53 protein-coding genes and 2 pseudogenes (2 of these 55 only partly in view) are annotated in these 56,407 nt (G+C 67.0%); 30 read left to right on the top strand and 25 right to left on the bottom strand.

Translation table 11 applies throughout. The annotated features are described in order from the left end of the window. From KPB06_RS10835 to KPB06_RS10825, 3 genes are all read right to left on the bottom strand, one after another. Positions 1-90, bottom strand: the beginning of a protein-coding gene (locus KPB06_RS10835; protein WP_006497839.1) for a ParA family protein. It extends 606 nt beyond the left edge of the window; 90 of the gene's 696 nt are visible here — the first part of the coding sequence; the start codon lies at positions 88-90; its stop codon lies off the left edge, out of view. A gap of 1,624 nt (positions 91-1,714) precedes the next feature. Beyond that, the gene (locus KPB06_RS10830; RefSeq protein ID WP_059579541.1) at positions 1,715-2,731 is read right to left on the bottom strand and encodes an AraC family transcriptional regulator; all 1,017 of its coding nucleotides are present in this window, start codon (positions 2,729-2,731) and stop codon (positions 1,715-1,717) included. 133 nt (positions 2,732-2,864) lie between these two features. Further along, a complete protein-coding gene (locus tag KPB06_RS10825; protein ID WP_059579538.1) occupies positions 2,865-3,989 on the bottom strand; it encodes an MBL fold metallo-hydrolase in 1,125 nt (374 codons plus the stop codon). 83 nt (positions 3,990-4,072) lie between these two features. On the opposite strand from KPB06_RS10825, the gene KPB06_RS10820 reads away from it, so the two are divergent. Both KPB06_RS10820 and KPB06_RS10815 read left to right on the top strand, forming a co-directional pair. Next, positions 4,073-4,726, top strand: coding sequence for a TetR/AcrR family transcriptional regulator (locus tag KPB06_RS10820; RefSeq protein ID WP_059579536.1), 654 nt, complete (start codon positions 4,073-4,075; stop codon positions 4,724-4,726). 189 nt (positions 4,727-4,915) lie between these two features. Next, positions 4,916-5,407, top strand: a complete 492-nt coding sequence (locus KPB06_RS10815) for a flavodoxin family protein (protein ID WP_059579532.1) — start codon at positions 4,916-4,918, stop codon at positions 5,405-5,407. A 107-nt stretch (positions 5,408-5,514) separates the two neighbouring features. Here KPB06_RS10815 and KPB06_RS10810 read toward each other — a convergent pair whose 3' ends face one another. Next, positions 5,515-6,099, bottom strand: coding sequence for a DUF2889 domain-containing protein (locus KPB06_RS10810; RefSeq protein WP_059898153.1), 585 nt, complete (start codon positions 6,097-6,099; stop codon positions 5,515-5,517). A 621-nt stretch (positions 6,100-6,720) separates the two neighbouring features. Here KPB06_RS10810 and KPB06_RS10805 point away from each other — a divergent pair. Together KPB06_RS10805 and KPB06_RS10800 are read left to right on the top strand one after the other, a co-directional pair. Continuing rightward, positions 6,721-7,398: a ProQ/FinO family protein gene (locus tag KPB06_RS10805; protein ID WP_059579526.1), complete on the top strand. Its 678-nt coding sequence runs from the start codon at positions 6,721-6,723 to the stop codon at positions 7,396-7,398. A gap of 480 nt (positions 7,399-7,878) precedes the next feature. Continuing rightward, positions 7,879-8,940 carry a DMT family transporter gene (locus KPB06_RS10800; protein ID WP_059579523.1) on the top strand — a complete coding sequence of 354 codons (1,062 nt, stop codon included), beginning with the start codon at positions 7,879-7,881 and terminating at the stop codon, positions 8,938-8,940. Between the two features lie 243 nt (positions 8,941-9,183). Here KPB06_RS10800 and KPB06_RS10795 read toward each other — a convergent pair whose 3' ends face one another. From KPB06_RS10795 to KPB06_RS10770, 6 genes are all read right to left on the bottom strand, one after another. Further along, positions 9,184-9,609, bottom strand: coding sequence for a TOBE domain-containing protein (locus KPB06_RS10795; protein WP_059579522.1), 426 nt, complete (start codon positions 9,607-9,609; stop codon positions 9,184-9,186). Positions 9,610-9,793: 184 nt separating this feature from the next. Then, positions 9,794-11,281, bottom strand: coding sequence for an efflux transporter outer membrane subunit (locus KPB06_RS10790; protein ID WP_059579520.1), 1,488 nt, complete (start codon positions 11,279-11,281; stop codon positions 9,794-9,796). Further along, positions 11,278-12,228, bottom strand: coding sequence for an efflux RND transporter periplasmic adaptor subunit (locus tag KPB06_RS10785; RefSeq protein WP_059579517.1), 951 nt, complete (start codon positions 12,226-12,228; stop codon positions 11,278-11,280). Before KPB06_RS10785 ends, KPB06_RS10790 begins: the two co-directional genes overlap by 4 nt. Position 12,229: 1 nt before the next feature. Next, entirely contained in the window at positions 12,230-12,442 is a 213-nt protein-coding gene (locus KPB06_RS10780) for a DUF1656 domain-containing protein (protein ID WP_006481008.1), read from the bottom strand. A gap of 34 nt (positions 12,443-12,476) precedes the next feature. After that, complete coding sequence (locus KPB06_RS10775; protein WP_275920440.1) at positions 12,477-14,582, bottom strand: FUSC family protein; 2,106 nt, start codon at positions 14,580-14,582, stop codon at positions 12,477-12,479. Beyond that, complete coding sequence (locus KPB06_RS10770; protein ID WP_059579512.1) at positions 14,579-15,058, bottom strand: MarR family winged helix-turn-helix transcriptional regulator; 480 nt, start codon at positions 15,056-15,058, stop codon at positions 14,579-14,581. The genes KPB06_RS10775 and KPB06_RS10770 overlap by 4 nt, the downstream gene beginning before the upstream one ends. A 415-nt stretch (positions 15,059-15,473) precedes the next feature. On the opposite strand from KPB06_RS10770, the gene ehuR reads away from it, so the two are divergent. The 8 genes from ehuR to KPB06_RS10730 all read left to right on the top strand — a co-directional run bounded on the left by ehuR (position 15,474) and on the right by KPB06_RS10730 (position 24,719). After that, positions 15,474-16,886, top strand: coding sequence for a MocR-like ectoine utilization transcription factor EhuR (ehuR, locus tag KPB06_RS10765; RefSeq protein ID WP_059579509.1), 1,413 nt, complete (start codon positions 15,474-15,476; stop codon positions 16,884-16,886). Between the two features lie 107 nt (positions 16,887-16,993). After that, positions 16,994-17,965: a hydroxyectoine utilization dehydratase EutB gene (eutB, locus tag KPB06_RS10760; protein ID WP_059579506.1), complete on the top strand. Its 972-nt coding sequence runs from the start codon at positions 16,994-16,996 to the stop codon at positions 17,963-17,965. 1 nt (position 17,966) lies between these two features. Continuing rightward, a complete protein-coding gene (locus tag KPB06_RS10755) occupies positions 17,967-18,971 on the top strand; it encodes a cyclodeaminase (protein ID WP_059579503.1) in 1,005 nt (334 codons plus the stop codon). A 10-nt stretch (positions 18,972-18,981) separates the two neighbouring features. Then, positions 18,982-20,190 carry an ectoine hydrolase DoeA gene (doeA, locus tag KPB06_RS10750; protein WP_059579502.1) on the top strand — a complete coding sequence of 403 codons (1,209 nt, stop codon included), beginning with the start codon at positions 18,982-18,984 and terminating at the stop codon, positions 20,188-20,190. A 4-nt stretch (positions 20,191-20,194) separates the two neighbouring features. After that, on the top strand, positions 20,195-21,220 hold the full coding sequence (gene doeB / locus KPB06_RS10745; protein WP_059579499.1) for a N(2)-acetyl-L-2,4-diaminobutanoate deacetylase DoeB: 1,026 nt from the start codon (positions 20,195-20,197) through the stop codon (positions 21,218-21,220). A 13-nt stretch (positions 21,221-21,233) separates the two neighbouring features. After that, positions 21,234-21,704 carry an Lrp/AsnC family transcriptional regulator gene (locus tag KPB06_RS10740; RefSeq protein ID WP_059579495.1) on the top strand — a complete coding sequence of 157 codons (471 nt, stop codon included), beginning with the start codon at positions 21,234-21,236 and terminating at the stop codon, positions 21,702-21,704. A 121-nt stretch (positions 21,705-21,825) separates the two neighbouring features. After that, positions 21,826-23,304 (top strand): NAD-dependent succinate-semialdehyde dehydrogenase, encoded by a 1,479-nt coding sequence (locus KPB06_RS10735; protein ID WP_059579492.1) that lies wholly within the window; start codon positions 21,826-21,828, stop codon positions 23,302-23,304. 20 nt (positions 23,305-23,324) lie between these two features. Then, the gene (locus tag KPB06_RS10730) at positions 23,325-24,719 is read left to right on the top strand and encodes an aspartate aminotransferase family protein (protein ID WP_059579489.1); all 1,395 of its coding nucleotides are present in this window, start codon (positions 23,325-23,327) and stop codon (positions 24,717-24,719) included. A 245-nt stretch (positions 24,720-24,964) separates the two neighbouring features. Here KPB06_RS10730 and KPB06_RS10725 read toward each other — a convergent pair whose 3' ends face one another. Beyond that, positions 24,965-25,726, bottom strand: coding sequence for a hypothetical protein (locus tag KPB06_RS10725; protein WP_059579487.1), 762 nt, complete (start codon positions 25,724-25,726; stop codon positions 24,965-24,967). Positions 25,727-25,828: 102 nt separating this feature from the next. Here KPB06_RS10725 and KPB06_RS10720 point away from each other — a divergent pair. Further along, a pseudogene (locus KPB06_RS10720) lies at positions 25,829-26,099 on the top strand (hypothetical protein); the annotation flags it as partial. Between the two features lie 153 nt (positions 26,100-26,252). On the opposite strand, the gene KPB06_RS10715 reads toward KPB06_RS10720, so the two are convergent. Further along, complete coding sequence (locus tag KPB06_RS10715) at positions 26,253-27,185, bottom strand: MBL fold metallo-hydrolase (protein ID WP_059579484.1); 933 nt, start codon at positions 27,183-27,185, stop codon at positions 26,253-26,255. A 296-nt stretch (positions 27,186-27,481) separates the two neighbouring features. Continuing rightward, positions 27,482-28,867 carry an MFS transporter gene (locus KPB06_RS10710; protein ID WP_059579482.1) on the bottom strand — a complete coding sequence of 462 codons (1,386 nt, stop codon included), beginning with the start codon at positions 28,865-28,867 and terminating at the stop codon, positions 27,482-27,484. 262 nt (positions 28,868-29,129) lie between these two features. Between KPB06_RS10710 and KPB06_RS10705 the strand changes: the two genes are divergently transcribed. After that, positions 29,130-29,417 carry a DUF1330 domain-containing protein gene (locus KPB06_RS10705; protein ID WP_059579480.1) on the top strand — a complete coding sequence of 96 codons (288 nt, stop codon included), beginning with the start codon at positions 29,130-29,132 and terminating at the stop codon, positions 29,415-29,417. A gap of 19 nt (positions 29,418-29,436) precedes the next feature. On the opposite strand, the gene dhaL is transcribed toward KPB06_RS10705, so the two are convergent. The 3 genes from dhaL to KPB06_RS10690 form a co-directional block, all read right to left on the bottom strand. Further along, positions 29,437-31,137 carry a dihydroxyacetone kinase subunit DhaL gene (gene dhaL / locus KPB06_RS10700; RefSeq protein ID WP_059579476.1) on the bottom strand — a complete coding sequence of 567 codons (1,701 nt, stop codon included), beginning with the start codon at positions 31,135-31,137 and terminating at the stop codon, positions 29,437-29,439. A 244-nt stretch (positions 31,138-31,381) separates the two neighbouring features. Continuing rightward, positions 31,382-32,509: a sigma-54 interaction domain-containing protein gene (locus KPB06_RS10695; protein ID WP_275905452.1), complete on the bottom strand. Its 1,128-nt coding sequence runs from the start codon at positions 32,507-32,509 to the stop codon at positions 31,382-31,384. A gap of 219 nt (positions 32,510-32,728) precedes the next feature. Beyond that, positions 32,729-32,959, bottom strand: coding sequence for a hypothetical protein (locus KPB06_RS10690; protein WP_275905453.1), 231 nt, complete (start codon positions 32,957-32,959; stop codon positions 32,729-32,731). Between the two features lie 3 nt (positions 32,960-32,962). Between KPB06_RS10690 and msuE the strand changes: the two genes are divergently transcribed. Continuing rightward, complete coding sequence (gene msuE, locus KPB06_RS10685; RefSeq protein ID WP_124658537.1) at positions 32,963-33,523, top strand: FMN reductase; 561 nt, start codon at positions 32,963-32,965, stop codon at positions 33,521-33,523. A gap of 37 nt (positions 33,524-33,560) precedes the next feature. Beyond that, positions 33,561-34,664 carry a dimethylsulfone monooxygenase SfnG gene (gene sfnG / locus KPB06_RS10680; protein ID WP_059579471.1) on the top strand — a complete coding sequence of 368 codons (1,104 nt, stop codon included), beginning with the start codon at positions 33,561-33,563 and terminating at the stop codon, positions 34,662-34,664. A gap of 60 nt (positions 34,665-34,724) precedes the next feature. On the opposite strand, the gene KPB06_RS10675 is transcribed toward sfnG, so the two are convergent. Then, positions 34,725-35,372, bottom strand: a complete 648-nt coding sequence (locus KPB06_RS10675; protein ID WP_089466027.1) for a LysE family translocator — start codon at positions 35,370-35,372, stop codon at positions 34,725-34,727. 111 nt (positions 35,373-35,483) lie between these two features. On the opposite strand from KPB06_RS10675, the gene KPB06_RS10670 reads away from it, so the two are divergent. Beyond that, positions 35,484-36,335 carry a LysR substrate-binding domain-containing protein gene (locus KPB06_RS10670; RefSeq protein WP_059579469.1) on the top strand — a complete coding sequence of 284 codons (852 nt, stop codon included), beginning with the start codon at positions 35,484-35,486 and terminating at the stop codon, positions 36,333-36,335. Positions 36,336-36,355: 20 nt separating this feature from the next. On the opposite strand, the gene KPB06_RS10665 is transcribed toward KPB06_RS10670, so the two are convergent. Further along, on the bottom strand, positions 36,356-37,246 hold the full coding sequence (locus tag KPB06_RS10665; RefSeq protein ID WP_275905454.1) for a LysR substrate-binding domain-containing protein: 891 nt from the start codon (positions 37,244-37,246) through the stop codon (positions 36,356-36,358). A 152-nt stretch (positions 37,247-37,398) separates the two neighbouring features. Between KPB06_RS10665 and ydiJ the strand changes: the two genes are divergently transcribed. Further along, positions 37,399-40,446, top strand: a complete 3,048-nt coding sequence (gene ydiJ / locus KPB06_RS10660) for a D-2-hydroxyglutarate dehydrogenase YdiJ (RefSeq protein WP_275905455.1) — start codon at positions 37,399-37,401, stop codon at positions 40,444-40,446. Between the two features lie 93 nt (positions 40,447-40,539). Here the strand turns inward: ydiJ and KPB06_RS10655 are convergent, their stop codons facing one another. From KPB06_RS10655 to KPB06_RS10645, 3 genes are all read right to left on the bottom strand, one after another. Then, a complete protein-coding gene (locus KPB06_RS10655) occupies positions 40,540-40,842 on the bottom strand; it encodes a hypothetical protein (protein ID WP_059579460.1) in 303 nt (100 codons plus the stop codon). An 87-nt stretch (positions 40,843-40,929) separates the two neighbouring features. Further along, positions 40,930-42,084, bottom strand: a complete 1,155-nt coding sequence (locus KPB06_RS10650; RefSeq protein ID WP_124658540.1) for a branched-chain amino acid ABC transporter substrate-binding protein — start codon at positions 42,082-42,084, stop codon at positions 40,930-40,932. Positions 42,085-42,725: 641 nt separating this feature from the next. Continuing rightward, positions 42,726-43,625 carry a DMT family transporter gene (locus KPB06_RS10645; RefSeq protein WP_089466026.1) on the bottom strand — a complete coding sequence of 300 codons (900 nt, stop codon included), beginning with the start codon at positions 43,623-43,625 and terminating at the stop codon, positions 42,726-42,728. A 57-nt stretch (positions 43,626-43,682) separates the two neighbouring features. Between KPB06_RS10645 and KPB06_RS10640 the strand changes: the two genes are divergently transcribed. After that, a complete protein-coding gene (locus KPB06_RS10640) occupies positions 43,683-44,645 on the top strand; it encodes a LysR substrate-binding domain-containing protein (protein ID WP_124658541.1) in 963 nt (320 codons plus the stop codon). Positions 44,646-44,688: 43 nt separating this feature from the next. Here KPB06_RS10640 and KPB06_RS10635 read toward each other — a convergent pair whose 3' ends face one another. After that, a complete protein-coding gene (locus tag KPB06_RS10635) occupies positions 44,689-45,291 on the bottom strand; it encodes a DUF6630 family protein (RefSeq protein ID WP_124658542.1) in 603 nt (200 codons plus the stop codon). Between the two features lie 397 nt (positions 45,292-45,688). Here KPB06_RS10635 and KPB06_RS10630 point away from each other — a divergent pair, with 397 nt between their 5' ends. From KPB06_RS10630 to KPB06_RS10620, 3 genes are all read left to right on the top strand, one after another. Next, entirely contained in the window at positions 45,689-46,351 is a 663-nt protein-coding gene (locus tag KPB06_RS10630; RefSeq protein WP_059579449.1) for a hypothetical protein, read from the top strand. Positions 46,352-46,412: 61 nt separating this feature from the next. Then, complete coding sequence (locus KPB06_RS10625; RefSeq protein ID WP_124658543.1) at positions 46,413-46,880, top strand: sodium:proline symporter; 468 nt, start codon at positions 46,413-46,415, stop codon at positions 46,878-46,880. Between the two features lie 226 nt (positions 46,881-47,106). After that, complete coding sequence (locus KPB06_RS10620; RefSeq protein ID WP_059579635.1) at positions 47,107-47,571, top strand: hypothetical protein; 465 nt, start codon at positions 47,107-47,109, stop codon at positions 47,569-47,571. Between the two features lie 290 nt (positions 47,572-47,861). Here KPB06_RS10620 and KPB06_RS10615 read toward each other — a convergent pair whose 3' ends face one another. After that, on the bottom strand, positions 47,862-49,034 hold the full coding sequence (locus tag KPB06_RS10615) for a porin (RefSeq protein ID WP_275905456.1): 1,173 nt from the start codon (positions 49,032-49,034) through the stop codon (positions 47,862-47,864). Between the two features lie 147 nt (positions 49,035-49,181). After that, a complete protein-coding gene (locus KPB06_RS10610; protein WP_185723038.1) occupies positions 49,182-49,358 on the bottom strand; it encodes a LuxR C-terminal-related transcriptional regulator in 177 nt (58 codons plus the stop codon). A 14-nt stretch (positions 49,359-49,372) separates the two neighbouring features. Here KPB06_RS10610 and KPB06_RS10605 point away from each other — a divergent pair. From KPB06_RS10605 to KPB06_RS10595, 3 genes and pseudogenes are all read left to right on the top strand, one after another. Then, a pseudogene (locus KPB06_RS10605) lies at positions 49,373-49,763 on the top strand (aldehyde dehydrogenase family protein); the annotation flags it as partial. A gap of 172 nt (positions 49,764-49,935) precedes the next feature. Continuing rightward, a complete protein-coding gene (locus KPB06_RS10600; protein WP_059579434.1) occupies positions 49,936-50,889 on the top strand; it encodes a GlxA family transcriptional regulator in 954 nt (317 codons plus the stop codon). Positions 50,890-51,370: 481 nt separating this feature from the next. Next, the gene (locus KPB06_RS10595; RefSeq protein ID WP_059579432.1) at positions 51,371-52,006 is read left to right on the top strand and encodes a response regulator transcription factor; all 636 of its coding nucleotides are present in this window, start codon (positions 51,371-51,373) and stop codon (positions 52,004-52,006) included. Between the two features lie 18 nt (positions 52,007-52,024). Here the strand turns inward: KPB06_RS10595 and KPB06_RS10590 are convergent, their stop codons facing one another. Continuing rightward, positions 52,025-53,374 carry a PAS domain-containing sensor histidine kinase gene (locus KPB06_RS10590; protein WP_185723039.1) on the bottom strand — a complete coding sequence of 450 codons (1,350 nt, stop codon included), beginning with the start codon at positions 53,372-53,374 and terminating at the stop codon, positions 52,025-52,027. Positions 53,375-53,630: 256 nt separating this feature from the next. On the opposite strand from KPB06_RS10590, the gene KPB06_RS10585 reads away from it, so the two are divergent. The 5 genes from KPB06_RS10585 to KPB06_RS10565 all read left to right on the top strand — a co-directional run. Beyond that, positions 53,631-54,056: a DUF3331 domain-containing protein gene (locus KPB06_RS10585; RefSeq protein ID WP_059579427.1), complete on the top strand. Its 426-nt coding sequence runs from the start codon at positions 53,631-53,633 to the stop codon at positions 54,054-54,056. A gap of 180 nt (positions 54,057-54,236) precedes the next feature. Next, positions 54,237-54,563, top strand: coding sequence for a response regulator transcription factor (locus KPB06_RS10580; protein WP_230951164.1), 327 nt, complete (start codon positions 54,237-54,239; stop codon positions 54,561-54,563). A 104-nt stretch (positions 54,564-54,667) separates the two neighbouring features. Then, positions 54,668-55,522 carry an alpha/beta fold hydrolase gene (locus KPB06_RS10575; RefSeq protein WP_059579421.1) on the top strand — a complete coding sequence of 285 codons (855 nt, stop codon included), beginning with the start codon at positions 54,668-54,670 and terminating at the stop codon, positions 55,520-55,522. 54 nt (positions 55,523-55,576) lie between these two features. Beyond that, entirely contained in the window at positions 55,577-56,296 is a 720-nt protein-coding gene (locus KPB06_RS10570) for a hypothetical protein (RefSeq protein WP_059579419.1), read from the top strand. 10 nt (positions 56,297-56,306) lie between these two features. Continuing rightward, positions 56,307-56,407, top strand: the 5' portion of a protein-coding gene (locus KPB06_RS10565) for an alcohol dehydrogenase catalytic domain-containing protein (RefSeq protein ID WP_059579417.1). It continues 946 nt past the right edge of the window; only the first 101 of its 1,047 coding nucleotides appear in the window; the start codon lies at positions 56,307-56,309; its stop codon lies off the right edge, out of view.

Genomic DNA, 56,407 nt, shown 5'->3' with positions numbered 1-56,407 from the left:
ACCGGCTTCGAACGCAGCCGCGATGTTGACGGAGATGGTCGTCTTTCCCGTCCCACCTTTTTGATTACTGACGGCGATCTTGAAAGCCATTAAATTCCTCCAAGGAGTTTTGCGTAATATATGCAGTTATTTGCAGAATGTCCAGAAATGCGTTCAATATCACGAACGTTTTATTGATCGCTGTGGTTGTTACGTGACAAATAGGCCGAACGGCCAGGCGTTGCTAAACCATCGATTCGTAAAAAACACGCCATCACGGTTGCAAAAAAGAACGCCGAAGTGAAAAACTGGATTTTTCTTTGGCGCCATAACGAACCCGGTTGGGCGAAGGCCGGGTGCCTCATCGTGCTTTGGTTTCACTCGAAACTTGATACGACTTCGTGCCGTTGATAGACGCTGATCGGCGCGGTCGCGCGGGCATCGTCGTTGGCATCGCGAAAACAGCCGGTTGTCACGTGACAAGTCTCCGGATATCGACGCTTCCCGGAATGTACGGCGCGCGGAAGCCTTCGATGCGATTGCGACGTTGGCTGCGAAGAAATCACTTCAATAAATTTACAGAGGCGCCAGCCTGTGAGTACGTATGCTTATGTGGCAGAGGGACGAGTTGTCACGTGACAAACAGCGCCAAGCGGGCCCGCGGATACCTTGGCATCGTCAAGACCGTTGAAATGGGTCGATGCTACACGGCCTAAGAGACATATTGCTCGGGAAGACAGGCGTGGACGATAGCTTTCGGTTCGTCAACAGATCCGTGAATCGAAGGTGAGTTGTCACGTGACAACCGGAAGCAGAGCCCCGAAGTTTGAGCGACAGGAAACGGTGGGAAGTAAAGAGTCCCGTTGGCATTTCAACGGGACAGTTGGAGATGGCGAGTCCCGGATTTGATCCGCTGGCCGCCCGCTTCCATACGTCGCCCGTGTGCGCACGTACTGACGCAATACCGGCGAGCGACTGCTGAGGCGTACCCAGATATCGTAGCGAGGTTGATGTGTCCCCATTTATCAAGAGACATACAGCTTTGCATGGCCTCTCGTAGTCGCCGATAGGGCAGGGCGGGCTCCGAGGCATGCGTCCCACTGAAGGGCTCAACCCATCTGCAATTACCGGACGTATGCACCGCAATTGATGCCGAATCCATGCGTCGAATGCCTGTGCCGAATCCAAACGGGTCGGGTCGTGAAACATTCCCAGAAAATCGACGTCGGCTGGAAACCCTTATGTAGCAACGACTTGCGCTGCCTTCTTCACGTTGTTTCACGAAAAATGACCGCGTTGATCCCAGGAAATGGGGGCGCATACCTTTTTCGAGCGCCGATATCGAAAGTCGGGAGGATCGCTGTCCAATTTGTCATATATAACACGTAATTTGTAGTGTTTTATACGAATAAGGGCGAGCTATGCACCGTAGGTCCTCGCTATGCGGGCGAGTCCGCGCCTGCTGAGTCACGTGCCGCCCATTCGGCGCAAGGTACACCGACATTTTGCGTCAGTTGTCACGTGACAACGCATGTGTGGGGCGCCTATTTACGGAGTCACGGAGCATTACGAGAGGAAGCCGGCGTCGGAAATGTGCGGGAGGAGTCCCGAGCATGGTCGGTGCAACGTAGTCTTCGGAACAGCGTGAGCCCAATCGACGTCGTATGCGAGAACCTAATCCCGCACGTTATGAATGCCGTCAAAGTTGGCACATATCGACCACCACCCCTCGCGCTCAATAACTCGCGACGATAGACAAAGCGACATCCGCTCTACCTCGCAGGCTGTCGATATCCCTTCGTGGAGAATTACCGAACAGCCGACTGTATTCGCGGTTGAATTGAGTCGGGCTCGCATACCCGACCCTGAATGCTGCCGACGCAGCATCGAGCCGCTCCGCCAGCATTAGCCGGCGAGCCTCGTTCAGCCGTATCCATTTCTGATACTGCAGCGGACTCATGCCGGTGAGTTGACGGAAGTGGTGGTGGAAGGTCGAACTGCTCATCTGAACCTGTGCCGCGAGATCATCGACGCGCAACGACTCGTCATAGTGAGCACGCAACCACCGGATCGCGCGTGACACGCGGTTGCACTGGCTGCCGGTGGAGGCGATCTGGCGCAGGCGGGCGCCTTGGTCACTCGTCAGCAGCCGATAGTAGATTTCCCGCTCGATGTACGGTGCGAGGACGGCAATGGCGTTCGGGTCGTCCAGCAGCGCGACTAACCGGTTGAGCGCGTCGTACAGCGGTTCAGTCATGTCGCCGACGACGAGTCCGCGGCCTGCTGGTACATCGTCGTGAACCGGCGCGACTTGCATCATCAGTTCGGCCATCACGCGGAAATCCAGCTTCAGGCCGAGCCCGAGAAACGGTTTGCCGGGGCTGGCCTCGATGATTTGCGTCGAACCGGGCAGATCGAGAGATGTAATCAGAAAGCGATCGGCGTCGTAGAGGTACGCATCCCCGCACTGCATGACCCGCTTCGCGCCCTGAACGACGAGGCCGAAGCTCGGCTCGACCATGCACTCCATCGGCTGCGTCGGCGCTTCCCGTCGATGAAAGCTCAGATTGGGAATGGCCGTTTTGAGATGATCGACACCATCGGTCCATCTCGCGACGCGCTCCGCGAGCATCTGTCGCAGTTCGTTCTCGCGGCTGCGGCCGGTCGAACGGTGGCTTGCCTGGTCGAGCGCCGCGATGGTGGCGGCGTCGTCTCGTTGGGCGGGCAGGTATCGGAGGGGTACCGGATGCATCTTCTCTATTGAGGTAATCGGGTCGACGGGCTGGCAGTCGACGTGCAGGGGCGGCTGGCAACGAGTGCACCGCCCGGAATCGCGGATAGGTCCGACGGCCCGCTTCCGGAAGGCACGTGCCGGGACTGGCAAACTACTTCGTCGCCTCTGATGCGCAAAGCTGCCAGCGTCGCGATTTCGCCGCCGGCGCTGCCGCGCGCTCGTCGACCGTGCGCCACCAGCGTTCGCCACGATGCGGGGCATCGAGATCGACGCGTTCGCCCATCCTCGGTGTCGACAGCTCGATGCCGCGCACGAGCGCCAGCGCCGTGACGCGCTCGAACGGTTCCTGCCAGCGATGCATCGCGAGGTCGAACGTGCCGTTGTGGATCGGGATCAGCCAGCGTCCGCGCAAATCGATGTGCGCCTGCACGGTTTCTTCCGGTTGCATGTGCACGTACGGCCATTGCGCATCATAGGCGCCCGTTTCGATCAGCGTGACGTCGAACGGCCCCAGGCGCTCGCCGATCTCGTGGAAGCCGTCGAAATAGCCGGTATCGCCGCTGAAGAACAGGCGCAGATCGTCGTCGACGATCACCCACGACGCCCACAGCGTACTGTTGCCGTCGAACAGGCTGCGCCCGGAGAAGTGCTGGGCGGGGGCCGCCGTCAGCGTCAGGCCCGCTACGTCGATGCTTTGCCACCAGTCGAGCTGGCGGACCTTGGTCGCGTCGATACCCCATTCGATCAGCCGATCGCCGACACCGAGCGTCGTCACGAACACGCCGGTGGTTGCGGCCAGCGCGAGCACCGTGTCGCGGTCGAGGTGATCGTAGTGATCGTGCGACAGGATCACGCCGCGCAGCGGCGGAAGATCTTCCAGCGCGATCGGCGGTGCATGAAAGCGCTTCGGACCGATGCGCCGGAACGGCGATGCGCGCTCCGCAAACACCGGATCGGTCAACCAGAATTCGCCGCGCAGCTTCAGCAGCAGCGTCGAATGGCCGAGGCGGTACAGGCTGCGATCGGGCGCCGCGTCGAGTTCGGCGCGGGTCAGCGAATCGACGGGCAGCACGCCGGCGGGCACGGTGTGGCGCGGCTTGTTGACCAGCATGTTCCACGCGATCCCCAGCGTCTTGCCCAATCCTTCGGCAGGGCGCGGCGCGACGTTGGCAAAGCGCTCGCCATTGTGCTGCGGCGAACCGCCGGACAGCGTCCGGCCACGCCGGGCGGCCGCGAAACCCAGCACGCGGTGAATCAAAACGAGAGGCGATGCCATGTCGGTTCATCCGGAGAATAAAGTACACCGAGCAGTGTAGTTTATTTTCGAGATAAGTAAACTGCCCGGTGTAAAATTTCCGTATGGATACCAGTACTCCCCCCCAGCGTCTGACCGACCGCAAGCGCGCGGCGATCGTCGATGCGGCAATCGAGGAATTTCTTGCGGCGGGCTACGATGCGACGAGCATGGATCGCATCGCTGCACGCGCGGGCGTGTCGAAACGCACCGTCTACAACCACTTTCCGGGCAAGGAGACGCTGTTCGCTGCAATCCTGAACAAGCTGTGGGATGCGACCCGGACCGGCAATTCGCCGACCTATCGCGCCGACGTGCCGTTGCGCGCGCAACTGCTTGCGCTGCTCGACCGCAAATTGCGATTGATGAACGACGAGGCCTTTCTCGCGCTCGCGCGCGTCGCGATCGGCGCGGCCATCCATTCGCCGGAACGGGCCCGCGACATGGTCGAACGCCTCGGCGAGCGTGAGGAAGACGTCACGGTGTGGGTGCGGGCGGCGGCTGCGGCCGGCCGTCTGGCGGTGACCGATCCGGTGTTCGCCGCGCATCAGTTGCATGGCGCCGTGAAGGCGTTCGCGTTCTGGCCGCAGATCACGATGGGGCAGCCGCCGCTGACGGCGCAGGAGCAACAGAAAGTCGCGGAGTCGGCTGCCGACATGTTCCTCGCGTACTACGCGCGCCCGGACGACGGCGCCGTGTCGCGTCGCACGCAAGACTGAACGCGCATCCGAAAGCATCCGCAGGCGCGGTCAAATCGACGTCGTGGCCGATGCACGCGCCGACGGGGCGTCGGCCGAACCGCCGATCCGGGCAACCGACGCAACATGGCGCCCGCATGTGACGGCCGCGCGGCCGGCCGAAACAGCGATATCGTCGACGCATCCGAAGCCGAACGTGAGCATCTATCCATGAAGACGCTGTTGATCGTCTATCACACGATGACCGGGGGCACGCAGCAGATGGCCGAAGCGGCTGCCGATGCGGCTCGCGCGCAGCCTGGCGTCGACGTCAGGTTGCAGCGCGCGGACGCGACGAACGCAGACGACGTGCTGGCCGCCGACGCGTACCTGTTCGCGACGCCCGAGAATCTTGCGGCGATGTCCGGGCTGATGAAGGACTTTTTCGATCGCTGCTATTACGCGGCGCTCGATCGCGTGAATGGCCGTCCGTATGCGGCGATGATCTGCGCCGGAAGCGATGGGCAGAACGCATTGCGCCAGATCGACCGGATCGCGACCGGGTGGCGGCTGAAGAGCGTCGCGCCCGGCCTGATCGTCTGCACGCATGCGCAGACGCCGGAGCGTATTCTCGCGACGAAGACGATCGGCAGCGACGAGCTTGCGCGCTGCGCCGAACTGGGTGCGGGGCTTGCCGCGGGGCTCGTGCTGGGGGTTTTCTGACGACGGATGCGGCGGTGCAGATCTGCCGTATCGGCACAGGTCGGATCGGCTCCATTCGCGCAATACCGATTCCGCAAACAACGCCGAATCGGCCGAATGCCAAGGCTTCAACTGTCCTTTGTGGTTGCCGCGGATCGATGGTATTCGGGCCAAAGACGTTTCACGAGATCGCGCGACGCGCCGTATGCGTAGCAACTGTCGATCTTGAGCGGCTTTCCTTCACTGTCACGGTAATCGAGCGACGAGCGCCGCATGCCGACCATCGTCTGATAGGCCGTCGTGGCGATCGGCCCGAGCAATTCCTTCAGGTGCGTGCACGTGTCGCAGGACGGCAGGCGCTTGCGCACCTCGCTGTTCCAGCCGGCGCCGATGTTCAACCCGATGAGCGCCTGCAGCGAGTCGCCGCCGCCCGGACACTGCGCATACGGATGCGAACGGATGAACGTCGATACGGCGCGCACGACCATGTCGATGTCGAAGACCAGTGTCACGCCCAGATCATGGAGCGGCGTCAGCGCCGCGACCGTCCGTGTGCCGCCAGGCGGCGTGAAATCGCTGGTCTTGCGGTCCGCGAGGCACGCCGTCACTTCGAACAGGCCATCGCTGCGCCGATATCCGCGCATGTCGATCTGCCGATGGTGAATCTCCTCGCGCGTGATGCCGTCGTGCGGCGTGTCGTCTTGGGAAACCATGCATTCGCTCCATCTCGTGTCGCCGGGCCTTTTCGCAGGCGACGGGATCGCGCCCGGCCGATCGGGCGCGCGGTGAAAAGCACGCGCGCCCTGCCGCCAACGAAGTTGCCTTGGCCATACTACGCACTTTCCGATATCTTCGTCCGCGCCACGATCGATGCGGACGCAACGAGTCGTACAGCGATGCCGGCGCAAACGAGGCGCGGCGTGCGGCGCGATGTCCGAAGGCGACGCAACGCGCCGCGGTTCGACATCCGTCACGCGGAACACCGTTCATCGCATGTCGCCCCGGCCCCGATTTCCGGTAGTGGCCTCTAATGGCGTGACATCCGGAAACGTATCCATATAATGCGCAACACGACCGCGCGGACGCATTTCCGGCACCCTGGATCGGGCAAATGCGGACCGGCGAGTCAGCCGGCTGTCCCGCGTACCGGTATACTTCCACTCCTGCCTTGTCCGGCATCGAGGCCGGGTGCCTGAAAACAGAGTGACGTGCGCGATGCGGCCCCGTAGTGTTCCGCACCGGCGGCAGACCGGCCGCACGCATGGCGGCGAAGCTTGCAAGCCGCGCGGCAGGGCCGCACGAACCACACCTTATATTCCTGGTGGATTGAATTTATGGGTTTTGAACAACTTGCCGAATTGCGGGCGCAGCTCGCAGCGAAGGCCAAGCAGGAGCGCAACGCGAAGCGGCCGACAGCGCCGACGGACGCCGGCGCGAAGCCGAAGTCCGGCGACCGGCCGTCTCGCGGCGCCAAGCCGGGCGCCGCCGCCCAGGCGCAGCATCGGGCGAAGCCTGCTTCGGCGAAGCCGTCGGCCCCGGTCGATCCGGTCATCGTCGCAATCGGCAAACTGCAGCGGAAGTTTCCGCGCGCATTCCCGAAGAATCCGGCCCCCAAAGTACCGCTCAAGGTCGGCATCTGGGACGATCTCGCACGCGAGGCGCAGGCCATCGGTCTCAACGAAGCCGAACTGCGCGAAGCGATGTCGACGTGGTGCCGCGGCAACCGCTACTGGTCGTGCCTTGTCGAGGACGCGGTGCGCGTCGACCTGCAGGGCAACGAAGCCGGGCGCGTGACGCACGACGACGCGGCGCGGGCGCGCCGGCTGAAGGCTCGCCGTCCGGGCAAGGGCGCGGCACAATCGGCCAAGGGTGCGCCGCAGCAGCCGAAGGCCGAGCAGCAGGCCGAGGGCGCTGCCGCGCCGCAGCCGGCGCAAGCCGAAGTGGAAGCGGAAGCGAAGGTGCAGAACGACGCCGCGCCGCAGGTCGAACAGCAAACGGCCAGCAACGACTAATCGGCATCGCGCCGCGGCTCGTTGCACCGCACATGCCAACATGCCCGTCGCATGCGGCGCATGACACGACAGACCGGCCTGCCTGGACCGAGGCAGGCCGGGACTCCCTCCACCGGCGTCCGATCTGCCGGTACGCAACTCTCTCACGTTGAACGAGCCACACGACCGGACAACGAACGTCCGTCGAACGTCGCCGCATGCGCGATGCACCGCCTTTTTCATATCCCCGCGTAGACGGTTTGCACAGCCGAGCAAATTGCAGCTTCAGTCATATATTTCGGTTTCCGAATTGATAGACGGGAAACGTCGATTTCCGTGCGTGCGGTCCCATCCGGCCGTCGTGACATGATGGCGCGCGATAATTGCGATTGGATCGTCCGTTTACGGCCGCTCGGCGCGTGCATGCGGCTTGCATCCCGAAAGATAACCGATGCCGGCTGATGCGAAGCCGGGCTCTTCAACGTCAATTCAAACCGGATCATGAACCCGAGACATTCCGCGATTTTCGTCGCGCTCGCCGCCGCCACGCTGTTCGGCGCCGCGACACCGCTCGCCAAGGCGCTGATCGGCGCGATGTCGCCGTTCATGGTCGCAGGCCTTTTCTATCTGGGCAGTGGCGTCGGGCTCGGCATCGGAATCCTGTTGCACGGCTGGTACGGCCGTCGCGCGCCAACCGCGGATGCCGCACCGCTGCAGCGCGCGGACCTGCGTTGGCTGGCCGGCGCGATCGCGGCGGGCGGCGTGGCCGGCCCGGCTTTGCTGATGCTCGGGCTGTCGACCACGCCGGCGGCGACGAGCGCGTTGCTGCTCAATCTCGAAGGCGTGCTGACGGCTGTGATCGCGTGGGTCGTGTTCCGCGAGAACGTGGATACGCAGGTGTTCGTCGGCATGGTGGCGATCGTCGCCGGCGGCGCGCTGTTGTCGTGGACACCGGGCCGCGCCGGTGTGCCGGTCGGTGCGCTGCTGATCGTCGGCGCATGCCTGTGCTGGGCGATCGACAACAACCTGACCCGCAAGGTGGCCGCGAACGACGCGATGGTGATCGCGTGCCTGAAAGGGCTGATCGCGGGGCCGGTGAACATCGGCATCGCGCTGGCGACCGGCGCGACGCTGCCCGCGATACCGGTCACGGCGGCGGCGATGCTGACGGGGCTCGGCGGCTACGGGATCAGCCTCGTGCTGTTCGTCGTCGCGCTGCGTCATCTCGGCAGCGCGCGCACCGGCGCGTACTTTTCGATCGCACCGCTGTTCGGGGTCGTGCTGTCGCTGCTGATCTGGCCGGCACTGCCGCCCGCGACGTTCTGGATCGCGGCCGCGCTGATGGCGCTCGGCATCTGGCTGCATGTGCGCGAACGGCACGAACACACGCATGCGCACGAGCGGCTCGAGCATACGCATCGGCATCGGCACGACGACCATCACCAACACACGCACGACTTCCCGTATGACGGCGACGAACCGCACACGCATCCGCACGTGCATCTGCCGATCGCGCACAGCCACGCGCATTTTCCGGACATTCATCACCGGCATCGGCATTGACCGCGTCGTGAGCGACGCGCGCCGGGGGGCGCAAGGTGACCGTTTATGGGAAGCGCGGAAAGCCGGTCATTGGTCGGCCATGGCGGTTGCCGGCATGTTGCAGAAGCATGCGCCGGCATGCGCGTGCCGCGAGCCGCGCGCGGCCGGATCAGGTTGGAAGCGCGGAACGCGCGCCGGCAACCCGCCCGCGGTTTGACGGGCATGCGCGGCGCACAATGAATCGCCATCGCGATCGTCACGCGATCACTCGACGCCGACGATCACGCTCGATGCCTTGAAGATCGCGGATGCGGCGGCGCCGCTCGCGAGGCCGAGACGATCGACGCTGTCGTTGGTGACGATCGCGATGATCTCCGCGCCGCTCGTGACCTTGATCACGACCTCCGAATTGACCGCGCCCTTCGCGACCGACGCGACGGTGCCCGCGACGCAGTTGCGGGCCGACACCTTGCTGCTGTCGACGCCGACCATCACGATGACCGACGACGCCTTGACGAGTGCGAACGCGTTCGTGCCGACCGCGAGGCCCAGCGACGCCGCGCTGCCGTGGGTGATCACGGCGACGATCTCGAGGCCGTCCTGCGTGCGCAGCGTGATTTCGTCGTTGACGGCGCCGGGTTTGACGGCGCTGATCTGGCCGGCGAACTGGTTGCGGGCGCTGGTTCGCATGATGACTCTCCGGGTGGGTGCCGCGGCCGGGCCGGCAGCGGCGGCAGATGAATGGAAGTGCATCGGCGAGTGTACCGTCAACGCGGGGCGCGGCGCGCTGCGGATGCCACGGCGCGAACCGGCGAAAACTCGCGGCCACCGCGTGTACCGTCATACCTGCGTGACGGGGCCGACGGCGCTGGCGCTACGGCGCTGACGGGCCGCTCGCAGGTGTCGCGGCGCGGGAGCCGGTGCCTGTCGCGCCGTCGCTCTCCCAACCTCCGCCGAGCGCGAGGAAGAGCCGCACCTGGTCGGCCGCGACCTGACCTTCGGCCGCCGCGACCTGCGCCCGCACGCTCGTCAACGTGCGCGTCGCGTCGAGATCGGAGATGAACGACTCGCGGCCCGCCGCATAGAGACGATGGGTTTCGTCGGCGGAATTGCGGGCCGATTCGTACGCTGTGCGCAGCGCATCGGTGCGCTGCACGTCGGCCGCGTAGGTCGCGAGGCTCGACTGCGTTTCGCGCAGCGCATTCAGCACGACGCCGTCGAAGTGCGCGAGCGCGCCACCCGTCGCGGCTTCGGCTTCGCGCACGCGCGCACGCTGGCCGTTGACGGGGAACGACCAGCTGATCAGCGGTCCGAACGACCAGCGATTCGTGGTGGATGAAAACAGGTCGGCGGCGACGCCGACGGAGCCGGCCGATGCACCGATGCTGACCGACGGGTACAGCGCGGCGGTCGCCACGCCGATCCGGGCGGTCGCGGCGGCGAGTTGCCGCTCGGCTTCGCGTACGTCGGGGCGGCGGCGCAGCAACGCGGCGCCGTCGCCGATCGGAATCGGCTGACGCAGCTTCGGCAGGCGCTCGCATTCGGTGACGGCTTTCGGCAGGTCGGCCGGCGCGCGCGCGAGCAGCGCGGCGAGCTGGTACTGCGCGATCTTGCGGCGGCCTTCGAAGCGCGGGATGTCGGCGGCGAGCGTGCGTACCTGCGTCACGCCGCGCGTCACGTCGGTCTGGTTGCCGCGTCCTGCATCTCGCAGCCGCTGCGACAGCGCGACGCGTTGCTGCTGCAGCGCGAGCGACCGCTTCGCGATCGCCAGTTCGTCGCCGGCCGAGCATGCTTCGACGTAGGCGCGCACGACGTCGGCCACGACCGTGATGCGCGCGAGGTCGCCGGCCGCCTTGACGGCCTCGCTGTCCGCGCGCGCGGCTTCGACACCGCGCCGCAGCTTGCCGAACAGGTCGAGCTCGTACGACACGTTGATGCCGACCATACCTTCGTTGACGACCGGCAGCTTGTTTTCGAGCAGGTACTGCTCGGCCGATTCCTGCGCGCGCTGCACGGCCGCTTCCGCCCCGCCCGAGAATCCGCCCTGTTCATTCGCGGCCACCAGGGCCGCGCGCGAGCGCGCGAGGTTCGCGGCGGCGACGCGCAGGTCGGTGTTCGACTTCAGCGCATCGCGCACGAGCCCGTCGAGCACCGGGTCGTCGTACAGTTGCCACCAGTTGCCGGGCACCGCGTCGCGCGACACCAGCGCGCCGTTCGCGTCGTCGAGCGCGTGATTCGCGAGCGGCGCATTGACGTACGCCTGCTGCGGCAGCGTGTAGTCGGGGCCGACCGACTTGCATGCACTGAGTGCAAGCGCCAGGGGCGCGAGCGTCGCCGCGACGCGCAGGGCATGCCGCTTCATTGCGATGCTCCCGCCGCGCCGGATGCCGCGGGCGCCGTGCCGGCACCGGCCGTCGGCTTCGCGTCGGCGTTGCGGCGCGCGTCGGCGCCGCGCATCGATACGGTCGCGGTGCGGCCCGCGATCATCCGGAAATCGTCCGGCACCTCGTCGAGCACGACGCGCACCGGCACGCGCTGCGCGAGCCGCACCCAGCTGAATGCCGGGTTCACGTTCGGCAGCAGGTTCGCGCCCTGCGTGCGGTCGCGATCCTCGATCGCGGCGACGATGCTCTGCACGTGGCCGCGCAGCGCATGCGGCTCGCCCATCACGATGATGTCGACCGGCTGGCCGATATGGATGCCGCGCAGCTTGGTTTCCTCGAAGTAGCCGTCGACGCGGAACGAATGGCGATCGACGACCGACAGCACCGCGCGGCCGGCCGGCACGTATTCGCCGACGCGCGGCGCGCGGTCGTTCAGGTAGCCGTCCACGGGACTGACGATCGTCGTGCGCTGCAGGTTCAGCTTCGCGGTGTCGAGCGACACCTGCGCATCGGCGACGCCGGCTTCGCCCTGCTCGACGCGCGTGCGGCTTTCCTCGACCTGTTCGCTCGCGACCAGGTTGCCGAGCTGCAGGTTGCGCGCGTATTCGCGCTTCGCCTGCGCCAGCGTCGCGCGGCGCTGCGCGAGTGTCGCTTCGGCGAGCCGCTCCGCGAGCGCGTAGCGCGCCTGGTCGATCACGAACAGCACCTGGCCGCGCTTGACCTCCTGGTTGTCGGCAACCTGCACCGACGTGATGAGACCGGACACGTCCGGCGCGACCTGGATCACGTCGGCGCGCACGTGCCCGTCGCGCGTCCACGGCGAGAACATGTAGTAGTTGATGATGCGCCACAGCACGAGGCCGGCCACGACGACGACGATCAGGGTGAGCAGGACTTGCCCTGCCGAGAGCCAGGATTTTTTCACGTTAGGTAGCCACGAGTTGGTGGGACACGATCACGACGGCGGCCAGCACGAACACGTAGATGCCGAGGTCGAAGATCGAACGGTGCCAGACGAGGCGGTAGAAGCCGACGCGCTCGAGCACCGCGCGCACGACGATGTTGATCAGGTAGGCGATCAGCATCAGCACGAGCGGGGCCGGCACGAACACGCCGAAGATATCGATTTCGCCGATCATGATCGCGCTCGGAAGGACAGGGTGGAAAGCCGGTTCATGCGTGCGCTCCGTCCGGCGCCTGCGGCGGTTGTGCGGTCGCGGCCGGATACAGCGACAGGCGCAGCCCGACGAGCGCGTGCAGCGTGTCGCGCAGCCGGCGGTGCGCGGCTGGTACGGCGGGCGAGGCGGCGCCCGGCAGGGTGCTGCCGGCCACACGCCGCAGCGCGTCGTCGATCGTCGCGAGCAGCGCGGGCGGCACGGGCTGGCGCGCGTTCGCGGCCGCGCAGCGCGCGTAGTGATCGGTGACGCCGGCCAGCACGCGATCGATCGCGTCGGGTACGTCGCCCGACAGCCGGCGGCGCGAGCGGCGCAGGTCGAGCGCGTTCAGCGCGATGCGCAGGTCGCGGAAGCTTTCGATCGACGGGTGGCGGTGATCGTCGGACGCGCCGAGGCGCGGCAGCAGTTGCGTGACGCGATCGAGCATCCGCGACGCGTGGTTGCGCTGGTCGTCGAGCGGCTGCGTCGACGCGGAGCGCGCGACGTCCTCCCAGCCCGAGCGCAGCAGGCGCCGCACCGCGAGTTCCGCGCCGAACGGGCGCGTCGCGCGCGTCCACACGTACGCGAACAGCAGCCCGGCGACGCCCGCGAGGTTGCTGTTCAGGAACACGAAGAAATCGGCTTCGTACGCGCTCTGGATGCTGATGAAGGTAGCCGTGTTCACGGCGACGAGCATCGTCACCATGTTGAACTGCGGGCGTGGCAGCAGCGTGCCGATCAGGATGAACGGGCCCGCGAACATCAGCACGAGCATCGCGAAATCGTGCACGTGCGGCAGCACGACGAACAGGTACAGGCCGGCGAACACGACGCTCGCGGCGGTCGACAGGAAGAACTTGAACACCAGCGGCGCCGGCTCGTCGAGCGCGGCGAAGAAACTGCACGACACGGCCACGAGCGTGACGGCGGCTGCGCCGTCGTGCCAGCCGGACGAGATCCACAGCCAGCACGCGAACACGATCGCGAACACGACGGTCAGCGTCGAGAACAGCATCATCCCGCGATCGAAGAAGCGCTCGGTGCCGCCGAGCCGCCAGTGCCGGTAGCGCGGCTGCCACACGCCCGACTCGTTCGCGATCAGCGCACGCAGCGAGCGGCAGTCCTGCCAGATGTCGATGACCTGGCGCAGCCGCCACAGCGCATTCGACAGCAGCGCGCCGTCCCAGCTCGCCAGCGCGCTGGCGGGCGGCTGCAGCGCGGCGATGCGCGCGCGCAGGTCGTCCGCGACCGGATCGTGCGCCATGTCGCCGTCGGTGCCGGTCTTCACGGCCGGCAGCGGCGCGTCGAACCACTTCGCGGCGTCGGCCAGCAGCGCGTCGAGCGCGGGCGGGCGCACGTGCAGGTCGCGCATCAGCGCGACCAGCGGATCGGCGAGCGACGACATCAGCGGCAGGAACAACTGCATCCGGCCCGCGAGCGCCTGCGCCCGCGCGAGCAGGCGCGGATGCGCATGGTCGTAGCCCAGCTGGCTCAGCAGGAACTCGAGGCCGGTTATGGTCGCGGCGAGCCGCTGCCGGCACGCGGACAGCGCCTTGCCGGCCAGATGCCCGGACAGCGTTTCGCGGCCGTAGAACGCGGCGTCCTTGAACCACGCGTCGGTGCGCTCGATCAGCGTCGGCGCGAGCCGGTTCGGAAACACGGTGCTGCCGACCACGCTCGCGCAGACGATGCCGAGCACGATTTCCTCGGTGCGCGCGATCGCGACGTCGAATATCGTGGACGGGTCGGTGACGGTCGGCAGCGCGACCAGCGGCATCGTATAGCCGGCGAGCATGAAGACGTAGCTGCGCGCGGTGCGATCGGAGATCGCCAGGTACAGCAGCGTGCCGCACCAGGTCGCGACGATGATGCTGAACAGGAGCGGCGTCTCGACGAACGGCGGCACGAAGAAGATCGCGGCGGCCGCGCCGAGCGCGGTGCCGAGCGCGCGGTACAGCGCTTTCGAGCGCGTCGCGCCGACGAATGGGTTCGACACGATGTACACGCTCGCCATCGCCCAGTACGGGCGCGGCAACTGGAAATACAGGCCGAGGTACAGCGCCAGCATCGATGCGGCGAACGTCTTGCCCGAGAACAGCCAGTCGCGGAGGCTCGGATAGGTCATGACGCGGAATCGGCGGAGTGGGACGGGGGCGAAGCCCCAGGGGGCGCGTCGGCTGCGTTGAATGCGTTCAGTACGCGCAGCGTGGCTTCGAGATCGGCGCGCGACACGCCTTTGAGCACCTGTGCACGCAGCGCGCGCAGGTCTTCCTCCATCTTCGCGGTGACTGCGCGGCCGGCGGCCGTCAGCGAGATCGTCTTCGCGCGGCGGTCGTGCGGATCCTCGTCGCGGCGCGCGAGGCCGGCCGCGCACAGCTGGTCGAGCAGGCGCACGAGCGACGGCCCTTCGATGCCGACGTGTTCGGCGAGCGTACCTTGCCGCACGCCTTCGCCGAGGCGCCCGGCGATCAGGAGCGGCGTCGCGCAGGCCTCGGACACGTTGTACGCGGTCAGCACGCCGTCGCTGGTGCGGCGCCACTTGCGCGCGGTGAGCACGAGCAGGCTGCTGACGGCGAGGCGGAGATCGTGCAGATTGGTCATGGGCGAGATGATAGGGGCAAAAAGATTCGATAGCAAACTATCGTATTTGCCAACCGGATGACACATCGCAGGCGGCACGGCCGGCCTACCTGAAGCAATCCAGGCGGCGTGCCGGCCGTGGTCAAGCAAGGCTGGCGACCGCGAACCCGCATGTCCGGCGCGGCGACCATATCGAATAGTCGGAACGAGAACTGTCCGGCAACACGAAGTACGCCCGCGCGTGCCGCATTCCGCGCCGCCGCCCCGACATTCGTCCGATCAATTGAAGAGCCGGGCGCGTACGCATGCCGGGCACGCCGCTTGCGCGGCCCGTTTCGACCCGCAACGTCCTGCTTTCGCGCGCGATTGCACTAGGACAATATTTTCAGGGTGTCTTTCTGAGCGACCATGCGGAAGCCATGACGGAGACATCGAGATGGGACGGACCGAGGTATCGGCAGGCTGGCGCGACGCGATCGGCGCCGTGCACGGCATCGAGTCGAAATACAAGCGGCTCGTGAAGGCGATCGCCGGCGACATCGAGACCGGCGCGCTCGCGCCGGGCGCACGGCTCGCGCCGCAGCGCGACGTCGCATCGAGCCTCGGCGTCAGCGTGCAGACCGTCACCAACGCGTACAAGGAGCTGGAGCGCCAGGGGCTGATCCGCTGCGAGGTCGGCCGCGGCAGCTTCGTGGCCGCGCGCGTGACCGAATCGATGTCGAACTACATCCTCGATACGACCGAGCGCGAACTGGTCGACTTCTCGATCGCCCGCATCGTCCACACGCCGGAGCACGATGCCGCGTGGCGCAGCGTGTGCGCGGCGCTGGCGGGCGCCGACGATCAGCCGTGGATCCGGTCGTTCCGGCCGATCGCCGGCCTCGATGCGCATCGCGACGCCGGCGCCGCGTGGCTCGCGTCGCTGAACATGCCCGTGCACCGCGAATCGCTGCTGGTTACGAACGGCGCGGCGCACGGGATCTTTCTCGCGCTCGCGTCGATCGTCGGGCCGGGCGATACCGTGTTGTGCGAGAGCCTGACCGATCACGGCGTGATCGGCTCCGCGAACGTGCTCGGCTTTACGCTGAAAGGGCTCGAGATGGACGAGCACGGCATCCGTCCCGAACATTTCGAGGAGATGTGCGACGGCGAGCGGATCAGCGCGCTCGTCTGCACGCCGACCCTCAATAACCCGACCGTGTCGATGATGACCGAGTCGCGGCGGCGGTCGATCGCGCGCATCGCGACGCGCTACGGCGTGTACGTGATCGAGGACGACGTGTATGGTCCGCTGCCCGAGAAGACGGCCACGCCGATCGCCAGCCTGATTCCGGAGCTCGGCTTCTACTGCACGAGCATGACGAAATCGGTGCTGACGGGCTTACGCACCGGCTATCTCGCGATGCCGCGGCGGCTCGCGTTGCGCGTCGAGAGCGTGCTGCGCGTGAGCAGCTGGATGGCGACGTCGCCGATCGCGGAAATCGCGACGCGCTGGATCGCCGACGGCACCGCGCGGCGGCTCGTCGAACTGCAGCGCCAGCGGCTCGCCGTGCGTCAGGCGATGGTGAGGGCCGCGCTGGGGCCGTATGTGCTGGGCGCGCATCCCAATGCGGTTTCGGCATGGCTGCGCGTGCCCGACTACTGGCAGGCCGAGCGGATCGTGCGCGAATTGCGCACGCGCAAGATCGCGGTGACGTCGCCCGATCCGTTTCTGGTTGGCGGCACGGAGCGGCCGAACGCGGTGCGCGTGTGCATCGGCGCCGAAACCACCGATGCCGCGTGCAACGCTGCGCTCGAGACGATCGCGGGCGTGTTCGAGCAGTATCCGCACCTGAACGATTTCCACTGAACCGGCGGCGGCGCCGCAACGTCGCGCGCAATGTATCAGGACATTCGAAAGCGCGATTTGGAACATTAGACTGGATCGCATCACATTCGTCGCGAGGCGTGCGTTCCATGTCCTTCCTGTCGCTGTCCGACGTCTACCGCGCGCGCCGCCGCCTCGCCGGGCGCGCAGATGGTACGCCGCTCGTTGCATCCGCCGCGCTGTCCGCGCGCGTTGGCGCACCGGTCTACCTGAAGCTCGAAACGCTGCAGCCGACCGGCAGCTTCAAGCTGCGCGGCGCGACCAACGTGCTCGCGGAACTCGCGGCGCAGCGCGTGACGCGCGTGGTCACCGCGTCGACGGGCAATCACGGTCGCGCGCTCGCGTACGCGGCGCGCGCGCTCGGCATCGACGCGGCCGTCTGCATGTCGTCGCTCGTGCCGGCCAACAAGGTCGATGCGGTCGCGGCGCTCGGCGCGCGCGTGGTGATCGTCGGCGACAGCCAGGACGACGCGCAGGCCGAAGCAAGGCGCCTGGTATGCGACGAAGGCTATGCGTACGTGCCGCCGTTCGACGATCCGCGCATCATCGCGGGCCAGGCGACGATCGGCGTCGAGATTCTCGAGGCGCTGCCCGATACGGCGACGCTCGTCGTGCCGCTGTCGGGCGGCGGCCTGTTCAGCGGGGTCGCGTTTGCCGCGAAGGCGATCCGGCCGGCGGTCGAGGCGATCGGCGTATCGATGGCGCGCGGCGCCGCGATGCATGCGAGCCTCGCGGCCGGCCGCCCGGTCGACGTCGCCGAGCAGCCGACGCTGGCCGATTCGCTCGGCGGCGGCATCGGCCTCGACAACCGCTACACGTTCGACATGACGCGCGCGCTGGCCGACGACGTCGTGCTGCTCGACGAGCCGTCGATCGCGCGCGGCATCGCGCATGCGTATCGGGAAGAACGGCTCGTCGTCGAAGGCGCCGGCGCGGTCGGCCTCGCCGCGTTGCTGGATGAACGGATCGCGCGCCGCGATCGCGGCGGCCCGATCGTGGTCGTCGTGAGCGGCGCGAACATCGACATGGCCGCGCATCGCCGGCTCGTTTCGGAGAACTGACATGACCCGTCCCGTCACGTTGCTCGGCCAGGCGCAACTGCGCGCGCTGGTGCCGCTCGATCTGGCCGCGATTGACCAGATCGAGGCCGCGTTCGCGTCGCTGGCGACCGACGCCGTCGTGATGCCGCCGATCCTGAATCTCCCGCTGCCGGAGCGCCATGCCGAAGTGGACGTCAAGACCGCTTACCTGCCACGCTTCGACAGCTTCGCGATCAAGGTCAGCCCCGGCTTCTTCGACAACCCGTCGCTCGGGCTGCCGAGCCTGAACGGGTTGATGCTCGTGCTGTCCGCGCGCACCGGCCTGACCGAGGCCGTGCTGCTCGACAACGGCTACCTGACGGCCGTGCGCACCGCGGCGGCCGGCGCCGTGGCCGCGCGCCGGCTCGCGCGCGCCGATGCGCGCCGCGCGGCGATCGTCGGCGCGGGCGAGCAGGCCCGGCTGCAGCTCGACGCGCTGATGCTCGTGCGCGACATCACGCATGTGACGGTGTGGGCGCGCGATGCCGAGCGTGCCACGCGATTCGCGGCCGACGTGCGCGCCGCATACGGGATCGACGCGATCGTCGCGCGCTCGGTGCACGCGGCGCTCGCCGACGCCGACATCGCGGTGACGACCACGCCGAGCCGCGCGCCGCTCGTGCACGCGGAGGATCTGCATCCCGGGCTGCACGTGACGGCGATGGGTTCGGACGCCGACTACAAGACCGAACTCGCGCCGTCGGTGTTCGGCGCCGCGCACTACTTCTGCGACCGGTTGCAGCAGACCCGCGTGGCCGGCGAACTCGCGCATGCGATCGCGGCCGGCGTGGTGCCGGCCGATGCCGTGTTCCCCGAACTCGGCGAAGTGATCGCCGGCCGCCGCGACGGCCGCACGCATCGCGACGACATCACGATCTGCGATCTGACCGGCACCGGCGCGCAGGACACCGCCATTGCCGTGCTTGCGCTGCAACGCGCCCGCGCGGCGGAAGTCGGCACGATTTTCCACAACGACCTCACGACCTGAGAGGAGACAGATGGCCGCAGTCATCGAAACCTACGAAGCCGCGCCGCGTCTCGCGTTCGATCGCAGCGAATACGCTGCGCGGATCGCGAAGACGCGCGCGGCGATGGAGCGGGCCGGCATCGACCTGCTGATCGTCACCGACCCGACCAACATGGGCTGGCTCACCGGCTATGACGGCTGGTCGTTCTACGTGCACCAATGCGTGCTCCTGGCGCTGGACGGCGAACCCGTGTGGTTCGGCCGCGGCCAGGACGCGAACGGCGCGAAGCGCACCGCGTTCATGGCGCACGAAAACATCGTCGGGTATCCCGATCATTACGTGCAGTCGACGGCCCGTCATCCGATGGACTACCTGTCCGCCGAAGTGATCGCTGCGCGCGGCTGGAGCACGCTGCGCATCGGCGTCGAGCTCGACAACTACTACTTCAGCGCGGCGGCGTACGCGTCGCTGCAGCGGCATCTGCCGGCCGCGCGCTGGGTCGATGCGACCGCGCTCGTGAACTGGCAGCGCGCGGTGAAGTCGCCGCGCGAGATCGAGTACATGCGCGTGGCCGCGCGCATCGTCGAGCGGATGCACGCGCACATCGTCGAGACGATCGAGCCCGGCATGAAGAAAAGCGACCTGGTCGCGCAGATCTATGCGACCGGCATCGGCGGCGCGGAGGGCTTCGGCGGCGACTATCCGGCGATCGTGCCGCTGCTGCCGACCGGCGCGGATGCCGCCGCGCCGCACCTGACGTGGGACGATTCGACGTTCGCGCGCGGTGCCGGCACGTTCTTCGAGATCGCCGGTTGCTACCGCCGCTATCACTGCCCGCTGTCGCGCACGGTCTACCTCGGCAAGCCGCCCGCGCACTTCATCGAAGGCGAGCGCGCGGTGGTCGAAGGGATCGAGGCCGGGCTCGCGGCCGCGAAGCCGGGCAACGTGTGCGAGGACGTCGCGAATGCGTTCTTCGCGGTGCTGCGCCGTGCGGGCATCGAGAAGGACAGCCGCTGCGGCTATCCGATCGGCGCGAGCTATCCGCCCGACTGGGGCGAGCGCACGATGAGCCTGCGTCCGGGCGACCGGACGGTGCTCGAACCCGGCATGACGTTCCATTTCATGCCGGGGCTGTGGCTCGACGACTGGGGGCTGGAGATCACGGAAAGCATCTTGATCACCGAGACCGGCGTCGAGACGTTCTGCAACGTGCCGCGCAAGCTGTTCGTGAAGGAGTAGGGCGATGCGTGCTTCCCCGATTACGCCGACCGTCGATTTCGACGCGGACGGCGAACAGCACGGCTTCCTGAAGCTGCCTTACTCGCGCGACGATTCCGCGTGGGGCGCGATCATGATTCCGGTGACCGTCGTGAAGCGCGGCGACGGGCCGACGGTGTTGCTGACCGGCGGCAATCACGGCGACGAATACGAGGGGCCGGTCGCGCTGTCGAAGCTGGCCGGCTCGCTGAAGGCGGCCGACGTGACCGGCCGCGTGATCGTCGTGCCGTTCATGAACTACCCGGCGTTTCGCGCCGGTTGCCGCACGTCGCCGATCGATGCGGGCAACCTGAACCGCAGCTTCCCCGGCCGGCCGGACGGCACCGCGACCGAGAAGATCGCCGATTACTTTCAGCGTCACCTGCTGCCGCTCGCGACGCACGTGCTCGACATTCACGCGGGCGGCCGCACGCTCGACTTCGTGCCGTTCGCGGCGATTCACGTGCTGGCGGACCGCGATCAGGAAGCGCGGTGCGAGCGCGCGATGCGCGCGTTCGGCGCGCCGTATTCGATGCGCATGCTGGAACTCGACAGCGTCGGCCTCTACGACAGCGCGGCCGAGGAGGCCGGCAAGGTATTCGTGTCGACCGAGCTGGGCGGCGGCGGCACGTCGACGGCAGCGAGCGTCGCGATCGCCGAGCGCGGCGTGTATGGGTTCCTCGCGCATGCGGGCGTGATCGCGAAGGACGTGATCGACGGCAACGCGCCGCGTACGACGACGCTGCTCGACATGCCGGACGGTTCGTGCTTCACGACGAGCGAGCATCGCGGGCTGCTCGAGATGTGCCGCGATCTCGGCACCGAGGTCGACGCCGGCGACGTGCTCGCGCGCGTGCACGACATCGATCGCACGGGCGTCACGCCGATCGAATACGTCGCACGGCGGCGCGGGCTGCTCGCGGCCCGGCACTTCCCCGGCATCGTGCAGCCCGGCGACACGATCGCGGTGGTGGCCGACATCGTCGAGCGCAACATTCCGGTGGCCGTATGAGGACGCGCACGACGTGATCAAGCTCGACCGATACGACCTCGCGATCCTGCGCCTGCTCGAGCGCGACGGGCGCATCACGAAGTCGAAACTCGCGGAAGCCGTGAACCTGTCGATTTCGCCGGCATGGGAGCGCGTGCGCAAGCTCGAGGAAAGCGGCGTGATCCGCGGCTATCGCGCGGACGTCGACTGGATCGGCGCGTGCTCCGGCAGCCGCATCGTCGTCGAGGTCACGCTGTCGCGGCATACCGCGCCCGACATGCGACGCTTCGAGGATCGCGTGGCCGCGGCGCCCGAGGTCGCGCAGTGCTACGCGACCGGCGGCGGCGTGGACTACGTGCTGCACGTGGTCGCGCGCGACATCGACCATTACCAGCGCTTCATCGATGCGTTGCTGATGGAAGATCTTGGCATCGAGCGCTACTTCACGTACATCGTGACGAAGGTCGTGAAGTGCACCTCCGGCGGCGTGCCGGACTGGTTGTGAAAGTTCGCGCCGGCGCGCGGCAATACGGAAAAAACCGGCATTTCCAGTCGTGCAAACCGAAATTTCCGCATGCGCCGGCGCGACACAATGAAGTCCGTGCCCACCAACGAGGAGACGCAGCATGCTGCCCGGACACCCCGTTCTGTTCAAGTCGACCTGCTACGTCGACGGTCGCTGGATCCACAGCGACAGTGCCGCGACGGTCGCCGTCGTGAATCCGGCCGATCAGGCCGTGATCGGTCACGTGCCGATGCTCGAACGCGCGCAGATCGTCGCGGCCGTCGATGCCGCGCAGCGCGCGTACGGCACCTGGCGCTGGACATCGCAAGCGGCGCGCAGCGCGACATTGCTGCGCTGGCATGCGCTGATCCTGCGTCACGTCGACGATCTGGCCGCGCTGCTGTCGCTGGAACAGGGCAAGCCGCTGGCCGAAGCGCGCGGCGAGATCCGCTATGCGGCGAGCTTCGTCGAATGGTTCGCGAACGAGGCCAAACGCGTCGCGGGCCGCACGATTCCGACGCATATCGACGGTGCGCATCTCGGCACCGTGATGGAGCCGGTCGGCGTCGCGGCGCTGATCACGCCGTGGAATTTCCCGGCCGCGATGATCACGCGCAAGGCGGCGGCCGCGATCGCGGTCGGTTGCACCGTGGTCGTGAAGCCCGCGCACGAAACGCCGTTCTCGGCGCTCGCGCTCGCGCAGCTCGCCGACGAGGCCGGCTTCCCGGCCGGCGTGTTCAACGTCGTGCTAGGCGAGCCGCAGATGGCGATGGAAACGCTGGTCGGCGACGCGCGCGTGCGTGCGGTGAGCTTCACCGGCTCGACGCGCGTCGGGCGGCTCGTGACCGAAGCCGCCGCGAAGGCCGGCATTCGCAAGATCGCGCTCGAACTGGGCGGCAACGCGCCGTTCATCGTGACCGAGGACGCGGATCTCGACCAGGCGGTGCCGATCGCCGTCGGCGCGAAGTTCCAGACCTCCGGCCAGGACTGCTGCGCGGCGAACCGGATTCTCGTCGCGCGCCCGCTGTACGACGCGTTCGTCGAACGGTATGCGAACGCGGTGCGCGCGCTGAAGACGGGGCCCGCGTTCGAGCAGGGCGTCGACGTCGGCCCGCTGATGCATCAGGCCGCGTTCGACGCGACCGTGGCGCGCGTCGAGGATGCGCGGGCGCGCGGTGCGCGCATCGTCGCGGGCGGCCGGCCGCATGCGCTCGGCGGCTGGTTCTACGAGCCGACCGTGATCGCGGATGCCGCACCCGGCATGCGCGTGGTCGACGAGGAAAACTTCGCGCCGATCTCGGCCGTCGGCGCGTTCGACACGCTCGACGAGGCAATCGAAACGGCCAACGACACCGAATACGGCCTCGCTGCCTACGTATGCGCGACGCGCGTCGACACGATCTTCCAGCTCGTGCGGCGGCTCGATTTCGCGATGGTGTCAGTCAACGGCGTGAAATTCACCGGCGCGCCGATCCCGTTCGGCGGGATGAAGGCGTCGGGCCTCGGGCGCGAAGGCGGCGCCGAAGGCTTCGAACCGTTCACTGAAACCAAGTACTTCTGCCTCGGCAATCTCGGCCTGCCCGTTACGGCGACGGCCTGACCCATTCAAAGGAACCCATCATGAAACAATCGATCGACGCACTGCTGCGCGAGGACCGCGCCCACTTCATGCACCCGTCGACGCACGCGTACGACCACGAGACCGGCGCGCTGCCGGGCAAGATCGTGCGCGGCGGCGAAGGCATCCGCATCGAGGATCACCAGGGCAAGCGCTATATCGACGCGTTCGCCGGCCTCTACTGCGTGAACATCGGCTACGGCCGCACCGAAGTGGCCGACGCGATGCACGAACAGGCGAAGCAGCTCGCCTATTACCACACGTACGTCGGCCACGCGTCGGACGCGATCATCGAGCTGTCGTCGCGCATCATCGACTGGTCGCCGGCGGGGATGAAGAAGGTCTACTACGGGATGTCGGGTTCCGACGCGAACGAGACGCAGGTCAAGATCGTCTGGTATTACAACAACGTGCTCGGCCGCCCGAACAAGAAGAAGATCATCTCGCGCGAGCGCGGCTATCACGGCTCGGGCATCGTGACGGGCAGCCTCACGGGCCTGCCGAGCTTCCACCAGCATTTCGACCTGCCGATCGACCGCGTGAAGCATACGGTGTGTCCGCACTGGTACCGCAAGGCGCCGGCCGGCATGAACGAAGCGCAGTTCGTCGCGTACTGCGTCGACGAACTCGAGAAGCTGATCGCGCGCGAGGGCGCCGACACGGTCGCCGCGTTCATCGCGGAGCCGGTGATGGGCACGGGCGGCATCATCGAACCGCCGGCCGGCTACTGGCCCGCGATCCAGGCCGTGCTGCGCAAGCACGACATCCTGCTGATTTCCGATGAAGTCGTGTGCGGGTTCGGGCGTCTCGGCTCGAAGATGGGCGCGCAGCACTTCGGGATCGAGCCCGACCTGATTACCGTCGCGAAGGGGCTGACGAGCGCGTATGCGCCGTTGTCGGGCGTGATCGTCGGCGAGAAGGTGTGGGACGTGATCGCGCGCGGCTCGCAGGAACACGGGCCGATGGGGCACGGCTGGACGTATTCGGGCCATCCGGTATGCGCGGCCGCGGCGCTTGCGAATCTCGCGATTCTGGAGCGTGAGAACCTGGTCGGCAACGCGGCCGAGGTCGGCGCGTATTTCGGCGCGAAGCTGCGCGATGCATTCGGCGCGCATGCGCTCGTCGGCGAAGTGCGCAGCGTCGGGATGCTGGCCGCGCTCGAGTTCATGGCCGACAAGGACGCACGTACGCCGTTCGATCCCGCGCTGAAGATCGGCGCGCAGGTGTCGGCTGCGGCGTTGCAGCGCGGCGTGATCGCGCGGGCGATGCCGCACGGCGACATTCTCGGCTTTGCGCCGCCGCTCGTGATGACGCGTGCGGAAGCCGACGAGATCGTCGCGATCGTGAAGGATGCGGTGGACGAGGTAGCGGAGCGGAATATTTCGGCCGTCGCGTGAGTTGTCAGCGATCCTGATGCGCGTTCCGGCGCGCGAGGCGACGCCGCCGCATGCAAGTGCGGCGGCGTGTTTTTGGGGGCTGTTCGCGAGTTTGGCTAGCCGCCTGGCTATCAGCGTGCAAAGGAAGCAAGTCGGCGGATGTTTTCTTCACTATTGATCCCCGCCGGTCATCCAGCTCCTATCTGCATCACTATCCATGAATGCCAGTGCGGGCATTTTTTCTTGTGCGAACGCTTCGATGTTCCTTAGCGCTGAAGCGAGTCGAACAACTTGTTGAACGGATCAACCTGTGCCATCAGACCTTCGTTGAGGCCGTCGATTGCATGTTGAAGATCGCTTTCCAGCGATTCGATCGACGGATAGCTATATGGGTCGTTGGACTGCTTCCAACTGACATGTTGTCGGAGAATGGCATCGTATGTGTCGCTCTTGAACATGACAATGTCGCCGATCACTCTGCGCGTGTACGCGTGACGAGCGCCGGGCGTTACATAGCCTGTTCCGACACGAATGTACAGAACGGCATCGCTTCCTTGATAGGGCGAGCCGCTTGCCTGCCAGAGGCGGTGCTCGTCCGGTTTGACCGTGGGGAGGCCCGGCGATGACGCATCAACCTCCTTTACGGTGAAGCCATGGTTTCGCAGAACCGTTTCGATACTGTCGGTGAAGCGCCGGTTCAACCCAGTGTCGCCCAATTTGGCCGTCACGAGGTCGTTGAGTGACGTCGGCGAGTCGTTTTCGCTCTTGTTGAGCCCGGCGTTGACAGCGCCCGCGATGGCTCCCGTTGCGAGCGCTCCGACTACGCCGGCACCTGGAATTGGAATCGGGATGTGAATGGGACCAGACGGCCCGAATGCGATGTACACCGCTTTACCGGGATAGACGACCGTCACGGTCTTGACCGCACCCAGTTTTTCACTATCGATCTCGGGCGTCGCATCGCTAGCATGGCCTGAGATGGAAATCAGGAGCGCTAGGGCGGCGAAGCTTTTTTTGTTCAGTAACATGTGCGTCCGATCTCCATGGCTGTTCGTTGGCAAAATATTTGCTGGACGCACGGGTTATCGGATCTTTGGGGAAAAGCTTGAGCGTGGGCGAGCGGACCAAGCATGAGCCGGAAGACGGGCGCGCAGCACGTCGGGGATCAAGCCCGATCTGATTACCGTCGCGAAGGGGCTGACGAGTGCGTATGCGCCGCCGTGGGGCGTGATCGTAGGCGAGAAGGTGTGGGATGTGATCGCGCGGGCGATGCCGCACGGCGACATTCTCGGCTTTGCGCCGCCGCTCGTGATGACGCGTGCGGAAGCCGACGAGATCGTCGCGATCGTGAAGGATGCGGTGGACGAGGTAGCGGAGCGGAATATTTCGGCCGTCGCGTGAGTTGTCAGCGATCCTGATGCGCGTTCCGGCGCGCGAGGCGACGCCGCCGCATGCAAGTGCGGCGGCGTGTTTTCTTGCCGGTCCGGGTGCAGGTCCGGTTCAGCAAAACCGTCGTCGCATCGCCTACGGCGCGCGTCGGCTATCGCCCGTCACTCAGTAATCCCACACGACCGGGACGAACCGGAAACCGTCGCCGTCCCGGGCAACATGGCCGATGGACGGGAACGCGACGTGCGCGGCAGCCAGCATCGAGCCGGTGTCCGCGGCTTCGTTGAACAGCGCGAGACGCACGTCGACCGCCGCTTCGGGATCGTGTTCGAAGCCGTTTTGCCAGTCGGGATTGTCGAAGTTGACTTCGAAAATCGCATCGCCCGCGAACGTCAGCTTTTCTCCGTTCGATGCGATGTCGACCACGCAGTGCCCCGGCGTATGCCCGCCCGTCACCCGCGCCGACACGCCCGCGGCGACTTCCACGGTGCGATCGAACTGCACGACGTGTTCGCCGTAGAGCTCCATGAACCTCGCTGCCGCCTTGCGCAGCGCGGGCGGAACGGTTTCCGGCATCACCGTCTTGCTGAAGTCCGGATGCTTCCAGAACGCCACTTCCGCGGCCGACACGTGAATGCGTACGTCGGGGCGCAGCTTCGCCTTGACGCCGTCGACGTTCAGCCCGCCGACGTGATCCATGTGCATGTGCGTGATCACGATATCGGTGATCGCGGCCAGATCGATGCCGGCCGATTCCAGACGCATCACCGAGCGCCCGGCGCGCGTGAAGTATTCGAAACCGTCGCCCACGCCCGAATCGATCAGGATCAGGCGATCGCCGCTGCGCACGAGCGCGATGTTGAGCGCCCAGTCGAACATGTCGCGTTGCAGGAAACGGCCGTCGAACCACGCGTTGCGGTCCGCTTCGCTCACGTTGGTGGACATGGTGGAAGTCGGCAGCGGCAGCACGCCGTCGCTGATCAGCACGACATCGACGTCGCCGATGCGCACCGCGTAGCGGGACGAAACGAGCTCGCCCGAAGATTCGTTGCCCAGGCGGGCGGTAACCGGCCGGACGTTGCGGATGGGTGCGTTCATGTTCAGTAGTCCTGTTCGTCGAGAGAGGTAAGCCGCGCGGCACGGCGCGGCTCGCTGGCGCGATCGTGAAGGCCGCGCTTCGGTTCGCCCGGATTCCGGTCGAGCGTGTCAACGATTGTAGTGACGGCCGACACACGCCGACAGCGCCGCGCGGGGGCACATCGTGTTGTCCGGACGACAACAATCGGGCCGCGGCTTCGGTGGCCCGAAATGCACGTCGCCCGCCGTCCGTTGCCGGACGGCGGGCGATGCAATGGTTGCCGTTTATGGGAAGCCGGGCGCGGCCGGCGCGCGGGTCAGCCCGGCTGGCCGGGGAGCGTGTCGCCGCGCAGCGAACATCCGCGCGTCTCGATCACCGCCAGCAGCGCGATCAGCCCGACCGCGCAGGCGGCCATCATGTAGTACGCGGGAATCAGTGCGTTGCCGGTCTTGCCGATCAGCCAGTCGTTGACGATCGGCGCGGTGCCGCCGAACAGCGACGTCGACACGTTGTAGGCGATCGCCATGCCCGCATACCGGACGTGGGTCGGGAACATCGCCGGGAACATCGCGGAAATGGTGGCGAGCTGCGGCACGTAGAGCACGCCGAGCACCGCGAAGCCGACGAACGCGCCGAGCGGGCCGTGCGTCATCAGCGTGAACATCGGCACGGCCGCGACGAACAGCCCGACGAGCGAGATCCACCACATCGTCTTGCGGCCGACGCGATCCGACAGCCAGCCGGCGAACGGCAGCAGCACCATCATCGCGAGCATGCCGATCAGCGGAATCAGCAGCGACATGTTTTCGCTGACGCCGAGCTCCTTGTGCATGTAGGTCGGCATGTACGCGAGCAGCACGTAGTTGACGACGTTCAATGCGACGACGAGCCCGCCGAGCAGCAGCAGCGGCTTCGCATAGCGCACCAGCAGCAGCCGGATCGGCAGCGCGACGGCGACGCTTTTCTCGCGGCGGTGCGCCTGCTCCTCGAGTTCGCGGAACACCGGCGTTTCCTCGAGGCGCGAGCGCAGGTAGAAGCCGATCAGGCCGAGCGGCGCCGCGACGAGGAACGGCAGGCGCCAACCCCACGCATGCATCGCCGAATCGCCGAGCAGCAGCGCGAAGCCGAGCATCAGGAACGCGCCGAGCGAGAAGCCGGCGAGCGTCGCGAATTCGAGGAAGCTGCCGCACAGGCCGCGCCGCGAATCGGGCGCGTATTCGGCGATGAAGGTCGCCGCACCGCCGTATTCGCCGCCGGTCGAGAAGCCCTGCACCATGCGCAGCACGATCAGCGCGGCCGGCGCCAGCCAGCCGGCCGTCGCGTAGCTCGGCAGCAAGCCGACGAGCAAGGTTGCGCCCGACATCGTCAGGACCGTCAGCGCGAGCACGCGCTTGCGGCCGAGCCGGTCGCCGAGCGGCCCCCAGAACAGGCCGCCGAGCGGGCGGATCAGGAACGAGATCGCGAACGTGCCGAGCGCGAACAGCGTCGCGCTGGCCGTGTTGCCGGGAAAGAGCGCGGCGGAAATGTACGCGAGGCCGTACGCGTAAATACCGTAATCGAACCATTCGGTCGCGTTGCCGAGGGCGGCGGCCGTGATCGCGACCCGCGGCAGGCTGTGCGGCTCGTCGCCGCGCTGGGTGGTTGTATCGTCGGGAATCGACGACGCGGCGGAAACGGAAGTCCACGATGGCACGTATCGCATGAGGGTCCTCGCTATCAGCATGCGCCCGGGCGGGCGCCGACGAGGATCAAAGTAATCCCGCCAATTAGCGATGCCCGATGTCATAGGACGATGTGGAGATCGGGGTTTTCCCGCGCCGTGGCGGGGGGCCGGCGGAGGCCGGGGCCGGCTCGCCGCGGCGCCGGCCGGCGAATGGCGGTAAGCTGCGCGCAGCCATGCGGGATTCGTCGGAGTGTGCGGCGCGTGGCGTCCCTTTTTTCACCCTTCATCAGGAGCGCATATCGTGGCGACCTACATCGTCTTTACACGGGAAAGCACGCAGGACCAGCATGAGCTCGACCTCTACTCGAGCCAGGTCGGTGCGACCCTCGCCGGCCATCCGGTGAAGGTGCTCGCCGCTTATGGGCCGCAGGAAACCCTCGAGGGTGAAGGCCCGGAAGGCGTCGTGATCGTCGAGTTCCCGTCGAAGGAGGCCGCGCACGCGTGGTATCACGGCCCCGAATACCAGAAGGTCGTCCAGCACCGGTTCAAGGGCGCGCGCTATCGCGCGGTGCTGGTCGAGGGCGTCTGAGCGCGGCCGCGCGCGCCCGTTACCGCACGTGCGGCAGCAGCGCGCGCAGCCAGTACGCGACGGCCACCGCGCCGCCATCCGGCGTACCGATCGCGCGTTCGCCGAGATAGCTGGCCCGTCCCGCGCGCGGCGTCATGCGTGCCGTTTCCCGCGCGCCTCGCTCGGCCGCGTCGACGGCCGCCGCCCATGCGCTCGCGGGATCGCGATCGCCATCGAGCGCGCGGCCGAATGCGTCGACGGCCGGCACCAGCGCATCGAGCATCGTCCGGTCGCCGGCCTGCGCGCCGCCGAGTTCGCTGATCGAATCCACCGCCGCGCGCAATGCCGCGGCCCAGTCGCGCGGCGACGGCTCGGCGATATCGGCCAGCCGGCGCGACGCGCGCAGCAGCGCGGTCGCATAGAACGGACCGGAGCTGCCGGCGATCGCGCGACGCAACGCGGCGCCGAGCGCCGCGAGCGCACCGGACGGCGTGCCGTACGCGGTGTCGGGTAGTTCGAGGATCGCCTGCGCGGCGCGCCGCATGCTCGCGCCGAGATCGCCGTCGCCGGCTGCCGCATCGAGATCCGTCAACGTCTGCTCGTGGTCGATCAATGTTTGCGCCACCGCGTGCAGCGCCGGTTGCAGGCGCGCGGCCCACGCGCGGCCGGCTGCGTCGAGCGGCGGCAGCGGCGCGTCCTGCGACGCGGCCGCGGCCACGCGAATCCGTGTGTTCACGATGCCGCCGCCCGGCCATGCGCGCGCCTGCGTCGGCGCATCGAGCAGCGCCGCGCGCTCGTCGTTCAGCCGCAGCACCGAGATCGAGCAGCCCGGCATGTTCAGCGCGGACAGGAACGTGCCTGCCCATGCGCGCGCGACGACGATGCCGCGCCGGCTCAGGTTGTCGAACGCGGCGCGCAGCACGATCGCGAGTTCCATGTCCGGCGTCGCGCCGAGGCCGTTGACGAACAGCGCGACGCGCTCGTCGCGCTCGAGCACGAGATCGGCGACGATGCTCGACAGCAGCGTGTCGGCCAGCGCGTCGGCCGGCAGCGGCGCGCGGCGCTCGACGCCTTTCTCGCCGTGGATGCCGAGGCCCAGCTCGATCTCGTGATCGGCGAGGCTGAAGCCCGATTTGTCGGCGCCCGGGATCGTGCAGCCGTCGAGCGCGACGCCCATCGTGCCGAGCTCGGCTGCCGCGTCGCGCGCGATACCCGCGACGCGGGCAAGCGGCAGCCCGCGCGCGGCGGCGGCGCCCGCGAGCTTGTGGATCAGCACGGTGCCGGCGATCCCGCGCCGCTGGCCGCGCTCGACGCGGCCGCGCAGCGCGACGTCGTCGGCGACGATCACGGTTTCGACCGGAATGCCTTCCGCGCGTGCGAGCTCGGCGGCGAGCCCGAAATTGAGCCGGTCGCCGGTGTAGTTCTTCACGATCAGCAGCGCGCCGTTCGGGCCGGCGCTCGCGCGAATCGCGGCGAGCACGGCGTCGGTCGACGGCGACGTGAACACTTCGCCGCACACGGCCGCGCTCAGCATCCCTTCGCCGACATAGCCGCCGTGCGCGGGCTCGTGGCCGCTGCCGCCGCCGGACAGGATCGCGACCGGCCGCTGCGACGGCTCGGGCAGCGGCTGGCGGACGAGCACGTGCTCGTCGCCGAGGATCGCGAGATGCGGCGATTGCCGCGCGATGCCTTCCAGCATCTCTCGCACGACGTCGGACGGGCGGTTTACTAGCTTTTTCATGGCGACGGGTTCCGGACGGGTGAACGGGGCTCGGCCGGACGCGCACGGGCGCCGGACGGCTTTCGTGTTGCGGAGGATCGTGCGTGAGCGGTTGCCGGTCGCAGGCGATCGCATAACCGACGACCGGATGCGGGGCGGGCAACGAAGCGTACGCCTGGCGCCACGATACATCAGGTTCGGACGTCGCGACACGGATCGCGACGTGATCGCGCCGGGGCGGAACGGCGGCGCGCGCCGTATGCCGCTATTTCAGCGCGGCGATCGCCTTCGCGCGAATCAGCCGCGCACGCAGCACGTTGCGGCTGATGCCGAGCAACTGCGCGGCGCGGATCTGGTTGCGATGGCTGAATTCGAACGCGACGCGCATGACCGTGTCCTCGATGTGCTCGAAAAGATTGCCGTGCCCTTCGTCGAACAGGTCGCGCAGCGCGTGTTCGAGCGCCGCCTGTGCGTCGGCGGGCGAATCGGCTGCTGGCGCGGCAACGGTCGGCCGGCATGGCGGCGCGATGTGCAGGTCGGTGTCCTGCAGCGCGTCGTGGCGGCTCACGAGCAGCGCGTGATGGATCACGTTCTCCAGTTCGCGGATATTGCCCGGCCAGCCGTGCGCCTCGAGCCGACGCTCGGCGCGTGGATCGATGCGGCGCGGGCCGCTGCCGAGCCGGTCGCGGTACATGTCGAAGAAGTGCCGCGCGAGCGGCAGGATGTCGCCCGGGCGCTCGCGCAGCGGCGGGACCGCGAGCAGCACGACGTTGAGCCGGTAGAACAGGTCGCCGCGAAAATGTCCGGCCGCGATGGCCTGCTGCAAGTCGACGTTGGTCGCCGCGACCACGCGCACGTCGACCGGAATCCCCGTGCGCGAACCGAGCCGCACGACCTCGCGTTCCTGCAGCACGCGCAGCAGCTTGACCTGCATCGCGAGCGGCAGGTCGCCGATTTCGTCGAGAAACAGCGTACCGCCGTGCGCGGCTTCGAACCAGCCGGGCTTCGCGTTGATCGCACCCGTAAACGCGCCTTTCTCGTGGCCGAACAGTTCGCTGTCGACGAGCGTTTCGGAGAATGCGCCGCAGTTCACCGCGACGAACGGCCCGTCGCGACGGGCGCCGAGATCGTGCACGCGGCGCGCGATCAGTTCCTTGCCGGTGCCCGTCTCGCCGACGATCAGCACGTTCGCGTCGCTCGGCGCGACGCGGCGAACCTGTTCGAGCAGCGCGAGCGAACGCGGATCGGCGAACACCTGCGCTTGCGCACAGGGCTGCGCGTGACGTTCGGGCCGCGTGAGCACGGGCGCCTCGGCCTGAAGCTCGGCGAGGTCGCGGGGCGCGGTGACGACACGAAGATTGAGCGGGCGCGGCGATGGGGAAATGGAAGTCATGGCGATGAACCGTTGGATGGCCAGGCGATGCGGGGCGGCTGCTGCGTGATCAGCAGAGTGTTGAACGTTTCGCCGCGCGCGAAAAGCATCGATTTCTGATAACCAAAGCGCGATTGCTGCGGAACCTGCAATGGCGCGGAAGAGCGGCGGGGCCGTGACGCTATGACGTCGAATCAGGCGCTACCACATGTGATGCGCTGCTGCCCGATCAGCAGCGCATCAGCAGGCCCGCTGCACCGGATTCATCGCGTTGCGGAATATCGATGTGATGCACGAACCGGAACGCTTGCCACCGTCGCGCATTTGGCCGAGCGCCAGTTCCGGCGGGCGATGGTAAAAAACTTCGTGATACAGACGACCTTTACGCCATGCACCCACACCGATGGCACGCTCCTTGCTGACCCGAACCGGTATCGCCGCACTGCACGCGGCTCCACCACGGGAACGCATGGCATGAGCCACACCCTCAACGTCGTCGCGATATCGGGCAGCCTGCAGCGGCCGTCGCGCACGCTGGCGCTGACCGACGCGATCGTCACGGCGCTCGGCGCCGCGCTGCCGATCGATACACGGCTGATCGAACTCGGCGAGATCGGCAGCCGGCTGGCCGGCGCGCTGACGCGCGCGCAGGTGCCGGCCGATCTCGATGAGCTGATCCGCGCGATCGAGACCGCCGATGCGCTCGTCGTCGCGAGCCCGGTGTACCGCGCGTCGTACACGGGCCTTTTCAAGCACCTGTTCGACCTCGTGCGCCACGACGCGCTCGTCGACGTGCCCGTGCTGCTCGCGGCCACCGGCGGCAGCGAGCGGCATGCGCTCGTGATCGACCATCAGCTGCGCCCGTTGTTCAGCTTCTTCCAGGCACGCACGCTGCCGATCGGCGTGTATGCGTCCGAAAGCGATTTCAACGCGTACCAGATCGCCAGCCCGGCGTTGCGCGAGCGCATCGCGCTCGCGGTGAATCGCGCGGTGCCGCAACTGCGCGCGCATGTGCTTTCCGCCGCGGCCGCGTAAGCCGCTTTTTCGTTTCCCCTTCGACCAGGACACCTTCATGAGCCTTCCCGACCCTTCCGCCGACGGCGTCAAATTCGCGTACTGGGTGCCGAACGTCAGCGGCGGCCTCGTCGTGAGCACGATCGAGCAGCGCACCGACTGGAGCCTCGAATACAACCAGAAGCTCGCGCGCACGGCCGAGGCAGCCGGCTTCGACTACGCGCTGAGCCAGATCCGCTTCACGGCCGGCTACGGCGCCGAATATCAGCACGAGTCGGTGTCGTTCAGCCAGGCGCTGCTGCATGCGACGACGAAGCTCAAGGTGCTCGCCGCGATCCTGCCGGGGCCGTGGCATCCGGCCGTGGTCGCGAAGCAGCTCGCGACGATCGACCACATCTCGAACGGGCGCATCGCGATCAACGTCGTGAGCGGCTGGTTCAAGGGCGAATTCACCGCGATCGGCGAGCCGTGGCTCGAGCACGACGAACGCTATCGGCGCTCGAAGGAATTCATCCAGGCGCTCAAGGGCATCTGGACGCAGGACAATTTCACGTTCAAGGGCGACTTCTACCGCTTCAACGACTACACGCTGAGCCCGAAGCCGGTGCAGAAGCCGCATCCGGAAATCTTCCAGGGCGGCAGCTCGCGCGCGGCGCGCGACAACGCGGCGAGCGTGTCGGACTGGTATTTCACGAACGGCAATACGCCGGAGAACCTGAAGGCGCAGATCGACGACATCCGCGCGAAGGCGGCCGCGAACAACCATCGCGTGCGGATCGGCGTCAATGCGTTCGTGATCGCGCGCGACACCGAGGAAGAAGCGAAGGCCGTGCTCGACGACATCATCCGGCATGCGCACGTCGAGGCCGTGCACGCGTTCGGCGATGCGGTGAAGCAGGCCGGCAAGGCGTCGCCCGAGGGCGAGGGCAACTGGGCGAAATCGACGTTCGAGGATCTCGTGCAGTACAACGACGGCTTTCGCACGAACCTGATCGGCACGCCGCGGCAGATTGCCGAGCGGATCGTCGCGCTGAAGGCGATCGGCGTCGATCTCGTGCTGGCCGGGTTCCTGCATTTCATCGAGGAAGTCGAGTACTTCGGCAAGCGCGTGCTGCCGCTCGTGCGCGAGCTGGAGGCGCAGCGGCAGGCCGTGGCCGCGTGACGCCGACCGGTCGCCTGCGCGCGGCCCGCGATCGTGCGGGCCCGCGCGGCGGCACGACGCTTACGTGATGCCCGCCATCTTCGATGCCTCGATCACCATCTCCGCGCCGAGGCCGCCGAGCACCGCGCCCATGGCCCAGCGCTGCGCGAGCAGCAGCGCGGGACGGCCGTGCAGGAACCTCGCGAGGCTGCTCGAGCAGATCGCCACCAGCCCGTTGGCCGACGCGAACGCGGCAATCAGCAGCGAGCCGAGAAACAGCGACTGGCCGAACACGCTGCCTCGCCCGTAGTCGATGAACTGCGGCAGCAGCGACACGAACAGCATCGCGAGCTTCGGGTTCAGCACGCTGGTCGTCGCGCCCATCGCGAGCAGCCGCAACGGCTGCTCGTTCGGCAGCGTCTTCACCTCGAACGGCGAGCGGCCGCCCGGCCGCACCGCCTGCCATGCGAGATACAGCAGATAGGCCGCCCCGACCGCGCCCAGCACGCTGCCCGCATAGGGCACGCTCATGAACAGCGTCGTGATGCCGAACGCCGCGGCGAACATGTAGAACAGGTAGCCGATCATCACGCCGGCGAGCGAAACGAGGCCGGCCGCGCGCCCTTGCGCGATCGAGCGCGACATCACGTAGACCATGTTCGGCCCCGGCGTGACCGCGAGCATGCCGCCGATGACGAGGAACCCGTAGAGCGATCCGGACGTGTGCATGTTTTCCGCTTCCTGCATCGAGTGAGTGCCGACGCAGGTCATTCTCCGGCGATGGAGGCGAACAGTAAAACGGGATAAACTGAATCGATTGATCAGTTTTTCTGAATCGACATGAAAAAGCTCGACCTCGATGTGCTCGCGATGGTGGTGGCCGTCGCGGATTCCGGATCGTTCGCGCAGGGCGCGCAGGCCGTGCATCGGTCGCCGTCGGCGGTGAGCATGCAGATCAGGACGCTGGAGGACGCGCTCGGCAAGCCGCTGTTCATCCGCGACACGCGCAACGTCACGGCGACCGACGACGGCAGGATGCTCGCCGACTACGGCCGGCGGATGCTCGCGATGCGCGACGAGGCGTGGGCGTCGGTCGTGCGTCCGGAGATTCGCGGCCGCGTGACGATCGGCGTGCCCGACGATTACATCTCGTCGCTGCTGCCGCAGGTGCTCGGCAAGTTCGCCGCGATGCATCCGCGCGTGGAGGTGCGCGTGATCGGCCAGCCGAGCAGCGCGCTCGTGCCGATGCTGAGGGACAACACGGTCGATCTCGCGTGCCTCACGCGGATCAAGGGCGTGACGGGCGAGCTGATCCGGATGGAGCCGCTCGTCTGGGTCGGCTCGCCGAAGCGCAACGTGTGGGAAGAGCGGCCGCTGCCGGTGGCGTTTTTCCCGCACGGCGGCAGCATGGCGCGCGATCACGCGGTGAGGGCGCTGAATCGACGGAAGATCCCATACCGGATGTCGTACGAAAGCCCGAGCCACCTCGGGCTGCTGAGCATGGTGGAGGCCGGGCTCGCGGTCGCGCCGCTCGCGCGCTGCTGTATTCCCGATCATCTCGTGCAACTGTCGGAAAGCCACGGGTTGCCGCCGCTCGGCGAAATGGAAGTCGTGCTCGCGCGCAGCGCGCAGTCCGCGCGCCCCCCGTGCGACTACCTCGCCGAGCAGATTCTCGGCGAATGGCGCGTCTGAGGGCCGCTACGCGCCGTGTGTCAGCACGACGCCAGCAGCCATTCGCGGAAGGCGACGAGCGACGGCAGCGTTTCGTTGCCCGGCGGGTAGACGAGGTAATAGCTGCGCTGGCTGGTAATGGCGTCGCCGATCGAGTCGAGTTCGCCGCGGCTCAATTCGTCGTCCACGAGCACCTTCGGCACCAGCCCGATCCCCATTCCGGCACGCACGGCCTGGATCAGGTGCGACGTCAGCTCGAAGCTCGGGCCGACGCGCATCTGGCGATGGTCGAGTCGATAGTGCGAGAACCACTCTGCCCAGGCCTGCTGATTGCTCGTCACGCCCAGCAGCGTCTGCTTCGCGGCCCAGGCCGGCGTGCGCGTGTCGGTCTTGCGGCCGCGCCCCGTATCGGGCGGCGCGATCGCGATCAGGAACTCGTTGTACAGCCGGTGCGCGTGCAGGCCCGGCCAGTCGTCCGCGCCGACGGTGATCGCCGCGTCGAGGTCGTCGTTGAGAAAATCGATCGCGCCGATTCGTGAATGAAGGTGCAAGGTCACACCCGGATGCGCGGCGTAGAAGCCGTGCAGGTGCGGCAGCAGCCATTTCGAGCCGAACGTCGGCAGGGTGGCCAGCCGCAGCGAGCCGGCGCCGGCCTGATGCGACATCGCCTGCAGCGTCGCGCCGCGAATGCGCCCGAGCGCGCCGCTCAGCTCGGCGAAATAGCGGCGGCCGACTTCGGTCAGCTTGACCGAGCGGCCCTCGCGCCGGAACAGCGGCACGCCGAGCTGATCCTCGAGCGTCTGCACCTGCCGGCTGATCGCGCTCTGGCTCAGCGACAGCTCGTCGGCTGCGCGCGTGTAGCTTTCATGCCGCGCGGCGGCCTCGAATGCGAGCAGCAGCGACATCGACGGGGTGAGGCGACGGTAATTCATGAGTTTTATGCAAGATTTGCCGGGTGAGAATTCGTTTGTTTCCGGCGGGATATCCAAAGATACTGGAATTCCCAGTTGCGCGGAAACTTGCCAAAAATTCATGTTTAGGCGCACGCAAACCGGCCGGCTCCACCCACATTGCGTTTTGTCCCATGTCGATCGTCCCGTTGCCCCGTCCCGCGAGCCCGTCCGCGACCGTTTATCGCGATTTTCTCGCCGCGCTGCAGGCCGCCGGCTTTGCCGGGGAAATCCGCGCTGATCATGCGAACCGGACCGTGCAGGCCACCGACAACTCGATCTACCAGCGCCTGCCGCAGGCGGTGGTCTGCCCTGCGCATGCGGACGACGTCCAGTTGCTGGCCCGGCTGCTGGCCGAGCCCGCGCATCGCGACGTCGCGGTGGCCGCGCGCGGCGGCGGCACCGGCACCAACGGGCAGTCGCTGACCGACGGCATCGTCGTCGATCTGTCGCGGAACATGAACCGCATCCTCGAGATCGACGCGGAAGAACGCTGGGTGCGCGTGGAGGCCGGCGTCGTCAAGGATCAGCTCAATGCGGCGCTGAAGCCGCACGGCCTCTTCTTCGCGCCGGAACTGTCGACGTCGAACCGCGCGACCGTCGGCGGGATGATCAACACCGACGCGAGCGGCCAGGGCAGCTGCACGTACGGCAAGACGCGCGACCACGTGCTCGAACTCGATTTCGTGCTGATGGGCGGCGAACGGTTGCACAGCGACGCGCTCGACGATGAAGAACTGGAGCGCCGCTGCGCGCGGCAGGACCGTGTCGGCAAGGTGTATCGCACCGCGCGGCGCATCCGCGACGACAAGGCCGCGCTCATCGACGCGAAATTTCCGAAACTCAACCGCTGCCTGACCGGCTACGACCTCGCGCACCTGCGCGAGGCGGACGGCCGCTTCAACCTGAACAGCGTGCTGTGCGGCGCGGAAGGCTCGCTCGGCTTCGTCGTCGAGGCGAAGCTCAACGTGCTGCCGATCCCGAAGTTTTCGGTGCTGGTCAACGTGCGTTATGCGGGCTTCATGGACGCGTTGCGCGACGCGCGCGCGCTGCTCGAACACCGGCCGCTGTCGATCGAGACGGTCGATTCGAAAGTGCTGATGCTCGCGATGAAGGACTTCGTGTGGAGCAGCGTGGCCGAGTATTTCCCGCAGGACGACGCGCGTCCGACGCTCGGCATCAACCTGATCGAATTCAGCGGCGACGGTGAACACGACGTCGATGCGCGCGTGCGTGCGTTCGTCGAGCATCTGCGCACCGATACGAGCGTGGCGCGGCTCGGCCACACGCTGGCGGTCGGCGACGACGCGGTGAAGCGCGTGTATGCGATGCGCAAGCGCGCGGTCGGCCTGCTCGGCAACGTGCAGGGCGAGGCGCGTCCGCAGCCGTTCGTCGAGGACACCGCGGTGCCGCCCGAGAACCTCGCCGCGTACATCGCCGAGTTCCGCGCGCTGCTGGACGGCCACGGGCTGCAGTACGGGATGTTCGGCCACGTCGATGCGGGCGTGCTGCACGTGCGCCCGGCGCTCGACATGAAGGACCCGAAGCAGGCGGCGCTGGTGCGGCCTGTGTCGGACGCGGTGGCCGAGCTCACGCGGCGCCATGGTGGCCTTTTATGGGGCGAGCACGGCAAGGGCGTGCGCTCCGAATATGCGCCGGCGTTTTTCGGGGAGCTGTATCCGTCGCTGCAGCAACTGAAGGCCGCGTTCGATCCGCACAACCAGTTCAACCCGGGCAAGATCGCGACGCCGCCGGACTCCGCGCTGCGGCTGCTGAAGATCGACGAGGTGCCGACGCGCGGCGACCACGACCGGCAGATCGACGAGCGCGTGTGGCAAAGCTACGGCACCGCGATGCATTGCAACGGCAATGGCGCGTGCTACAACTTCGATCCGGACGACGCGATGTGCCCGTCGTGGAAGGCGACGCGCGAACGCGTGCAGTCGCCGAAGGGGCGCGCGTCGCTGATGCGCGAATGGTTGCGCCTGCAAGGGCAGGCGGGCGTCGACGTCGTCGCGGCGGCGCGCACGCGGCAGCCGTTCCTGCGCGGTCTGGCCGCGCGCTGGCGCAACGGCCGCAACGCCCGCGATGGCGACGCGGATTTCTCGCACGAGGTGTACGACGCGATGGCCGGTTGCCTCGCGTGCAAGTCGTGCGCGGGACAGTGTCCGGTCAAGGTGAACGTGCCCGAGTTTCGCTCGCGCTTTCTCGAGCTGTATCACCAGCGGTACCTGCGGCCGCTGCGCGACTACCTGATCGGCTCGCTCGAATTCACGATGCCGTGGATGGCGCGCGTGCCGGCGCTGTACAACTGGCTGATGGGCGCCGGCTGGGTGCGGACGCTGCTCGAGCGTCGGATCGGCATGGTCGACAGCCCGCTGCTGAGCCGTTTCGATCTCGCGGCCGTGATCCGCGCATGGCGCGTGAAGCCGGCCGATCCGCATGCGCTCGCCGCGCTGAGCGATGCGCAGCGCGCGCGCAGCGTCGTCATCGTGCAAGACACGTTCACGCGCTACTTCGATACCGAGCAACTGGCGACGCTGATCGAGCTGGCGGCGCGCCTGGGCTTCCAGGCGTGGCTCGCGCCGCTCGCGCCGAACGGCAAGGCGCTGCACGTGCAGGGGTTTCTTCACGCATTCGAAAAGGCGGCGGTGCGCAACGCGACGCAACTGGCCGCGCTCGCGCGCTCGGGCGTCGCGCTGGTCGGCCTCGATCCGGCGATGACGCTGACGTATCGGCAGGAGTACCGGAAGGTGACGGGGCTCACCGACGTGCCGAAGGTCGCGCTGCCGCAGGAATGGCTGCTCGATGTGCTGCCGGAAGCCGGTGCGGGCGGGGCGACGGTTTCATATCGGCTGCTGCCGCACTGCACCGAGAAGACCAATGCGCCGGACAGCGGCAAGCAATGGGTGCAGGTGTTCGCGCGTCGCGGGCTGCGCTTGCAGGTTCAGGCGGCCGGGTGTTGCGGGATGTCGGGCACGTACGGGCACGAGGCGCGCAATCTCGCGACGTCGAAGACGATCTATGCGCAGTCTTGGGCCGCGCACGTTGACGGGCCGGAGCAGGAAGGCGAGGCGCTGGCGACCGGGTATTCGTGCCGCAGCCAGGTGAAACGCCTATCGTCGAAGCAGGTGCGCCATCCGTTGCAGGCGCTGCTCGACCATGTGCGGGCCGTGGGGTGACAACAGGGCGGTGCGGGGCGCGCGCCGCCTAGGCGGCGTCGATCGCGCGTCGAGCGGCAACCCCGTGCCGCTGTCGACTGCCGCCGGCGCGGGTCAGGCGTCGGCTTTCGCCGCTTTCCGCGCCCGCGGTTTTTCCGCCGCGGGAAGCACGCCGACGCCGCGCGGCCGTTTCGGCTCGATCCGCATTTGCCGGATCACGCGCCGGAAGTCGATCTCGTGCGCGGCCAGCGTGCCGATCAGTTTCGCGATGACCGCGAGGTGGGAAGGGACGGTGCCCTTGCTCGAATAGTTGGTGATCGAACTTTCGTTCATCCGGATCAGGCGGGCGAACTCGCGCGCCGTCAACTGTGCCTTCTTCAACTCCTGCTGGAATTCCGCATACGCCATTGCGCACATGATGCTTCGTCTCCGTGAATCGGCATTCGGCCCGCGCGGCGCCGGCGTCGACGGGTGGCGTTCCCGTCGTGCCGGCGCCGCGTGGGGTTACATCTTCACCTGGTCGAGGAAGGTCTTCTTGCCGCTCTTGTAGCCGTAGATCGAGATGATCCCGTGCGTCAGGTCGCCCTTCGAGTCGAACGTCGTCGTGCCGATCACGCCGTCGTACTTCGTCGCCGGCATCGCCGCGAGGATCTTCGCCGGATCGGTCGAGTTCGCGCGCTTCATCGCGTCGACCGCGATGTAGACCGCGTCATACGCGAACGGTGCGTCGAACTTGATGCCCTGGTTGAAGCGTTTCTGGTACTTCGCGAGGAAGTCCGCGCCGCCCGGCATCTTCTCGAGCGCAGCGCCTGCCTGCGAGCACAGCACGTTGTCGGCCGCCGGGCCGGCCAGCTGCGCGAGCGAGTCGGTGCACACGCCGTCGCCGGACAGGATCTTCGCGCGCAGGCCGAGCTGCTTCGCCTGCTTCGCGAGCGGGCCGCCGGTGGCGTCCATGCCGCCGTACATGATCGCGTCGGGGTTCTCGCCCTTGATCTTGGTCAGGATCGCGCGGAAGTCCACCGCCTTGTCGTTGGTCGCGTCGTGCGACAGCACCTTCAGGCCGAGCGCCTTCGCCTTCTTCTCGAACTCGTTCGCGAGGCCCTGGCCGTACGCGGTCGAATCGTCGATCACCGCGACGCTCTTCACGCCCTTCGACTGTGCATAGCTCGCGAGCGCCGGGCCCTGCTGCGCATCGGTCGCGACCACGCGGTAGGTCGTCTTGAAGCCTTGCTGCGTGTAGCTCGGGTTCGTGGCCGACGGCGAGATCTGCACGATGCCCGCGTCGCTGTAGATCTTCGACGCCGGGATCGACGTGCCCGAGTTCAGGTGGCCGATGACGGCGACGACCTTGTCGTCGACGAGCTTCTGCGCCACCTGCGTCGCCTGGCGCGGGTCGGCCGCGTCATCCTGCGCGTCGAGCTGCAGCGTGATCTTCTTGCCGCCGATCGTCAGGCCCTTCGCGTTGATTTCCTCGACCGCGAGGCGCGCACCGTTCTCGTTGTCCTTGCCGAGGTGCGAGATGCCACCCGTCGTCGGTTCGACGCTGCCGATCTTCACCACTTGATCGGCCATCGCGCCCGAGGCGGCCGCGAACGCGGCGGCAGCCAATGCAACGGTGATCAGGGGTTTGCAGCGCATGCCGACAGTGCTTCGTTCCATCTGTCATCTCCGAATTGAATGTCTTTCTATTGACGTCTCGACCGGCCGGCCGCGGCCGGCGCGATCGGACGATTTTCACTACCCGTCACGGGCGCGCTTGCATGGCGTCCGGCCGGGTGACCTGCCGCCCGGGCGAGCGGGCGGACCGGCGCCTGACGCGATGCAATTCGTATGAATATATCGGAACCCGCTTCCGCGTGCCGCCGTGCCCCGTGTGGCGGGCTGTTGCGGCGCTCGCCGGCGCGCGAATGTCGAAGGTTACGGATACCGGAAATCGGGCGCCGCGCCGGCCTGCGGATTGCGATTCGCTGTCGTCGGCCTTACGGCCGTATCCATTATTCGGCCGGTCGTCGCGGCGAAGCCATGGACACTGACGTGCGGTCAATCGGGAACTGTTTGGTCGATTTGTCTGCACAGTTTGGTCAATTGCGAATCGCGTATCCGGTTTCATGGTCATGCTTCATCGGCAGCGACAGCCGTCGTTATGCAACTAACGGTCTGGTTCGCCAGCATCAACGAATGGGTGCCGATTGCATTGACCGCGCCATTCGTCCAGTTCGGCAGAAACCGGGGCTTTTCCCGACCGGCCCGCTTCGGCTTTCGGATCGTCGCGTTGGCCACGCAATCGCCGCCATCTCGACCTACGACCGTCCGCGCCATGCGACGACGGTCACGCCTGCAATCGCCAGCAGGCCGCCGCACGCCGTCGCGATGCCGGGCCGCTCGCCCGTCAGCGCCATCGACAGCAGTGTCGCAACCGCCGGCGTCAGGTAGAGAAAGCTGGCCGCGCGCGCGGCGCCGAAGTAGCCGAGCGCGAAGGTCCATGTCGCGTAACCGAGCGCGGCGGGAAAGACGCCGAGCACCACGACGGCCAGCGCCGTATCGCGCGACCCGCCGCCGAGCGACACGAGCGCGCCGGGCAGCCACGGCGCGAGCAGCGCCGCGCCCGCCAGCAGCGTGTATGCGGTGCACGGCAGCGCGCCGTACACGGGAATCAGCCGCCGCTGCAACACGAAATAGCTGGCCGAACACAGCGCCGCGCCGAGAATCAGCGTGCTTCCCGAGCCGAGGACGAGGCCGCCCGGCTGCCCTTGCGCGATCACCGCGATGCCGGCCAGGCTGATCAGCGAGCCGAGCCAGCCCCAGCGATCGAAGCGCTCGCGCAGAAACACGGCGGCCAGCAACGCGGTGAAGATCGGCAGCGTGTTCACGATGAAACTCGCCGCGCCGGCCGACACGGTTTGCTCGCCGGTATTGAGCAGCGCGTTGTAGAGTGCGATGCCGAGCAGGCCGCACGCGAGAAAGCGCCACGCATCGCCTTTCGTCGGCAGCGGCGGCCGTCGCCACGCGAGCCACGCGATCACGAGCAACGCAGCGGTCGCGAAGCGCGCGGCCGCGAGCTGCAGCGGTGCGAGGCCGTGCAGGCCGATCCGGATGAACGGGAAGGCGGACGCCCACGAGACGATCGTGAACGCGACGGCCGCTGCCGCGACGAGCGGTTGTCGCGCGCCGCGCGACGTCGGTGACGAAAGCGTATTCATGCGGTAATGGTGCGGCATGGCGAGATGCTAAGCTAGCGCACAGATCAACACCCGGATATGAATATGGCTCACAGCTCGGCGGCGCGGCGGGCAGACGGTCCGGCGCATGCGCGCCCGGTGGCCGCCACCCCGATGCCGGGCCCGCGGCCGCCGCTCGCGAGCCTGGAGACGGTCTGCACGGTCGCGCGCGAGGGTTCGTTTCTCGCGGCCGCCGACGTCTCCGGCGTCACGCACGGCGCGATCAGCCGGCGGGTGGCCGCCGTGGAAAACTGGCTCGGGATGGCGCTGTTCGAGCGGCATGCGCGCGGCGTGCGCCTGACGCCGGACGGGCAGCGCTTCGTCGGCCGGATCGAGCAGGCGTTCGCGATCATCGACGGCGCGGCCGATCAGTGGCGCTCGCCGCGCACGCCGCGGCTGGTCCGGATGAGCGTGGTGCCCGCGTTCGCGCAGCTGTGGCTGCTGGAGCGGCAGCCTGCGCTCGAGCGTGAAGCGCCCGCGTTGCGCATCGAGCTCGGCATCGAGCTGCGCAACGTGGATATCGCCGGCGGCGAAGCCGATCTGTCGATCCGGTACGGGCGCGGCAACTGGCGTCAGCTTGAAACCCGGCCGTTCATGCCGGAACGGCTGTATCCGGTCGCCCATCCGCGGCTTGCCGCGCAACTGGCCAGGATGCGCCGCGCAACGGGCGATGCCGCGCTGCTCGACATGCCGTTGCTGCACGATTCCGACGTGACCGGCTGGCGCACGTGGTTCGATGCGCTCGGCATTCCGTTCAAGCCGCGTGCGCAGGATCGCCGGTTCGAGGATTACAACCTCGTGCTGGCGGCGGCCGAAGCGGGGCTGGGCGTGGCGCTTGCGCGAACACCGCTTGCGGATGCGTATCTGAAGCGCAGCGCACTCGTGCGCGTGAGCCGCCACGAAGTCGATTCGCTGCTCAGCTATCACTTCGTGCATGCGAAGGGCGAGAATCGGCCGGAAGTCCTTGCGTTGATGGAGCGGATGGTCAGGGCGCTGGGGTAGGGGGCGGCGGATTGCGTAGAATGGCGAGCGGGACGCATGCCTTTCACGGCCGAAGGTCGTCGTACATCGAGATTTCCGCACCCGCGGCATGGGCAAGCGCGAGTGCTTCGGCGAGGTCGTCTTGGCTGACGGCGAACGCCGTATAGGCGTCGTGTCCGGTGTCGAGATGAAGCAACGCGTACCCTTTATCGGCCAGCCAGGCGCCCAGCACGAGCAGCCCGGCCGGTACGTCGCCTTCGCCGTCCCAGGTCCAGCGCTCGGCGATGCCCAGCGTATCGAGCATCTGGTTTGCCTGCCATTCGATTTGGTCGGATGCGCGCCAGTCGACCGAAATGCACAGGCACCAGTTGGAAGGGTCGAGCGTTTCCGGGGCGCTCATGTCGCGTGTCAGTACCCAGTCGAGTATCGACGACGTGTCTTCTCCGGGTTCGGCATCGAGGACGTAGGCGACGAGACGGTGACGGGTCGCGGTGTCGAGCGGCTTTACGATGAGCTCGACCAGCTTCGCAAGCGCCACCAACGCGTCTGGCGATGGCGAGAAGTGATCGCGCAGGATATCGGCATCGGAAACCGGCTCGGGCGCGTCCGGTGTGTCGTTCCGGTCGCTTGTCTTGTTGCCAAACCAGCGCGTGAAAAATCGGATCATGGTTTCTCCAGCATTGCCTCGTTTCGCGGCCACCAACGCGTGCGATCACGGCCGGCAGGGAAGCCGGTTTTCGGATGAAGCCCTGTGTCGATGTCGTCGAGCGTACCGTCGGACTTCCGACGCCACGAAAGGGGCGAGTGTATACGGCACGGACGGCTGGCTTGCCATGGAAACTCGCGTGGTCATGCCGCTTTATGTCGGCGACCGTTTCGGGACGAATGGAATGCGGCGGGGTTCGGTCGCGGCCGCAGCCGCCGAATCGTTACAATGCAGCCGCGGAAAACGGCGAGATCGCCGCGGTGAAGCGGAACAGTGAAGCGGAATCGAGCCTTTGCCCGATGGCAGGGCGATCACCAATTATTGCAATACGGGTTCAAATTTGCACAAAAGGGAACCGATGAATAGACCAGACAAATCGTCGAAAGCGCGTGCGGCGCTGGATCAACTTTTTTCCGGCCTGGCGCCCACGGACGCGAAGCGCGAATCGCCGCGTCCGGGCAATCCGTTCGCAACGGACGACGAGGTGTCGAGCGCATCCGGCGGTCGCGGCGTCGAAGTCACGTTGTCGACCCGCATCCAGTTGCGCGGTTATCCGAGCGCCGACGCGTTCATGAAGCGCATGGCCGAAGCGTGGGGCCTCGAGTGGGGCACGTACGACAGCGTTCGCGCGGTGGCGACGCTGCCTGCCGGATGGCGTTCGCGCCGGCTTCCGGAAGTCACGCAGATCGTCGACGAGCGCGACGTGCTGCGCGCCGAGAGCAGCCTGCAGGGCGGCGAAATGTCGTATTTGAAGGTGCATCCGCGCTACTACATCGATGCGCGCAAGCGTTTCGGCTGGAGCAAGTCGTCGAAGGCGTCCGACGATCCGGATCTCGACGGCCCCGACTGGAACTGCTTCGTGATCGATCGGGAAAAATCCGTCGAATTGCACGAACTGACGACGTCGTCGTTGAAGGCCGACATGGACAATGCGCGGGCGACGCTGCTGAAATGGCTCGATGAGCACTATCCGAAACATCGCGATCCGTTTGCGTACTGGTCGGACTGCGAAGGGGCGTAGCGGACCGGTTTGCACGGCGGCTTCGCTCGATGCATCGATTTCCCCGCCATAAGGACGAGCATTGAAACAAGCGCGCGTGGTGCCGGTTCTCTGGGCAGCGTTCGGCGCGGCGGTCGGATCGACCGTCATCGAGTTGCTGCTCTGGGCGATGACCGGCGATGACGCCGTCCACAATCTGTTTCGCGACGCGCGCCTCACCGCCGCGATCGTGATGGGGCCACGCGTGCTCGGCGCGTCCGGCGGCTTCGATCCGCTGGTCATGGGCGTGGCGACGCTCGTGCATGCGGCGCTTTCGCTCGTCTATGCGGCCGTGCTGGCACGGCTGATCCGCAGTTTGCCGCTCGTGGCCGCGCTGTTCGCGGGCGGCGCGTTCGGGTTCCTCCTGTATGGCGTGAACCTGTACGGGTTCACGGCGATCTTTCCGTGGTTCATCCCGGTTCGCGGCGCGATCACGCTGATCGCTCATCTGGTATTCGGGATCACGGCAGCGGCTGTCTACCATGTCGCCCGACGTCACGCTACGCGGTGATCCCGGCATCGATTGCCAAGGATGTCTGCGACGGACATCCGTATCCCGACCCCTGGAATAACCTGCCGCGCTGTGTCGTTTAGCCGTCAGGAGACCCCTGTACGAAGCGAAGCAGCGGCGAGAGGCGATCGCCGCGCGACGAATCGTGCGCAAGCAAAACGGTGCGCGGGCGTCGTTGGCGACGCTCGGGATCAATGGGTCGGGGGCAACGACGCAGGAGCCGATCATGTGCAACTCGTTTCGATCCGTGACAGGTATCGTCTGTCTCGGCTTTGCCGCGTCCGTCTTCGCGCAAATGACCGACGATCCAGCGGAGAACGGCACGAACTGCCGTGCGGTCGTCGCGCAGGCGAACATCGACGGCACGGAGCAGCAGATCGTGGGGCGCGCGTGTCTGCAAGACGACGGGACCTGGCAGATCGTGCAAGACGCCGACGGCAGCGTGCTTTGGTACCCGGTGGCAGCCTATCCGTATGCCGATCCGTGGTACTGGGGGCCGCCGCTGTTCATCGGCGCGGGTGTGAGCTTCATCTTCGTCGATCGCTTCCGGCGTTTTCACCATTTCGATCACGTCGATCATTTCAATCCGATCGGACATCGCCGCTTCGGCGTGCCGATGGGCGCGGGGTTCCGCCATGGCGCGTTCCCGGTGGGTGCGGGTCACGGGTTCGGCGGCATGCGGCGACATTAGACCGATGATTGGACCGGTGTTGCGACGCCTGTTCGACCCTGGAGGGCGTGCGGCGACTGTCCAGAGCCTTCAGTGCCGGAAACGTGCTTCGGTCCCATGAACCGAGGCCGTACGATTGCCACAGTATTCTCCGTCTGACGAAAATTTCGAAGGTGGGCGTCGGCGGAGACAATTTTTCGAGGCGCTGCCGCCGCTCGAAGTCGTGACGAACGTGAAGATGGCCAGTGTAAACGCGGCAGGCGCGCACCGCGGTGCGCGCCTGCCGTAACGATCGTCGTGCGACGGGACGATCAGAACTTGTGGCGAATGCCGACGATCGCGAGTTCCTGCGTATCGGTGCCCGAGTTCACGCCGTACGAGCCGACCGACGCGGCTGCTTTCACGGTCGCCCCGCTCGCGTTGAGCGTGTTGCCGCTCGCCTTCTGATAGCCGAACAGCGCATACAGATCGGTGCGCTTCGACAGTGCATAGTCCGCGCCGAGGTTGACCTGGTTGTAGTGCGCGGAAGCCGGGCCCGTCAGCGACGTGTAGTTGTAGCCGACGCCCGCGCGCAGCGCCGGCGAGAACTGCCAGTTGAAGAACGCCGAGCCGTTGTTGAACTTCGCGTTCTGGCTGAACGCCGACAGCGTGTCCGCGCCGTATTGCGTGTTCGAATACGCGAGGCCGAAGGTCGCCGGCCCGGCCACGTACTGGCCGGCCACGCGCACGATCTGGATCGACTTCGCGCTCGAGAAGCCCTGGCTGATCACGGTGTTGAACAGCGTGTCCGAGCTGCTCGACCACGTGCGGACGCCGTTCGCGACCGTCGTGCCGCCGTTCGCGTAGAAGTAGCCGGCGCCGAGCGACAGCGGCCCGTTCGCATAGCTCGCGCCGAAGCTGTACGTGCGGCCGCTGCCGGTCGCGCCCGCGACGCCGCCGAAACCGTACAGCGCCGCGAACTGGAAGCCGGAGATCAGCGGGCTCGTGTATTTCACCGAGTTGCTGACGCGCAGGCTGTTGTCGTAGTTGTCGAGATCGCCCGGCGTCGCGAACACGCCGCCGAAGTAGTTGTCCTGCGTGAGGCCCTGCACGAGATCGACGACCGGATCGTACTGGCGGCCGAGCGTCACGGTGCCGAACGTGCTGCTTGCGAGGCCGACGACGGCCTTGCGGCCGAATTCGCGCTGGCCCTGGCCGAGCGCGCCGGTGCCGATGTTGAAGCCGTTCTCGAGCTGGAACAGCGCGGACAGGCCGCTGCCGAGATCCTCGATGCCGCGCAGCCCCCAGCGGCTGCCCGACAGGTTGCCGCTGCTGAACTTCACGAGGCTCGACGCGTTGCTGCCGTTCGCGTTCTGCGCGTTGTGGACGTACGCGATGCCCGCGTCGGCGATGCCGTACAGCGTGACGCTGCTTTGTGCGTGGGCGCCGGCGGTGGCGAGCGCGGCCGGCAGTGCGAGCAGCGCGAATGACCGGATCTGTTTCATGATTGGATTCCCCCGTTGGTCAATTGGTCTGACGAATCGGTGAACGATACGGACCGCGCATCGTCGAGGGAACCAATAAATTGTCGGATCGTTATGAGGCGCGCGGCGATGGATGCGTGCGCAACGGGTTGGCGTCTCGCGCGGGGCCTACGTGTCGTGGCGCCGCGACGCGTTTCTCAGGACGAGCGTCATCAGTTGCCGGCGCGAATTGACGCCGAGCTTGGCGAACGCGCGCTTCGCGTACGTATCGACGGTGGACGTCTTGCGCCCCATCGACTGCGCGATCGCGGCCGACGTCGTGCCCTGGACGAACGACGCGCACACGTGCATCTCGCGTGGCGCTCGCGGCCGGCAACAGCGTGGTGCTCGAGCCGTCGGAGAAATCGCCGCTGACCGCGCCGCGCGTTGCGCGGCTCGCGTTCGCGGCCGGCATTCCGGCCGGCGTGTTCAACGTCGTGCCGAACGGCGCGGAGCCGGGTCGGGCGCTGGGCTGCATCGCGACGTCGACTGCATCGCGTTCACGGGATCGACACGCACCGGGCAGCAGATCATGGCGTGCGCCGCGCAGTCAAACCTGAAGCGCGTGTGGCTCGAACTCGGCGGCAAGTTGCCGAACCTCGTGCTGCCCGACTGTCCCGATCTCGACCGCACCGCGCGCGCCGCTTCTTCAACATGGGCGCAGTGTGCACGGCCGGCTCGCGCCTGCTGGCAGTCGTCGTGCGACGGGACGGGCCGAACGCTCGGCCATGTGCGCTGCATGGCCATTCTTTTCTGTCCCGAAAATCTTGTAGCATCGCCGGAGTGCCGGTTGGCATGCCGCGATCCCCGCAGCATGCCCGATTTTCTGTTTGTTGTGGCCCCGCCGGTATGCGCCGGCGGGGTCGATTCGCGTGAGGTCAGTATGCGTCGCATTGGGCTTGTCGTCGTCCCTCAGTTTCAGGTGATGAGCCTGCTCGCGTTGTCCGTGTTCGACATCGCCAATCTCCGCGCCGGCCGCTCGCTCTATGAAGTGAGCGTGATCTCGGAGGATGGCGGCCCCGTGGAGGCGTCGTTCGGGATGTGCGCATCGACTCGACCAGCGCGGCTGTCGGAGCTGCACACGGTATTCGTCGGCGCTTCGCTGTCGACGCCGCCGCTCACGGACCGCATGCGCGAACTGCTGGTCGATCTGTCCGGCAAGGTCGAACGCATGGCGTCGATTTGCCTCGGTGCGTTTCTGCTGGCCGAGGCGGGCCTGCTGGACGGGCGCCGTGCAACGACGCATTGGGCGTTTCTCGACCGGTTCAGGGATCGCTACCCTGCGGTATCGGTGGAGAGCGATTGCATCTTCGTGCGCGACGGCGCGCTGTGGAGTTCGGCCGGAATGAGCACGGCCATGGACATGGCGCTCGCGATGCTCGAAGAGGATCTCGGCCCGGACGCCGCGTTGCAGGTTGCGAAAGACCTGGTGCTCGAGCGCTGGAGGCGCTCGGGGTCGCAGCCGCAATCGTCCGTGCTGATCGACCATCCGGCACGCAGCAATCGGATCCACGACGTCATCACGCACATCCGGGCGAATCTCGGCACCGAACTGACGGTCGACAAGCTGGCCGACGTGGCGAGGATGAGCAAGCGGCAGTTTACGCGCCGCTTCAAGGACGAAACCGGCCTGACGCCTGCAAAGGCAGTCGAGCGCATTCGGCTCGAAACGGCCCGGGATTTCGTGACGAGTTCGTCGTGGACCATCGACACGATCGCACGGGAAACCGGTTATGCGGATACCGAGCGGATGAGGCGGTCGTTCGTGCGCGCGTTCGGCCATCCGCCGCAGGCCTTGCGGCGGCAGCGCAAGCCGGAACACACGGACACCGACTGAGCGCGGCTGGCCGATACCGGATCCCGCGCTGCAACATCATGGCACGAAAGGAGGGAACTGCGTCCCTCCACGCGCGCCCATCGTCAATAGAATGTTCTTCGGGCGGTACCTGCTCGGGCAAGCCGAACCGACGACTCGTCAACAGCGGACCGCACGCTCGTCCGCCCACGGTTTTGTGAACCGTCCTCGGTAGCCCGCGTCATGTCGCCAGGCTGGAACCGGCCGTGTGTGCCGCACGGACGCGCCCGGTCGCCGATTGCGTTGCCGCACGCGCGAAGCGTGCCCGGCATGGGTAGGCACGCCGTGCCGATGCGCCGCATGACGCGTACGTCGCAACCGCCGAAGTGGCGCGGATCAGCGAAGCGCTGTGCGGGGCGCGACCGGCCTAGCGGGTGGCCGGGTCGGCGCTCGTCGTCGGCACCGTATCGGGCGACACGTGGTTCGCGATGATGAAACTGAACGGACGGTTGGGGCGCAGGATATGTCAGATGCAGCGATGAAAGACGATTCGACGGCTGTTGTATACGTCGTCGACGACGATCCGGCCATACGCGCATCGCTCGATACGTTGTTGCGATCGCTGGGCCTGCGCGTCGTGACCTTCGCGAGTACCGCCGAGCTGCGCGCGACGCACAGGGAGAATGTCGCGAGCTGCCTGTTGCTCGATGTGCGGCTGCGCGGGGAGAGCGGGCTGATGTTTCAGCAGGCGTCGGACCGGCCATCGATCCCGATCGTCGTCATAACCGGGTTCGCGGACGTCGAAGTGTGTCGCAAGGCGCTGAAGGGCGGTGCGGTCGATTTTCTCGTGAAGCCGTTCACCGACCACGAGTTGATCGACGCCGTGAACCTCGCACTGTCGCTGGATGCGGCACGGCGAGTCCGCAACGACACGCACGACGAGTTGCGGCAGTCGTTCGAGCTGCTCACGCGCCGCGAGCGCGAAGTGCTTGCGTACGTCGTCAGCGGCGCGCTGAACAAGCAGATCGCGTCGCATCTCGGATTGAGCCTGATCACTATCAAGCAGCATCGCGCATCGGTGATGCGCAAGATGAATGCATCGTCGCTTGCGGATCTCGTGCGCAAGTCCGAGGCGATCGGCGTGCAACTGGCGACATGACGCCGCGCGCGGCGAGCGTCATGCGGCCGGGTCGGTCGTGCGCGGGCGGGCCGGCAGCGCGAACGAGAAGCAGCAGCCGGCGCCCGGTTCGCCGCGTGCCCAGATGCGCCCGTGGTGGGCGTCGACGATCGAGCGTGCGACCGTGAGGCCCATTCCCATGCCGTCGGATTTGCTCGTGAAAAACGGCTCGAAAAGCTGATCGATCGACTGCTGTTCGATACCCGGCCCCGTGTCGCATACGTCGAACACGACTTCGGCGCCGCTCAGCCTGGCCGAGACCGTCAGCGTGCGCGCGTGCGACGGGCCGCTTTCGATCGCCTGGATGCCGTTCATCATCAGGTTCGCGAGCACCTGCTGGACCTGCACGGGATCGGCGAACAGGTGTGCGTCGGCATCGATGTCGCTGTCGACACGAACGTTGCGTGCAGCGGCTTCCGGCCCGATCAGGAACAGGGCAGCGTGCACGGCGTCGGCGGCCGCGAAGTCGACGCACTTCGCCGGCGCCTTGCCGATGAAGCCGCGAATCTTGCGGCAGATCTCCGTCGCGTCGCGTGCCCACCGGGCGGCCTGCGTGATCGCGGCAGCGGCTTCGGCGACGTCGGGCTCGTCGCGCTCGAGCCAGCGCAACGCCGCTTCGGCCGACGAACCGACGGCCGACAGCGGCTGGCTGACCTCATGCAGGATCGAGGCCGACATCTCCGCAAATAGCGACACGCGGGCCGCGCGTGCGGCTTCCGCGCGCAATACCGCGAGCCGGTCGCTGTTCTCCTTCTGTTCGGTCACGTCGAACGCATAGAAATGCAGGCGCCGGTAGCCGTCCTCGTGCTTCGGCAGCGAGCAGCGCCATACGATCGGTACGCGGCGCCCCTTGAACGTCACCAGCGTGCGCTCGCCCTGGCAGGCGATCCGATTTTCGTAGATCGCGCGCAGCACCGCGCTGTTGCTGAGCCGGTCGGCCGGCAACAGGATCTCCGCGTGCTGCAGGAAATGTTCCTTCGACTCCGCGTCGAAGAGTTGCACCACCGCGTCGTTGGCCGCCACGAACGCATGCAGCGCGCGCAACCGGGCGACGGCCTGCGGATGCTCGTCGAAATAGCGGTCGATATCGGAGACCCCGGCCATCTTGAGTTCCTTCACCGCGCGATAAACGCGCGACCAGTCTTCGATCAGGATCGGTATCGGCGCCGACAGGAAGAGCTCGCTTTCCGCGGGATGAGGGTCGGCAGGCGGGGCGATCGTCGGGGCTGCGGACGTGGACATGGGGACGTGGTGCTCGTTGAGGCTCGCGCGCGGCGCGAAACCGGATGACCGGAAGTGAAGCATCGGGACGACGAACGACGTGCGCGTCCGACTTCGATGTACTTGCAACTATAAAGCAGATCGCTGCGTGTTGCTGACCGTGACCGCGGGCCCATGCAGGCCGGCGCGACGGTCAGACTTTGGTATGGGAGGGCATCGACCACGGTCTGATGGATCGCAGAAAACCGTTCCTCTAGACTCGATTCCAACGTGAGTGAAGCGCGCGGCGCGGAGATAGCGAAGAGGCGATGTTCGCGATGCGTCGATGCGACGGGCCGATTGCGCAAGCCGCGCATGCGCGTTCAATGCGAGGGGAACGGTAGAGATGACGCAGCCAACGTGTGCATACGACGATGTATTCGAACGCGCGCTGATGGGCCTGCTGGATCCATCGAGAACGGCGGGCGCGCCCGGCTCGCATCGGCGGCGCGTGCGCGGCAAGCGCAATGACGGCGCGCGCGAGGCCGCCGCGCCGGCGGCGTCGCGGATCAGGATCGTCGAGATTCTGTCGGATACCGCTGTCAGCGTGCGCTGGAGCGACCCGAGGTACGGGCATTTCGGCGAACAGCTGTGGCATTGCGTGACCGCGAGAACCGCGTCACGCTGCGTGCTGACCGGTGCGCCGATCAAGCCGGGCGATCGCGTGTATCGGCCGAGGGGGCGCGGCCGCACCGTTCCGTGCAACTGGGACAGGATGATCCATGCCGCGGCAGTCGCACCCGCGTCGTCCGCCAGCGCGGACGGCTGGTGACGCGCGAGCGGGTACGGTCGGTATCGACCGCACCATACCTCGGCATGATTGCCGGCACAGGGGGCGGTCGGTACGCTGTCCGAAATCCGGTTGCGTTCCCGGCCCTGCCAGCGAGCGTGGCGTCACGCGAGACACTCTGTGCACGACAAGACGGTTTGCATCATCGACGATGAATTGGCGATGAGACAGTCGCTGGAATCGCTCGTGCGCTCGATGGGCGTGCGCGTGAGGCTGTACGCGTCGGCCGAGGCGTTTCTCGAACACGGCGCGAACGGGACGTCGCACTGCATCGTGTGCGATATCCAGATGGCCGGGATGTCGGGCATCGAGTTGCTCGCCGTACTGCGCGCAGGGTGTTGCGACGTGCCGATCATCTTCGTGACCGCGCACCCGAGCGCGCGCCGGGCGCTCGAAGCGAGACGGCTCGGCGCATTGTGCGTGCTGGAGAAGCCGTTCGATCCGCGCGAACTCGTGCAGTGGGTGATGCGCGCGCTCGCAGGGGGCTGAATGGGCGGCAGTGCGGCATACGGGCGCGGCAGCGGTGCGTTCGGGCCGCGTTATCGCGACCGGCATGTCCATTACGTGGTTTGTTTCGAACGACGGGAGAACTGATGGAAAACGATAGTCCGAGCCTCGGCGCCAGAACGCAGTTCGTCGACGTCGATGGTCGACGCCTCGCGTATCGCACGTTCGGCAGTGGCACGCCGCTCGTGCTGTGCGTGCGCTTTCGCGGAATCATGGACACGTGGGATCCGCTGTTCCTCGACAGTCTCGCCGAGCAGGGCTTCCAGGTCACGATCTTCGACTACAGCGGCCTCGGGCAGTCGAGCGGTGAGCGAACCTATCATCCCGCGTCGCTCGCCAAGGACGCGATCGACCTGATCGTCGCGCTCAAGCTCGGCAAGGCGGTGATCGGCGGCTGGTCGGTCGGCGGGATGGCCGCGCAGATCGTGCTCGCGAAAGCGCCGCAGCTCGTCACGCACGCGGTGCTGATCGCGACCACACCGCCGGGCCAATTGGTCAAGGCCGGCGAACCGTTGTTCTACACGATGGCGAAGCGCGAAAACGACTTCGAGGATTTCGTCACGCTGTTCTTCGAGCCGGCCTCCGCCGCGAGCCGCACGGCGGCCGAACAAGCGGCCGCGCGCGTCGCGCGGCGCAAGGTCGACCTGAGCCCGGCGGTGCCGGTTGCGTGGGCCGGCGAGCAGGTCGGCGACGGCCCGCGAAACCCGGCCTTCCCGGTCGATGCCGTGCTCGATGCGCTGCGCTCGACGTCGATTCCGGTGCTTCATGTCGGCGGCGATCACGACATCGTGTTCCCGGTGGAGAACTGGTATGCGCTCAACGGCCAGCTTCCGACGCTGCATCTCGTGACGCTGCCGCGCACCGGGCACGGGCCGCAACTCGAGTATCCGGTGTCTTGCGCCAGACACATCGCGGCGTTCGTCGGCGTGCACGCCGGCTGATCGCGCACGCAATGAAGGAATGAAGAAGTCGTTTTTTATTGTTTAGGATGACAAATGGAAGATCTGATTGATTTGGCGATTCGCGCGGCAGGTGGAATGGAGCGCTTCAAGCGATTTCGCAGCGTATCGGCGCAGTTGCATCACACGGGCGCGATCTGGGCGCTGAAGCAGCGCGACGGCGTGCTCACCGATTCGCGCGTGACGGTGCAGTTGCACGAGCAGCGTGTATCGCATGCCCCGTTCGCTCCGACGACGGACCACTCGGTCTACACGCCTTCGCGCGTCGAGATCCGGCGCGACGACGGGACCGTCGTCGATACGCTCGACGCTCCTCGCGCATCGTTCGACGGCTACGAAATGGAGACGCCGTGGTCCAACGCACAGCTGGCGTACTTCGCCGGCTACACGATGTGGACGTATCTGACGTCGCCGTTCCTGCTGCGCCACGACGGCGTTCGCAGCCGCGAAATCGCGCCGTGGACGGTCGACGGGCTGCCGTGGCGGCGGCTGCGTGTCGAGTTCGCGCCGGAGATCGCGACGCATAGCGCCGTGCAGACGTTCTACTTCGACGCGGACGGGCTGCTGCGCCGGCACGACTACGAGGTCGACATCCAGGGGCGCAACGCGGCTGCGCGGTACATCAGCGACTACGTCGACGTGCAAGGCATCCGGATGCCGACGCGCTTCCGGATTTATCCGCGTACCGACGCGAACGTAGCGCTGCCCGCTCCGTTGATCGTGGGTGTCGATCTGTCGAACTTCCGTTTCGAATAACGAGGCAATCATGACGAATCAAGCGACTTACCGCGCGGCGGTAGTCAAGGCGCCCGGGCGACTGGAACTGGTCGAGCGCCCGATTCCCGCGCCGGCACAGGGGCAGGTGCG

The sequence above is a fragment of the Burkholderia semiarida genome (assembly GCF_029268935.1).
Lineage (GTDB): Bacteria > Pseudomonadota > Gammaproteobacteria > Burkholderiales > Burkholderiaceae > Burkholderia > Burkholderia semiarida.
This window is presented reverse-complemented; position numbering and strand designations above follow the sequence as displayed.

Excerpts from the sequence above, each read along its gene's own strand:
- KPB06_RS10730 (WP_059579489.1), top strand. The coding sequence starts at position 23,325 with ATGAAACAATCGATCGACGCACTGCTGCGCGAGGACCGCGCCCACTTC.
- KPB06_RS10820 (WP_059579536.1), top strand. The coding sequence starts at position 4,073 with ATGGATACCAGTACTCCCCCCCAGCGTCTGACCGACCGCAAGCGCGCG.
- ehuR (WP_059579509.1), top strand. The coding sequence starts at position 15,474 with ATGGGACGGACCGAGGTATCGGCAGGCTGGCGCGACGCGATCGGCGCC.
- KPB06_RS10640 (WP_124658541.1), top strand. The coding sequence starts at position 43,683 with ATGAATATGGCTCACAGCTCGGCGGCGCGGCGGGCAGACGGTCCGGCG.
- KPB06_RS10770 (WP_059579512.1), bottom strand. The coding sequence starts at position 15,058 with ATGACCAATCTGCACGATCTCCGCCTCGCCGTCAGCAGCCTGCTCGTG.
- KPB06_RS10635 (WP_124658542.1), bottom strand. The coding sequence starts at position 45,291 with ATGATCCGATTTTTCACGCGCTGGTTTGGCAACAAGACAAGCGACCGG.
- KPB06_RS10580 (WP_230951164.1), top strand. The coding sequence starts at position 54,237 with ATGAGACAGTCGCTGGAATCGCTCGTGCGCTCGATGGGCGTGCGCGTG.
- KPB06_RS10585 (WP_059579427.1), top strand. The coding sequence starts at position 53,631 with ATGACGCAGCCAACGTGTGCATACGACGATGTATTCGAACGCGCGCTG.
- KPB06_RS10735 (WP_059579492.1), top strand. The coding sequence starts at position 21,826 with ATGCTGCCCGGACACCCCGTTCTGTTCAAGTCGACCTGCTACGTCGAC.
- KPB06_RS10650 (WP_124658540.1), bottom strand. The coding sequence starts at position 42,084 with ATGGAACGAAGCACTGTCGGCATGCGCTGCAAACCCCTGATCACCGTT.
- KPB06_RS10815 (WP_059579532.1), top strand. The coding sequence starts at position 4,916 with ATGAAGACGCTGTTGATCGTCTATCACACGATGACCGGGGGCACGCAG.
- KPB06_RS10775 (WP_275920440.1), bottom strand. The coding sequence starts at position 14,582 with ATGACCTATCCGAGCCTCCGCGACTGGCTGTTCTCGGGCAAGACGTTC.
- KPB06_RS10755 (WP_059579503.1), top strand. The coding sequence starts at position 17,967 with ATGACCCGTCCCGTCACGTTGCTCGGCCAGGCGCAACTGCGCGCGCTG.
- KPB06_RS10675 (WP_089466027.1), bottom strand. The coding sequence starts at position 35,372 with ATGCACACGTCCGGATCGCTCTACGGGTTCCTCGTCATCGGCGGCATG.
- dhaL (WP_059579476.1), bottom strand. The coding sequence starts at position 31,137 with ATGAAAAAGCTAGTAAACCGCCCGTCCGACGTCGTGCGAGAGATGCTG.
- KPB06_RS10620 (WP_059579635.1), top strand. The coding sequence starts at position 47,107 with ATGTGCAACTCGTTTCGATCCGTGACAGGTATCGTCTGTCTCGGCTTT.
- KPB06_RS10575 (WP_059579421.1), top strand. The coding sequence starts at position 54,668 with ATGGAAAACGATAGTCCGAGCCTCGGCGCCAGAACGCAGTTCGTCGAC.
- KPB06_RS10665 (WP_275905454.1), bottom strand. The coding sequence starts at position 37,246 with ATGAATTACCGTCGCCTCACCCCGTCGATGTCGCTGCTGCTCGCATTC.
- ydiJ (WP_275905455.1), top strand. The coding sequence starts at position 37,399 with ATGTCGATCGTCCCGTTGCCCCGTCCCGCGAGCCCGTCCGCGACCGTT.
- KPB06_RS10805 (WP_059579526.1), top strand. The coding sequence starts at position 6,721 with ATGGGTTTTGAACAACTTGCCGAATTGCGGGCGCAGCTCGCAGCGAAG.
- KPB06_RS10710 (WP_059579482.1), bottom strand. The coding sequence starts at position 28,867 with ATGCGATACGTGCCATCGTGGACTTCCGTTTCCGCCGCGTCGTCGATT.
- KPB06_RS10595 (WP_059579432.1), top strand. The coding sequence starts at position 51,371 with ATGTCAGATGCAGCGATGAAAGACGATTCGACGGCTGTTGTATACGTC.
- KPB06_RS10810 (WP_059898153.1), bottom strand. The coding sequence starts at position 6,099 with ATGGTTTCCCAAGACGACACGCCGCACGACGGCATCACGCGCGAGGAG.
- KPB06_RS10780 (WP_006481008.1), bottom strand. The coding sequence starts at position 12,442 with ATGATCGGCGAAATCGATATCTTCGGCGTGTTCGTGCCGGCCCCGCTC.
- doeB (WP_059579499.1), top strand. The coding sequence starts at position 20,195 with ATGCGTGCTTCCCCGATTACGCCGACCGTCGATTTCGACGCGGACGGC.
- KPB06_RS10825 (WP_059579538.1), bottom strand. The coding sequence starts at position 3,989 with ATGGCATCGCCTCTCGTTTTGATTCACCGCGTGCTGGGTTTCGCGGCC.
- KPB06_RS10630 (WP_059579449.1), top strand. The coding sequence starts at position 45,689 with ATGAATAGACCAGACAAATCGTCGAAAGCGCGTGCGGCGCTGGATCAA.
- KPB06_RS10795 (WP_059579522.1), bottom strand. The coding sequence starts at position 9,609 with ATGCGAACCAGCGCCCGCAACCAGTTCGCCGGCCAGATCAGCGCCGTC.
- KPB06_RS10800 (WP_059579523.1), top strand. The coding sequence starts at position 7,879 with ATGAACCCGAGACATTCCGCGATTTTCGTCGCGCTCGCCGCCGCCACG.
- eutB (WP_059579506.1), top strand. The coding sequence starts at position 16,994 with ATGTCCTTCCTGTCGCTGTCCGACGTCTACCGCGCGCGCCGCCGCCTC.
- KPB06_RS10600 (WP_059579434.1), top strand. The coding sequence starts at position 49,936 with ATGCGTCGCATTGGGCTTGTCGTCGTCCCTCAGTTTCAGGTGATGAGC.
- doeA (WP_059579502.1), top strand. The coding sequence starts at position 18,982 with ATGGCCGCAGTCATCGAAACCTACGAAGCCGCGCCGCGTCTCGCGTTC.
- KPB06_RS10670 (WP_059579469.1), top strand. The coding sequence starts at position 35,484 with ATGAAAAAGCTCGACCTCGATGTGCTCGCGATGGTGGTGGCCGTCGCG.
- KPB06_RS10725 (WP_059579487.1), bottom strand. The coding sequence starts at position 25,726 with ATGTTACTGAACAAAAAAAGCTTCGCCGCCCTAGCGCTCCTGATTTCC.
- KPB06_RS10690 (WP_275905453.1), bottom strand. The coding sequence starts at position 32,959 with ATGCGTTCCCGTGGTGGAGCCGCGTGCAGTGCGGCGATACCGGTTCGG.
- KPB06_RS10570 (WP_059579419.1), top strand. The coding sequence starts at position 55,577 with ATGGAAGATCTGATTGATTTGGCGATTCGCGCGGCAGGTGGAATGGAG.
- KPB06_RS10695 (WP_275905452.1), bottom strand. The coding sequence starts at position 32,509 with ATGACTTCCATTTCCCCATCGCCGCGCCCGCTCAATCTTCGTGTCGTC.
- KPB06_RS10645 (WP_089466026.1), bottom strand. The coding sequence starts at position 43,625 with ATGAATACGCTTTCGTCACCGACGTCGCGCGGCGCGCGACAACCGCTC.
- sfnG (WP_059579471.1), top strand. The coding sequence starts at position 33,561 with ATGAGCCTTCCCGACCCTTCCGCCGACGGCGTCAAATTCGCGTACTGG.
- KPB06_RS10790 (WP_059579520.1), bottom strand. The coding sequence starts at position 11,281 with ATGAAGCGGCATGCCCTGCGCGTCGCGGCGACGCTCGCGCCCCTGGCG.
- KPB06_RS10615 (WP_275905456.1), bottom strand. The coding sequence starts at position 49,034 with ATGAAACAGATCCGGTCATTCGCGCTGCTCGCACTGCCGGCCGCGCTC.
- msuE (WP_124658537.1), top strand. The coding sequence starts at position 32,963 with ATGAGCCACACCCTCAACGTCGTCGCGATATCGGGCAGCCTGCAGCGG.
- KPB06_RS10830 (WP_059579541.1), bottom strand. The coding sequence starts at position 2,731 with ATGCATCCGGTACCCCTCCGATACCTGCCCGCCCAACGAGACGACGCC.
- KPB06_RS10715 (WP_059579484.1), bottom strand. The coding sequence starts at position 27,185 with ATGAACGCACCCATCCGCAACGTCCGGCCGGTTACCGCCCGCCTGGGC.
- KPB06_RS10655 (WP_059579460.1), bottom strand. The coding sequence starts at position 40,842 with ATGTGCGCAATGGCGTATGCGGAATTCCAGCAGGAGTTGAAGAAGGCA.